Raw genomic sequence first — 56,550 nt, forward strand, 5'->3', positions numbered from 1 at the left:
CCGGCATGGAGACCAGCGGTCGACGCGCGGACGGCGCGCTGCGCCTGATCGGACAACAGGGCTATGCCAGCCTGCCGGCCAGTTGGCCGACCGGCAATTTCGCGCAACAGCTGTGGACCATCGCGCAGACCATCCGCTTCAACCTGGGCCTGCGCTACGCGACGCTGGATCTGGGCGGCTGGGACACGCACGAAGGCCAGGGTACCGCCGGCAGCGGTTACCACTACTACCAGAACAAGATCAACGAACTCTCCGCCGCGCTGGCCGCGTTCTACGCCGAGCTCAACGGCACCGGCGAAATGGCGCGCGTGACGGTGGTGGTGCAGTCCGAGTTCGGCCGCCGCGTGCGCGCCAATGCCAACGGCGGCACGGACCACGGTTACGGCAACCCGATGCTGGTGCTGGGCGGGCCGGTGAACGGGCGCCGCTTCTACGGCAGCTGGCCCGGACTGAATCCGGAAATCCTCTCGCCCACGTTCGGCGACGTGCCCGTGACCACCGACTACCGCCGCGTGATGTCGGAGATCCTCATCCGTCGCATGGGCAACGCCAACCTCAGCAAGGTCTTCCCCGGCTACACCGGCTACGCCCCACTGGGCCTCATGCAGGGCACCGATCTGGCTCCGAAGTCGGAAGGCGCTGCGACCACCGCCACGTCGATCCCGTCGCTGGTGGTGCCGGATGCCGCCAGCGGCGCACCCACACCGGTAACGGCCGCCGAACGCGCCGTCCCCGACTGGCAACGTCGCGGCCCGGTGGACCGGATGCTGGTGCGACGGGAGCGCTAAGGGCACAGCGCCCGCAGGTGGGGCGTCAGCCCCGATGCTGGCTGGTCTCGAACGGCAGGCACCCGCGCGGCGTGCAAGCGCTCACGTCCGTCCGCAGCGCCGGCCTGCGGTGACGGGTCGGTTAGGGCTGAAGCCCCTCCTACAGGGACAGCGGCGCGCTCAGCCGTTGCGCGCGTGCCACGCCTTCAGCAACTCGGCTTCCTTGTCGCGGGTGATGCCGGCATTGAGCTTGGCCTGGCGCTCGGCCGGCAGGCCGCGGAACCAGGCCAGCAGGTCGGCAACGGTCGTTGCGAGCGGGCGGAAGGTCAGGCCCGCCGCGATCGCGCGCGCATTGCTGACCGCGCCGTAGCCGCCGTACTGCGGGTGGCTCGGCGACACCCAGATCGGCAGGCCGACCTGCTGCTGCTCGAGGAACCCGGGCGTCACGTGGGTCAGCGTCATGCCCCCGCCGGTCACGGCCTGGCAGCCATGCAGCATGGCATCCATGCCGAGCGTGTAATCCGGGCCGCAGGCGTTGAAGGTGCCGGTGGTCTTCGCTTCGGCCAGGCGGATCATCCACTCGCCCAGGTCGCGGCCGTCGATGATCTGGACGGGATCGTTGCCCTGGCCGGGCACCAGTATTTCGCCGCCCTGCGCCACCCGGTGCGGCCAGTAGGTGAAACGATCGGTTTCGTCGCGCGGACCGACGATGTAACCCGGGCGCACGATGGTGACGTTCCTGCCGAACTGCTTGCGGGCTTCGGCTTCGCTCAATGCCTTCAATGAGCCATAGAGGTTCTCGATGTCGGCGCGCAAGGTCCCCTGGGTTTCAGCCATCGCATCCTTGCCCTTGTAGACGGCGAGCGGCGAATCCTCGTTGATGCCCGGCTTGCCGCCATCGGCGTATACCGAAATGGTGGAGATGAAGAGGTAGTGCCCCACGTTGCCTTTCAGCACCTGGCCGGCATCGCGCACCCAGAACGGCAGGCTGGTGGGGTTGTCGATGCAGACGTCCCACATGCGCCCTTTCAGTGCGGCCAGGTCGCCGGTATTGCGGTCGCCGTGCAGTTGTTCGACGGCGGCGGGCCATTCCGGCGACGGCCGCTTCCCGCGGTTGAACAGGGTGACCTTGTGCCCGCGCTTGAGCGCGTAGTCGACCTGGAACGGACCCGTGAAGCCGGTGCCGCCGAGGATCAGGATGTTCAGCGGCTTGGCCGCCTTCCCCACCGGCTTGCCCTCGCTGGCAGCGGAGGCGAAGGACGGCAGCGCGGCCGCGGCGGCGGCCAGCGCGCCCAGCTTGAACAGGTCACGACGGGTGGTCATGCGGATGCTCCCCAGCAACGGTCAGGAAAGCGACTAGATAGCACTGCCGCGGCCCGCAAACCCCTGCCGGAAGTCGTTGTGACTTCCTGTGAGCCGTCGACATGGGCGCAGCGAAGAAGGTCACCCGTCTCTGGAACACCACTCCGCGTGTCCGGCCCTCCAAAGGACCAGGCCTAAGTGCCGCACCTCACGAGGCCACCCGCGACCATCCGACTCCGGTAGACGGGCCCGGACGACTCGTCGGCAACCTCATCGGCGGCAGTGCCCCATTCCGACCTCTGTGGCCGCTATCAGCTTTCCGTTCTTGTCCAAGAACACGAAACGCGTGATCAATCCCTTCTTGAGCACATTGAATGCGGCGAACTGGCTGCAGAATTGCTCTTTAACGGCAGACATCTCGTTACGCTGAATTCGATCTTTGAGCTCATCGGAGTAGACGTTCTCTAGATGAGTCCGCGTAAACGTCCAGACGTAGCCGGGACCGACCTTTACTTTTTCGACACGAGTGCCATCGCTTTGAATCGCGGGCAATGAGGAGTTCAGCTGCTCCGTTGCCATGCGGAGGTTTCGGATATCTGCTTCGCTGGCCGCATGCGCAGGTCCAGCGACGACTACCGCAAACAAAGTGAATACCAAGATCGCTTTCACTACGAGCATCTTTGTCGATAAGAGACCCATCCAACCTTAGCACCATCTTCGTTCATGCGCATGCGACCGTCTTTCCCCATACGATGCGTTGATTCTCTTCGAGACCCCCGCCGATGGAGTTCAGCAATGCTCGCATCACAGTCGCTGATGACCACGCGCCGCGGCGAGTTCCGCACGCTGTACCGCGCCCTCGCCCGCAAGCCCGCCGCCTTCGCCTCCACGCCCATCGTGTTCTGCGAAGGCGATTCCTGGTTCTCCACGCCGCTGTCGATGAACCTGCTGGACTGGCTGGTGTTCCCTGCGTCGGAGGACGAGAAGAAAGGCGTACCCCTGTTCGGCGCCGGTGGCCTGTTCTTCCTCACGAAGACAGCAGCGACCTGGCCGTCGACATGTTCACCGCGCGCGGCATCCGCGACCTGTCCACGTGGTATCGCGGGTTCGAATTCGACCTGGTGCTGGTGAGCGCCGGCGGCAATGACTTCGTCGACACCTTCCTGCAGACCACGTTCCGTGGCGCCACGCCGATGAGTCCGGAGGCGGCGCACCAGCGCGTCGTGGCCAGCGGGCGCTACGCCGAGGTGCTGGCCCGGTATCGCGCCTTCGTCACCGCCTTCCAGACGATCCGTCCGCACACGCCGATCCTGGCGCACACCTACGACTAGCCGCGCGAACTGAGCCGTCCCGGGCACCTGACGCTGGGCAACGTGGGCGCCGCCGCGTTGCTGAAGAAAGGCGTGGGTCCGTGGATCGGCAATAAGGTGGCGCACGTGCTGCCGCGCATCGAACAGCAGCGCGCGTTCGCCCGCTTGCTGATCGACGGCTTCGTCGACCACGTGCTGATCCTGCTGCGCGATGACCGCACCACCGGCAAGGTGTTCGACTTCGTCGACCTGCGTGGTGTGCTGACGAACAGCAACCAGTGATTCAACGAGATGCACCCGACGGATGCCGGGTTTGCGGAGCTGGCGACCAAGTTCCGCCAACAGATGCGGGCGAAGCTGGAGATCAAGCTGGGGTGAGGCAGTCCGCCCGATGGGTATCGCCTTCGGCTGCCTCCAGCCTACGGGCTGCGAACATCACTTGACCCGGAACTCGTCGATCCTGGCATCGACATCCCTCTCGATCTCTTGCCATGCCCCCAGATGCCGTCGGGAGAATGTGTAGTGGATCTCCAGGTCATTGCGCCCGATCTTGGTGACACTACATCCGGGCGATGGTGCTTTCACGCGTGGGCATCGCAACATGAAGTATCCCTCGCCTTCCCTGATATAAACATCATCGCCCTGGTTTTCGTCCTGTCCCGTATGGTTGTCCCAGTAACGGGTCAGGCCATCGAGGTCGCTGGTAAGGGGCTTCAAGCTGCCCGTGCTGTTCATCCTCCTCAGCCATTCCTCCATGGGGTAGAGCGATCCCGGCGGCTGGATCAGGATGTGGATCTTGTTGCCGTGACCGCGTTGTTCGAATTCGCTTCTGACCGATTCGTCGAAGGGCACGAGCCCGGGTACCAGGGCAGTGATGGAGATCGCGCCCACCCGGCTGAACTCCCTCTTGGGATTCGGCCATCGATTGCGCCTCTTGAGCGCATCGTTGTAGTGATAGGCGAGCGGAACCTCGTACCGCTTGCCCGCGAGTTCGTACCGCACGGGCTTCTGGAGATCGCCGCCATCGCCCCGGTTGTCGACGCAACCGGAAAACAGCACCGTCGACAGGGCGAGCAGCCACCACTGGCGAACGGGCAATGGATGGACGTATCCCGCCCCCTGTCGACGCTTGCGCATAGGACTCCCTGTCATGCTTCGCTCCTGCGGTACTGACCCGAGTGGGACCAAGGCGGGTTGAGCAGCTGCGTAGGATGGGTTGAGCCTCAGGCGGCTTCCAACGGCGCAGCCAGCCTACCCATCATATCCGCAGCGGATGGTCCGCAAGATGGGTATCGCCTTCGGCTCAACCCATTACTACGGGCTGGAGATCAAGTTGGGGTAAGGCGCTACGCAGAATGGGTGGAGCGCAGCGACACCCATCGGGTGGACCAGTTGGTATGGAGATGATGGGATTCGACCGCAAACCACCGCTTCCTATGGACTAAAGCTCAGCGCGAGGTCGAACATGTTGAACCAGCACAGCGCACACACCAGAAGCAACGCCGAGAAGAACAGGAGCCTGAGGAAGCGGACCCGGGCGCCAAGTGGCTCGTGAAACCAGGCGTAGTAGCAGAGTGGAAAGAAGCAGATGAAGAAGCCAAGGAGGGGCAACATCAACGCGATCATCTCGGCACGCCGAGGCTCGAAGGCGCCCTTGTCGCGCAGGTAGTACAGCTCCGCCACAAATGCCGCCACGAAGACAAACTCGAGAACGATCAGGGGCGTTTTTACCCGCCGGATGTGTTCTAGTACCGACATGGACGCTGACATCCCTTGGCCCTTGCCCGAGGGGAACCGCTGAGAGTATTTCTCCCGGCCCGACGTGACGTCAACGTTCGATCAACTCGCCTTGGCTAATGCCAAGTATCCTCTAGATACCGCGGCTGGCACGCCATGTAACCCCCGATCACCAGTACGCCGATGCACCCACCGAGGAACGCCACCGGCAGCATCCAGCCATGCGTGTATTCATGCAGCAGGCCGAAGACCAGCGGTCCCGCGCAGGACAGCGTGTAACCCACCCCCTGCATGAAACCGGACAACGCCGCCGACCCCTCCGGCGTGCGCGTGCGCAGGTTGATCATCGTCAACGACAGCGGAAACGTACTGGGCCCCAGGCCAAGCAACGCCACCCATAGGGCAGGTGCGACCATCGGTGCGAGCAGCAGGCCGGTGAACGCCGCCGCGTAGAAGCCCGCGCAGACCACGACCACGATGAAGGGATTGCGCATGCGTACCGCGATCAGCGGCATGGTGAGCGAGGCCGCCAGCCCCAACGTGGAGAACAGTGCGACCATCGTGCCGCCCAGCGCGGGCGTGCCCCCGGCCTCGACCAGCAGCTTCGGCAACCAGGTGAACATCGAGTACGTCACCAAGGAGGTCATGCCGAACATCAGCGCCATGCCCCACGCCACCGGCGAGCGCCATGCGCGACCCGGCGGTCGCGGCGCGGCCAGCTCGGGCGCTTCGTCGTCGACGGTGACGGCGGCATCGTGCGTGCGCGCCAAAGGCGAGGCCTTGCTGCGTTCCTGCCACAGCACCAGGCACCACGGTACCGCCGATGCGGCCGCAAACACGGCCCACAGGCCCAGCGAGATGCGCCAGCCGGCGGCTTCCATTACCGGCACCGCGACCAGCGCGGGCAGGATGGTGCCCGCCTGCAGCACGGTGATGTACAGCGTGCTGACCGTGCCCACGCGATCGGCGAAGTAGCGCTTCACCAGTGGCGGCAGCACGATGTTGCCGATGCCCATGCCCGCCAGCGCGGTGAGCGAGGCCGCCACCAGCGCCGTCGTGTCGCCCACCGCACTGCGCAGCAGCAGGCCGAGCATGGCGAGCAACATGGCGAGCAACGCCGTCCGCTCCAGGCCGATGCGGTGCGCCAGTGCCGGCGTCGCCACACCGAACAGCGCGAATGCGGCCGTCGGCAGCATGCCGAATACGCCTGTCATGGTGGCGCCGAAGCCGAACGTATCGCCCAATGTATCGAGCAGCGGTGTGAGCGAGGTCACCGCGGTGCGCAGGTTGAATGCGGACAGCACGATGCCGAGCAGCACCAGGCCGCGGCCAGACCAGAGGGAAGCCGGTGCGGCGGCGCGTGTATTCGTCGAATTCATGACGCCATTATCGTCGACGGCACGGCGGCATTCTTCGCGTGCACGAAGACGCTGTGTCCTGCGTGATCGTCGATGACGTGAATCCTTCTCTCCGCCTGCGGGGAGAAGGTGGTCGAAGGCCGGATGAGGGGCGACGAAGTCAACGCACTCAAAGCGACGGCGGGAACAACGAACAAGGCGATGGAAGAAGCACACTCGATGCGTTGCGCGCCATGAACGATCGCGGCTCCGGCTGCCCCTCACCCGCCTTCGGCACCCTCTCCCCGCCTGCGGGGAGAGGGAGGAGCCGCGCTTCTCAAGGTTCATGGGCGCGTCAAAGAAAAAGCGGGCCGAAGCCCGCTTTTCCGTATCGCGTCGCGATGTCGTGCGGCTTACTCGGCCGACACGCCCTCGCCTTCTTCCACGGCCTTGATCGACAAGCGGATGCGGCCCTGCTTGTCGACTTCCAGCACCTTGACCTTGACCACGTCGCCTTCCTTCAGCGCGTCGCTGACCTTCTCGACGCGGTCGTTGGAGATCTGCGACACGTGCACCAGGCCGTCCTTGCCCGGCAGGATGGTGACGAACGCACCGAAGTCCATGATCTTGGCGACCTTGCCTTCGTAGATGCGGCCCGGCTCGACGTCGGACGTGATCTGCTCGATGCGGGCCTTGGCGGCCTGGCCGGCAGCGCCGTTGACCGAGGCGATGGTGATGGTGCCGTCGTCCTGGATGTCGATCTGCGTGCCGGTTTCCTTGGTGATGGCCTGGATCACCGAACCGCCCTTGCCGATCACTTCGCGGATCTTGTCGGGGTGGATCTTGATGGTGATCAGGCGCGGCGCGAATTCGCTCAGCTCCTGGCGCGGCGAGGTCATCGCATGGGCCATCTCGCCCAGGATGTGCAGTCGGCCGGCCCTCGCCTGCGTCAGCGCCTGCTTCATGATCTCTTCGGTGATGCCTTCGATCTTGATGTCCATCTGCAGCGCGGACACACCGTTGGCGGTACCGGCGACCTTGAAATCCATGTCGCCCAGGTGATCTTCGTCACCCAGGATGTCGCTCAGCACGACGAAGTCGTTGCCTTCCTTCACCAGGCCCATCGCGATGCCGGCCACCGGCGCCTTGATCGGCACGCCGGCATCCATCAGCGCCAGCGAGCTGCCGCAGACCGAAGCCATCGAGGAGGAACCGTTCGACTCGGTGATTTCCGAGACCACGCGGATGGTGTACGGGAAAGCTTCCATCGTCGGCATGACGGCAAGCACGCCGCGCTTGGCGAGGCGGCCGTGGCCGATTTCGCGACGCTTCGGGCCCATCATGCGGCCGGCTTCGCCCACCGAGAACGGGGGGAAGTTGTAGTGGAACAGGAAGTGGTCCTTCCACTCGCCGCCGACGGCGTCGATCACTTGGCCATCGCGCGCGGTGCCGAGGGTGACGGCGACGATCGCCTGCGTCTCACCACGGGTGAACAGCGAGGAGCCGTGCACGCGCGGCAGCACGCTGACCTTGGAGGAGATCGGGCGGACGGTATCCAGCGCACGGCCGTCGATGCGGACCTTGGTGGCCAGCACGGAACCGCGCATGGTCTGGTACTCGAGCTCGCCGAATTCCTTCGACAGCGCGCCGGCGCTCCAGCCATCGGCTTCGGCACGGCCGGCCAGCTGCTGCAGCACGTCCTTCTTGATGGCGGCGATGGCGTCGCGGCGCTGCAGCTTGTCGCGCACCTGGAAGGCGGACTCGAGCTGGGTGCCCACGGCTTCCTTCAGCGCGGAGATCATCGCCTCGTTCTTGGCCGGCGCAGACCAGTCCCAGTTCTTGGTACCGGCTTCGGTGACCAGCTCGTTGATGATGTGGATGACCTTCTGCATTTCGCGGTGGCCGAACATCACGGCGCCCAGCATCACGTCTTCGGACAGCTCGGCGGCTTCGGATTCCACCATCAGCACGGCGTTGGACGTACCGGCGACGACGAGCTCCAGCTTGGAGTCCTTCAGTTCGCTGACGGTCGGATTCAACACGTATTCGCCGTTGACGTAGCCGACCTTGGCGGCACCGATCGGGCCGTTGAACGGCGCGCCGGTCAGGGCGACGGCGGCGGAAGCACCGATCAGGGCCGGGATGTCGCCGTCGATTTCCGGGTTCAGCGACATCACCGTGGCGATGACCTGCACTTCATTGCGGAATTCTTCCGGGAACAGTGGGCGCAGCGGGCGGTCGATCAGGCGGGAGATCAGAGTCTCCTTCTCGGTCGCGCGGCCTTCACGCTTGAAGAAGCCGCCCGGGATGCGGCCACCGGCGTAGAACTTCTCCTGGTAGTCGACCGTCAGCGGGAAGAAGTCCTGCCCTTCACGGGCCGACTTCGCCGCCACGGCGGTGACCAGCAGCACGGTGTCATCGAACTTGACGATGACGGCACCGCCCGCCTGGCGGGCGATTTCGCCGGTTTCCAGGGTGACCTGGTGCTTGCCGTACTGGAAGGTTTTGGTGATTTTTGCCACGTTGGTTCCTTGAGGTGCCTTGTGCGGGTTGGACCTCACGCGACCCTTGTCGCGTGCGGCTGGCCGGATGCGTCCGGCCGGTGGTGCTGTGCGGGGCGGGCCCGGTGCGGCCAGCGGATGCAGCGCATTCCGTTCCCTGAAATGCAAACCGCGGCGCATCTCTGCGCCGCGGTGGGGGGGTATATCAGCGACGCAGACCCAACTTCTCGATCAAGGTCTTGTAGCGCTCGTTGTCTTTCTTCTTGAGGTAGTCAAGCAGACTGCGACGGCGGTTGACCAGCTGCAGCAGACCACGGCGGCTGTGGTGGTCCTTCTTGTGGGTCTTGAAGTGGCCGCTCAGGTGCTCGATGCGGGCGGTCAGCAGGGCGACCTGCACTTCCGGGGAGCCGGTGTCGTTGGCGCCGCGGGCGTTGTCGGCAATCACTTTCTGGGTATCGACGGACATGGTTTCTCTCTGTTGATGCGTGGCCTGCAGGAACGCGGGTGTCCTCCGCGCGCACCGCCTGGCTCGCCGTTGATGAAGCTGGGGAAATAAGGAAATGCCGGCGCGAAACCGGCGGCGTAGTGTAGCCGCGGGGGCCTTGTGAAACAAGGTTTTATTGACCGTTGCCGCCCTTGGTGGCGGTGCCGGCGACCGCCCAGGCGAACAATCGCTGCGGCGAGAGGGTGCCGTCGGCATCGACCGTGCCCAGCCCCAGGACGCGGCCGTCCTGCCCGTGGATCGCGACCGTGCCGTCGCGGGGAGGATGTCCGCGCAGCTTCTGGCCCTGCGCCAGCCGGCGCGCATCGATGGCGTCGACGTCGACCCGGGGGAAGCCGGCCAGGCCAGCCTCGATGGGCAGCAGACACGCCTCGAGGGCGGCTTCCCCACCCTGTTCAGCCAGCATCTGCAGCGCGTCCAGGGAATACATGCGCGGTTGCCTGAACGGGTCGACCCAGAGACGACGCAGTTCGGCCACGTGGGCGCCGCAGCCCAGCGCCTCGCCCAGATCACGGACTAGGCTGCGCACGTAGGTGCCGGAACCGCACTCGACCCGCAAGAAGAGCCGGTCCGGCGCGATCCCGAGCACCTCGATGGCGTGGACATCGACGTCGCGTTCGGGCGCTTCGATGATGTCTCCGCGGCGGGCCTTGGTGTAGAGCGGCTCGCCGCCCTGCTTGAGCGCCGAATAGATGGGGGCGCGCTGACGGATGCGTCCCTTCAGCGGGGCCAGCGCGGCGTCCAAGGTGGCGGCATCCAGCCGTGGCACCGCGCGTTCACGCAGTGGTGTGCCGTCGGCATCGTCGGTATCGGTGGTGGTACCCAGCACGGCGACCGTGTCGTAGGCCTTGGAGGATCCCAGCAACAGGCCGGCGATCTTGGTCGCCTCGCCGAAGCACAGCGGCAGCAGGCCGGTGGCGAGCGGATCGAGGCTGCCGGTATGCCCGCCCTTCTCTGCCCGGAACAGCCGGCGTGCGACCTGGAGCGCGGCGTTCGAACTCATTCCCTGCGGCTTGTCCAGCAGCAGCAGGCCATCCAGCGAACGGAACTTGAGCTTCGGCGGCGACATCGGAAGCGGGATGACCTTCTGTAGGAGCTGCGCAAGCTGCGACCGTGGCCTTGCCGCATTCGGATGACGTCCGGGGAGCCCTGTGCCGCTGTTGTCGCAGCGCCTACAGGGAACGCGGGGTCACTCGTCGTCCGGCGGGGGCGGCAGGTCGCGCAGCAGGTTCTCGATGCGCTCGCCGCGGTCGACGGAATCGTCGTAGTGGAAATGCAACTCGGGTACATGGCGCATCTTGACCCGACGCGCCAGTTCCATGCGCAAACCCCAGGCCAGTTCCTTCAGGCCCTTCACGGCTTCCACGGAACGCTCGGGCATCAGGGCGGTGACGAACACCTTGGCGTGCGCCATGTCACGGGTGACTTCCACGTCGGACACGCTGACCGACGGCAGGCCGTGCTCACGCACGGCCTCGTGCACCAGCGTGCCCAGCTCGCGACGGAGCTGGGCGGAGACGCGGTCGGTGCGGTGGAACGACTTGGTCGGCATGATCAGAGCGTGCGCTGCACTTCGATGCGCTCGAAGCACTCGATCTGGTCGCCCGGCTGGACGTCGTTGTAGGCCTTCACACCGATGCCGCACTCGGTGCCATTGCGCACCTCGTCGACGTTCTCCTTGAAGCGGCGCAGCGATTCCAGTTCGCCCTCGAACACCACCGTGCTGGCGCGCAGCACGCGGATGGGCTTGTTCCGCTTGACCGTGCCCTCGACCACCATGCAGCCCGCGACCGCACCGAACTTGGAGCTGCGGAACACGTCGCGCACTTCGGCGATGCCGATGATCTCTTCGCGGATCTCCACGCCCAACAGGCCGGAGGCCACCTGCTTCACCTGGTCGATCACGTCATAGATGATCGAGAAGTAGCGCAGGTCCACGCCGGCGGCTTCGATGATGCGACGCGCGGAGGCGTCGGCACGCACGTTGAAGCCGATGACGGTGGCCTTGGAGGTGACCGCGGAGTTGGCGTCGGACTCGGTGATGCCACCCACGCCGGAGTGGATGATGTTGATGCGGATCGATTCGTTGGACAGCGCGGTCAGCGAATGACGCAGCGCCTCCACCGAACCCTGCACGTCGGCCTTGATGATCAGGTTGAGGCTGAGCTGGCCTTCGCCCTTGCCCAGCTGCGCCATGATGTCTTCCATGCGGCTGCCGGCGGACTGCACCAGGCGCGATTCGCGGCGCTTGGTGTCGCGCTGCTGCGCCACGTCCTTGGCCAGGCGCTCGTCCTCGACCACGACGAAATCATCGCCAGCCTCGGGCACGCCGGACAGACCCAGCACCTGCACGGGGATAGACGGGCCGGCCGACGGCGGCTGTGCGCCGGTCTCGTCGAACAGCGCACGCACGCGGCCGTACTGGACACCGCAGACCAGGTAGTCGCCCTTCTTCAGCGTGCCCTGCTGCACCAGCACCGTCGCAACCGGGCCACGGCCCTTGTCCAGCGAGGATTCGATGACCACACCGCTGGCGCGGCCGTCTTCGACCGACTTCAGTTCCAGCAGTTCGGCCTGGATGGAGATGGCGTCCAGCAGGTTGTCCACGCCCTGGCCCGTCTTGGCCGAGATCTCGACCATCTGGGTGTCGCCGCCGAAGTCTTCGGCGACCACTTCCTCGGCCAGCAGCTCGTTCTTCACGCGCAGCGGGTCGGCGTCGGACTTGTCGATCTTGTTCACCGCCACGATCAGCGGCACCTTGGCCGCCTTGGCGTGCTGGATGGCTTCGCGGGTCTGCGGCATGACGCCGTCGTCCGCCGCGACCACCAGCACCACGATGTCGGTCAGCTTGGCGCCACGGGCGCGCATCGCGGTGAACGCGGCGTGGCCCGGGGTGTCGAGGAAGCTGATGACGCCCTTCGGCGTTTCCACGTGGTACGCGCCGATGTGCTGGGTGATGCCGCCGGCTTCGCCGCTGGCGATCTTGGTGCGGCGGATGTAGTCCAGCAGCGAGGTCTTGCCGTGGTCGACGTGGCCCATGATGGTGACCACCGGGGGACGCGCGACCTTCTCGCCCTGCTGCTCTTCCGAATGCGCCAGCAGTTCGTTCTCGACGTCGTTGGCGTCGGCCCGGACGGCCTTGTGGCCCAGTTCCTCGGTGATCAGCGCGGCGGTGTCGTGGTCGATGGACTGGGTGATGGTGGCCATCACGCCCATCTTGAACAGCGCCTTCACCACGTCGCCACCCTTCAGCGCGAGCTTCTGCGCCAGGTCGGCCACGGTGATGGTCTCGCCGATCGCCACTTCGCGCACGATCGGCGCGGTCGGACGCTCGAAGCCATGCGCACCGCCGCCACCGCGGCTCTGCTCATGGCGGCGCGGCGGCTTGGGCTTGCCGCGCGAAGCGCCGCGACGGGCACGGTCGGCGGCAGACAAGTGCAGCTGGCCTGCGAAGCGGCTGGTGTTGTCGTCGTCTTCGACGCCGGCGACCATCGCATGCGAGCCACGGGTCTTGTGCTTGGCGGCCGCGGCATTGTTGCGGTCGTCGGTACGCGGCGGGTCCTTGCGCACGACCATCTTGGGCACGTGGTGGCCCGGGGTCGCCGGCTTCGTCGGGCGCGCAGGTTCGTCACCGTCCACGGCGACGGCACCGGCGGCCAGTGCCGCTGCCTCGGCATCGGCCTGCGCACGCGCGGCCTCCGCTTCGGCGCGGGCGGCGGCTTCTTCCTGCCGGCGACGCTCGAGCTCTTCGGCGCGCTTGGCGTCTTCCTGGGCCAGCCGCTGCTGTTCGTCGAGGTTGCGTTGGCGGGACTCTTCCAGCTTGCGCAGGATCTCGGCGCGTTCCGGATCCGGTTCGTTCTGCCAGTTGGTGCTGACGGATTCGGCGTCGGTCGGCTTCACGTAGGTGCGCTTCTGGCGCACTTCCACGTTCACCGTGGTCTTGCTGCGCCCGGCCGCGACGGTCACTTCCTGCACCTTGCGGCGGTTCAGCGTGATCTTCTTCGACCCGGCATCATCCGCGGCGGCATCGCTCTTGCCGTGGGAACGCTTGAGGAAGCCGAGCAGCTTCACTTTTTCCATGCTGGTCACGACCTGGTCGGGACCGCTGAAGCTCATCCCGGCCTCGGCCAGTTGCTCCAGGAGTTTCTCGACCGGCGTATTGACCAGTTCAGCGAGCTTGCGGATGGTGGTTTGCTGCGACATTCGGATCCTAGGTTGGGTGTTGCGCCCCCCCGGTGGTGGTGGGGCAACCCTTTTCAAGAGGGGGAATTCTAAGCCCTGCGGGTGCCAGGGCGGTGTTCATGGGTGGCTCATGCGCCGCGTCCCAGGCGAGCCCGGGCGGCGCTCATGCGCCGCGCTCCAAACGAGCAATCTCTTCGGCACGGGCGGCCAGGATCAGCGCCGCGGCGCGGCCCTCGTCCAGTCCCTCGATGCCGAATTCGACCACTTCGTCGGCGGCCAGGTCGGACAGGTCCTCGCTGGTACGGACGCCATGCGAGGCCAGCGCGAACGCCGTCTCTTCGTCCATGCCTTCCAGCGCCAGCAGGTCCTCGGCCGGGTGGTTCTCCTCCAGGCCCTCTTCCTCGGCCAGCGCCTCGTTCAGCAGGGCATCGCGGGCACGCGAGCGCAGCTCCTCGACGATGTCCTCGTCGAAGCCCTCGACGGCCAGCAGTTCGCCGACCGGCACGTAGGCGATTTCCTCGACCGTGCTGAAGCCCTCGGCGACCAGGATGGCGGCGATTTCCTCGTCCACTTCCAGCTTGTCCATGAACAGCTGGCGGGCGACGGCCTGTTCGGCCTCGCTCTTGGCCTGCACCTGGTCGGCGGTCATGACGTTGAGCTGCCAGCCCGTCAGGCGGCTGGCCAGGCGCACGTTCTGGCCGCCCTTGCCGATCGCCTGCGCCAGGCGGTCTTCCGCCACGGCCAGGTCCATCGAATGCTTCTCTTCATCGACGATGATCGACTGCACTTCCGCCGGTGCCATCGCGTTGATGACGAAGGTGGCCGGGTTGTCGTTCCACAGCACGATGTCCACCCGCTCGCCGTTCAGCTCGTTGCTCACGGCCTGCACGCGCGAACCGCGCATGCCGATGCAGGCGCCGATGGGATCGGTGCGGGTGTCGTGCGCGAGCACGGCGATCTTGGCGCGGTCGCCCGGATCGCGTGCACAGGCCTTGATCTCGACCAGGCCCTGGCCCACCTCCGGCACTTCCAGCTTGAACAGCTCGATCATGAATTCCGGTGCGGCCCGGCTGATGAACAGCTGCGGGCCGCGCGGTTCGTAGCGCACGTCGAACAGGTAGCCGCGGACGCGGTCGCCAGCGCGCAGCACGTCGCGCGGGATGCCCTTGTCCTTCGGGATGAAGGCCTCGGCGTTGCCGCCCAGGTCCACGTAGATGTTACCGCGCTCGGCGCGCTTGACCACGCCGGTGACCAGCTCGCCCACGCGGTCCTTCCAGGCATCGACCACCTGCGCGCGCTCGGCTTCACGCACGCGCTGCACGATGACCTGCTTGGCGGCCTGCGCGGCGATGCGGCCGAAATCCGGGTTCTCGATCTTCTCTTCGATCCAGTCGCCCACTTCGGCGCCTTCGGCTTCGTCCTCGGCATCCATCAGGCGGATCTGGCGGTCCGGCGACTCCATCACCACGTCATCGGCCACCACTTCCCAGCGGCGGAACGTCTCGTAGCTGCCGTCCTTGTGGTCGATGGTGACGCGCACCTGCACGTCCTGGTCCATGTAGCGCTTCTTGGCGGCGGACGCCAGGGCGGCCTCGATGGCATCGAAGATGACTTCGCGCGGCACGCCCTTTTCGTTGGCCACCGCATCCACGACCAGCAACAATTCCTTACTCATTGATCACTCCGCGCGCGGCTTGCGGGCCGCCGGTTGGTTGGGTTTTTTCTTGGCTTTTCTGGCCGGTGCGCGCTTGGCGTCCCCAGCCTTGGCACCGGCCTTGCGGCCGCCACCGGGTTTCTCGGGCGCCAGGCCCAGCGCCGCCCAGTCGGGGACCAGGCGCGCCTTGTCGATATTATCGAACGCCACCGTCATTTCGGCGTCGTCCACGGTGAACACGATGTCCTCGCCTTCGATGCGGCTGATCGTGCCCTGCAGACGGCGACGACGATCCTGCGGCAGCTTGAGCACCACTTTGGCCGTCTCGCCCAGGAAGCGGGCGAAGTGGGCCAGTTCGAACAGCGGCCGGTCCACGCCGGGCGAGGACACTTCCAGCGTGTAGTTGCCGGTGATGGGATCTTCCACGTCCAGCTGCGCCGAGACTTCGCGGCTCACCGCCTCGCAGTCCTCGACGTTGACGTGGCGCGTATCGCGCTCGGCTTCCTGCACATCGATGTACAGGCGCAGCGTGGCGCTGCCGGGAGCCGGCAGGTACTCGATGCCCAGCAGCTCCAGGCCCAGGGCCTGGACCGTCGGTGCCAGCAGGTTGGCGATGTGGTTGGCCTTCTCGCTCACGGATTCGATGCCGATGGTTTGGTAGTGCCGTGCGTATCGCTGAAACAAACAAGGGGCCCGATGGGCCCCTTGTCCGATACGCTGGATGTCGGTGCAACGACGGGAACATGCGTCGTTGCGTGCCCAGGTTTTTCGTCGGCCGCCTGTACTCAGGCGGCCTCGGACAAACATGGTAGCGGGGGCAGGATTTGAACCTGCGACCTTCGGGTTATGAGCCCGACGAGCTGCCAGACTGCTCCACCCCGCAGCAGAAGCGAAATTATGATGAATACGCCGGTGCATTGCAAGCCTTGCCGTGCACCAAGTTGAAACATCGCGTTCATGAGCCCCACCGGCGGCCCATTGCCGGTGACGTTGCCTGCAAACGTTGCCGGCGATCCGGCCTCAGCCGGCGAACGCCAGCTTGCACCACGCCATGATCGGATTCCACGCGACGCCCAGCGCGAGCAGCGCGAGCGCGTTCACGCCGAACACGATCGGCACCACGCGATCGGCGCGCGGCGGCGGAATCTCGCCCACCGGCTCGTCGAAGTACATCACCTTGATCACGCGCAGGTAGTAGAAGGCGCCGATGACCGCGCACAGCACGCCGACGATGGCCAGCCACAGGAAACCGCCGTTGACCGCCGCGCCCAGCACGACCAGCTTGGCCCAGAAGCCGAGGAAAGGCGGTACACCGGCCAGGGACGCCATCACGCACAGCACCAGGCCTGCCTGCCACGGATTGCGCGCATTCAGGCCCTTGAAGTCGTCGATCCTGTCGGCCTCGAAGCCCTGGCGCGACAGCACGATGATCGCGCCGAACGCCGCCGCCGACATGATCGCGTAGCTGATCGCGTAGAACAGTGCTGCCGAATACCCCGTCTCCCCGCCGCCCGCGAAACCGACCAGCAGGAAGCCGACGTGCGACACTGTGGAGTACGCCAGCATGCGCTTCAGGTTGGTCTGCGCGATGGCGATCACGTTGCCGATCACCAGCGACGCCGCCGCCAGTCCCGCCAGCAGCCACTGCCACTGCGCCGCGGCCGGGCCCACGCCATCCTGCAGCAGGCGGAATGCCATGCCGAACGCAGCGAGCTTCGGTGCCGCACTGATGAACAGCGTCACCGGCGTCGAGGCGCCCTGGTAGACGTCGGGCAGCCACATGTGGAACGGCGCCGCGCCCAGCTTGAAGGCCACGCCCGCCACCATGAACACCACGCCGGTCAGCAACAGCATGCGCTGCTCACCGCCGCCTGCCAGTGCCGCGCCCGTGGCATCGAAGATCGCCGGCAACTGCAGCGAACCGGTCGCGCCGTACACCAGCGACATGCCGTACAACAGCAGGCCAGACGCCAGCGAACCCAGCACGATGTACTTCATCGCCGCTTCGGTCGCCAGGCCGTCGTCGCGGTTCAGCGCCACCAGCGCATAGGAACACAGCGCCAGCAGCTCCAGGCCCAGATAGACCATCACCAGGCTACCGGCCGATACCATCACCATCATGCCGGCGGTGGCGAACATCACCAGTACGGGCGCCTCGCCCGGATACAGGTTGCGCTCGCGCAGGTACGGCCAGCCGTAGACCAGCGACAACGCGCTGACGGCGACGATCACGACCTTGCTGACATCGGCCAGCGTGTCGCGCACGAACATGCCGCTGAACACGCTGCCCTGCCCGCCCACACCGGTCGCCAGCATCCAGACCACCGCGACCATGACGACCAGCGCCAGGGCGTGGGTGATGATGCGGCGGGAGCTGTCGAGGAACAGGTCCAGCATCAGCAGCGCGAACGCGCCCGCGATCAGGGTGAGCTCCGGCAGCAGCGGCTGCAGGTCGGCGGCGGAGATGGGCATCGGCGTCGTCATGGTTCTTCCTTACAGCTTGCTGTTGGCGAGCTGCATCGCCAGTTGCGCGATCGACGGCTCCATCAGGTCCGTCAGCGGCTTGGGATACACACCCAGCGCCAGTACGCAGACGGCGAACCCGCCCAGTACCAACGCCTCGCGCAGGGACACGTCCTTCAGCTCGGCCACATGGGCATTGGCCACGTCGCCGAGGATCACGCGCTTGACCAGCCACAGCGTATAGGCCGCACCGATCACCAGCGTGGTGGCGGCGAAGAAAGCGATCAGCGGATGCTGCTGGAAGCTGGCCAGGATGACCATGAACTCGCCGACGAAGCCGCTGGTGCCCGGCAGGCCGGAGTTGGCCATGCCGAACAGGATGAAGAAGGCGCCGAACCACGGCATCGTGTTGATGACCCCGCCGTAGTCCTTGATCATGCGGGTGTGCATGCGGTCGTAGAGCACGCCGACGCAGGTGAACATCGCACCGGAGATGAAGCCGTGGCTGATCATCTGCACCATCGCGCCCTGCAGGCCCAGGCGCGCGCCGTCCAGGTTGCCGTAGTCGCGCACCAGGCTGAAGGCGATGAAGATGCCGAGGGTGACGAAGCCCATGTGCGAGACCGACGAATAGGCGATCAGCTTCTTCATGTCGTCCTGCACCAACGCCACCAGGCCCACGTAGACCACGGCGATCAGCGACAGCACGATGACGAACGTCGCCCACTCGTGGCCGGCATCCGGCACGATCGGCAGGCTGAAGCGCAGCAGGCCGTAGCCGCCGATCTTCAGCGCGATGGCCGCCAGGATTACCGAACCGGCGGTCGGCGCCTCGACGTGCGCGTCCGGCAGCCAGGTGTGCACCGGGAACATCGGGATCTTCACCGCGAATGCGATCAGGAACGCGAAGAACAGCCAGGTCTGTTCCTTCGCCGTCAGCGGCATCGCGTACAGGTCGGCCAGCTGGAAGCTGCCACCCTTGACGTACAGATACACCAGACCGACCAGCATCAGCACCGAGCCGAGGAACGTGTACAGGAAGAACTTCAGCGAGGCGTAGATGCGGCGCGGACCGCCCCAGACACCGATGATCAGGAACATCGGGATCAGCATCGCCTCGAAGAACACGTAGAACAGGACCGCGTCGCTGGCGGCGAAGATGCCGTTGGTCAGGCCTTCCAGGATCAGGAACGCGGCCACGTACTGCGCCACGCGCTTGTTCACCGAACCCCACGCACCGGCAAGCGTCAGCACGGTGATCAGCGTGTTGAGCAGCAGCAGCGCCACCGCGATGCCGTCGGCACCGAGGTTGTAGTGGATGTCGAAACTGGGGATCCACGCATGGTTTTCGACGAACTGCAGGCCCGGGTTGGCGTAGTCGAACCCGGTCAGCAGCCCGACGCTGAAGACGAAGGTCAGCACCGCCACCGCGAAGCCCAGCCAGCGGGCCGCATCCGCGCGGGCATTGCCCAGCGCGAGCACCAGCGCGCCACCCAGGATGGGCAGCCAGATCAGAACACTAAGCAGGGGCCAGTTCGACACGTTGTGTTATCCGTTGAGTTCTTCGCCAGGACGATCCGCCGGAGCGGCGGCGTCAGGTCGTTACTGCCAAAACTTGATGACGACGCCCAACAGCAGGATCAGGCCGACGATCATCGCGAACGCGTAGTGGTACAGGTAGCCGGACTGGGTCTTGCGCAGCAGGTGCGCGCCCAGGTCGACCAGCTTGGCCGTGCCGTTCACCGCCGCGCCGTCGATCACGTGGCTGTCGAAGGCGCGGGACGCCTTGCCCAGTTTCACGCCACCACCGGCAAAGCCGTTGATCCAGAGATGGTCGGCCCAGTACTTCTTGTCCAGGATATTGGTCAGGAAGGCGCCGACCGCGCTGTTGCGGACCTTGCCCGGCAGTTCCGGCTTGAACAGGTACAGGAACGTCGCGAGGACGAAGCCGCCCAGTGCCAACCAGAACGGCGGCATCTTCATGCCATGCACGGCGAACTCCCACGGACTGTGGAACTCTGCCTTCAACGCCATCACGGTGTCGCGCGGCGACAGGGCCAGATTCGGATCGATCCGCAGGAAGTCGATCGCGCCGAGGAAGAACGGCGTCGCTTCGTGGTGACCCGTCCAGTCGGTGCCGAACAGCATCGGACCGATGGTGAAGAAACCGATCAGGATCGACGGAATCGCCAGCAGCACCAGCGGCACCGTCACCACCCACGGGGACTCATGCGGCTCATGCGCGCCGTGGTGGCCGTGATCGTCGTGACCATGGTCATCGTGGGCATGGTCGTGATGGGCATCGTGGCCATGGTCCGCATGCGCATCCCGGAAGCGCTCCTTGCCATGGAACGTCAGGTACAGCAGCCGGAAGCTGTAGAAGCTGGTGACGAACACGCCCAACAGCACCGCCCAGTAACCGTAGTTGGCGATCCACTCGCTCGGCCCCTGGTATCCCTGCGCGGCCATCACGCCCATCTCGGCCACTTCCTTGCCCACCTCGTGCGCCACGTGCTGGTGGTGCTTGGCGGCCTCGATGATGGTGTCCTTCGAGTAGAAACCGGAGAAGAACGGCGTCCCGACCAGCGCCAGCGTGCCGATCAGGCTGGTGATCCAGGTGATGGGCATGTACTTGCGCAGGCCGCCCATCTTCCGCATGTCCTGCTCGTGGTGCATGCCGATGATGACCGAGCCGGCCGCCAGGAACAGCAGCGCCTTGAAGAAAGCGTGCGTCATCAGGTGGAACACCGCGGCCGAGTAGGCCGACACGCCCAGCGCCACCGTCATGTAGCCCAGCTGCGACAGCGTGGAATACGCCACCACACGCTTGATGTCGTTCTGCACGATGCCGATCAGGCCGGTGAACAGTGCGGTCGTCGCGCCGATGAAGAGCACGAAGTCCAGAGCCGTCTGCGACAGCTCGAACAGCGGCGACATGCGCGCCACCATGAAGATGCCGGCGGTGACCATCGTGGCCGCGTGGATCAGCGCCGAGATCGGCGTGGGGCCTTCCATCGAATCAGGCAACCAGACATGCAGCGGCACCTGTGCCGACTTGCCCATCGCGCCTATGAACAGGCAGATGCAGGTCAGCGTGGCCATCGACCAGATCACCGGCTGGTCGAGCACCTGCCAGGTTTCGCCGAACAGGGTGAGCGCGCCGGACCAGACCGGCACGGCCTTGCCGGCCAGCATCGGCGAGTTCGCGAACACGGTGGCGTAGTCGAGGGTGCCGAACATCAGCAGCACGCAGCCGATACCGAGCAGGAAGCCGAAATCGCCGACGCGGTTGACCAGGAACGCCTTCATGTTGGCGAAGATCGCCGTCGGACGCTTGAACCAGAAGCCGATCAGCAGGTACGACACCAGGCCCACCGCTTCCCAGCCGAAGAACAGCTGCAGGAAGTTGTTGCTCATCACCAGCATCAGCATGCTGAAGGTGAACAGCGAGATGTAGCTGAAGAACCGCTGGTAACCCGGATCTTCCGCCATGTAGCCGATGGTGTAGATGTGCACCAGCAGCGACACGAAGGTCACCACCACCATCATCATCGCCGTCAGCTTGTCGATCATGAAACCGACGTGGCCGGTGATGTTGCCGACCTCGAAGAAGGTGTAGAGGTTCTGGTTGAACGGGGACGCACCCTGCGCCACCAGCTGGTACAGCACCCAGCACGACAGCGCACAGCTGGTCGCCACGCCCAGGATGGTGGCCGTGTGCGCGCCGGCGCGACCGACGAAGCGGCCGAACAGCCCGGCGATGATGCTGCCCAGCAGCGGCGCCAGCACGATCGCCAGCAGCACGTTCTTGGAAAGGAGGACTTCCATACCGGTCATCGGTGCATCAGCCTTTGAGCGTATCGACTTCGGCGACGTTGATCGTGCGCCGGGTGCGGAACAGGGTGACCAGGATCGCCAGGCCGATGGCGGCCTCGGCCGCGGCCACGGTCAGGATGAAGAACACGAAGATCTGGCCGGCGGCGTCGCCCAGTTCGCGCGAGAACGCGACGAAGTTGATGTTGACCGACAGCAGCATCAGCTCGATCGACATCAGCAGCACGATGACGTTCTTGCGATTCAAAAAAATGCCCGCCAGGCTGATGCAGAACAGCACCGCGCCCAGTGCCAGCAGGTGACCGACCGTGATCATGGCGTGCCCTCCCCTTCGCCCGCCGGGGTGGACGGCGCTTCACGCACCGGCTTCTCCGCGGACATCTTGATGATGCGGATGCGATCGCTCGCCTTCACGCGCGACTGCTCGCCCGGATCCTGCGTCTTGATGCCGGTGCGCTTGCGCAGCGTCAGCATCACCGCAGCCACCACGGCGACGGTCAGGATGACGGCGGCGAACTCGAACGGCAGCAGGAACTCGGTGAACAGCGTGCGCGCCAGCCAGGCCGTGTTGGACACGTCGGCCGCGGCCGAGGCGGCGTTGTCCGGGAACGGCACCACCATCCTCGCCTTGATGCCGATCAGCACCAGCATCTGCACCAGCATCACGACCGCCACCAGCAGGCCTGCGGGCAGGAACTTGACCCAGCCCTCGCGCAGCGCGTCGACATCGATGTCGAGCATCATCACCACGAACAGGAACAGCACCATCACCGCGCCCACGTAGACGAGGATCAGGGCAACGCCCAGGAACTCCGCGCCCACCAGCAGCCAGGTGCAGGCCACCGAGAAGAACGTCAGGATGAGGCACAGCACGGCATGCACCGGGTTGCGCACGCTGATCACCGCGCCAGCGGCGACGACCGCGACGGTGGCGAAGGCGTAGAAGCTGATCAAAACCCAATCCATTCTTTGGACCTCAGCGGAAGGCGGCGTCGGCGGCGCGGCGTTCGGCGATTTCGGCTTCCAGCCGGTCGCCAATCGCCAGCAGCTGCGGCTTGGTCACGATGTTCTGGCCACGCTTGTCGAAGTGGTACTCCAGCACGTGCGTTTCCACGATCGAATCCACCGGACAGCTTTCCTCGCAGAAGCCGCAGTAGATGCACTTGAACAGATCGATGTCGTAGCGCGTGGTACGGCGGGTGCCGTCCTCGCGCGGGGCCGAGTCGATGGTGATGGCCAGCGCCGGGCACACCGCCTCGCACAGCTTGCACGCGATGCAGCGCTCTTCGCCGTTGGGATAGCGGCGCAGCGCATGCAGGCCACGGAAACGCGGCGACTGCGGGAACTTCTCCATCGGGTACATCAGCGTGTACTTCGGCTTGAAGGTGTACTTCAGCGTCAGCCACAGGCCCTGCATCAGTTCCAGCAGCATCAGGCTCTTGAAGTAGTGCACAACCTTGTTCATTTACACACCCTTCTCGAACACACCGAAGAACACCAGCAACGCCGTCACCGCGATCCACGCGATGGTCAGCGGGATGAACACCTTCCAGCCGAGCCGCATGATCTGGTCGTAGCGGTAGCGCGGGAAACTGGCGCGGAACCAGATGTAGGCGCTGGCGAAGAACAGCACTTTCAGCAGCAGCCACGGCCAGCCGCCGGTCCAGATCCAGTTGATCCAGGGCGATACGTCGGCGGTGATCCAGCCCTGCAGCGGGCTCAGCCAGCCGCCCAGGAAGAACAGCGACACCAGGAAGCTGACCAGGATCATGTTGGCGTATTCGGCCAGGAAGAACAGCGCGAACGCCGCACCCGAGTACTCCACCATGTGGCCGGCGACGATTTCCGATTCGCCTTCCACCACGTCGAACGGCGAGCGGTTGGTCTCGGCCACGCCCGACACCCAGTACACGATGAACAACGGGAACAGCGGCAGCCAGAACCACTCGAAGAAGCCGGCGTTACCCGACTGCGCCATCACGATGTCGGTCAGGTTCAGGCTGCCGGCGGCGATCAGCACGCCCACCAGCGCGAAGCCCATCGCGATCTCGTAGCTGACGACCTGCGCGGCCGAGCGCATCGCGCCGAGGAAGGCGTACTTCGAGTTCGAGGCCCAGCCGGCGATGATGATGCCGTACACGCCCAGCGAGGTCATCGCCAGCAGGTACAGCAGGCCGGCGTTCGCGTTCGACAGCACCAGCTGGTAATCGAACGGCACCACCGCCCACGCGGCGAAGGCCGGCGCCAGCGTGATCAGCGGCGCCAGGATATACATGGTCTTCTGCGCGCTGCTGGGCTGGATGATTTCCTTGAACAGCAGCTTGAAGACGTCGGCGAAGGCCTGGAAGATGCCCATGCCCACGTACATCGGCCCGTGGCGCACGTGCATCCAGCCGATCAGCTTGCGCTCCCAGACCACGTAGAACGCGACCGAGATGATCACCGGCATGGCGATCACCAGGATCTTCAGCACGATCCACAGCACCATGCCGATGTCGCCCAGCCCGAAGAACCACTCGCGCAGGGGGCCGACGGCGTTGATCAACAGCTCGTTCATGCGCTCACCACCGTGACACGTCCTGCGCCCAGCGGCGCGGTCGCGCCGTAGCCGCTCTCGATCCACGCGGCGCCCGCAGCGACGCGGGCATCCACCACCACCGGCAACGCGGCCGTGCCGATGCCATTGCCGACCTTGGCCATCTGCCCGTCAGCGACACCCGCAGCCTGCGCGTCGGCAGGGTTCAGGACAATGCGGGCGCCGACATTCAGCGGATGCGCCTGCAACGCTTCGGCACGACGGACGGTGCCGTCGGTGCGGTAGATCGCTGCGCTGACCGCCAGTTCGAGGCCCTGACCGTTTACTGCCGGTGCCGCCGATGTCGCGATGGCGACAGGCTTCGTGTTGCCGATCGCTTCGCGCATCCCGGCGGCATCGGTGAACTCGAAGCCGGCCAGTTGCAGTTCGCCGCCGAGTGCACGCAGCACCGTCCAGCCCTCACGGGCCTCGCCCGGCAGCTTGCCGGCGGCCTGCGCGTGCTGGTCCTTGCCGTCCAGGTTGGTCAGCGTCGCGTCGATTTCAGGTAGCAGGCCGATCGGCAAGATTACGTCGGCCACGTCGCGCGTCGACTTGCAGGCGAAATGGCTGAACGCCACGACCTTCGCAGAGGCCAGCGCGCGGGACGCGGCCGGCGTATCGGCGAAATCGAGGCCTGGCTCAATCCCGTAAATGACATAGGCGCTGCGCGGCTCGGCGAACATGCCGGCCACGTTGCGCGCGCTCGGCAGCACGCCGTGGCGCGCCAGGCCGACAGCGTTGGCGCCCTGCGGGATGCGGCACAGCGATGCGCCGGTCGCGGACGCATAGTCCACCGCAGCGGCACGCAGCGAGGCTGCCTGCGGATGATTCTCGGCGATGCCACCGACGATCACGACCGCGCGGTTGCCGGCCTTGGCGACGTCGCGCAGCGCGGCGTCGTTCAACGCAGCACCGAGCTTCGACGGCGCGACGATGTGCTTGCCGGCGATGCTGAACGCGAAGTCGAAGTCGACCGGATTGACCACGTGCACCTTGGCGCCCTTGCGCACGGCCTTGCGGATGCGCTGGTGCAGCAGTGGCAGTTCGTGGCGGATGTTGGTGCCGAACAGCACGATGACATCGGCCTGCTCGATCTCCGCCAGCGGCAGCGCGAACGGTTCCGCCACCGCGCCGTCGGAGAAGTCGCGGTTGTTGATGCGGTGGTCCAGGTTGCCGGTCCCGAGGCCGTCGGCGAGCTTTGCCAGCAGGCCGCCCTCCTCGTTCGACACCGCCGGGTGCACCAGCACGCCGAGGCTGTCGCCCCTGTTCGCGCGCAAGATCTCGGCAGCGGCGGCCAGGCCTTCGGCCCAGGACACTTCGCGCCAGCTTTCATCGGGTGTGCCGCCGTTGATCTTCAGCAGCGGCTTCACCGCGCGGTCGTCGGCATACAGGCCCTGGTGCGAATAGCGGTCACGGTCGGACAGCCAGCATTCGTTGACCGCCTCGTTCTCGCGCGGGACAGTGCGCAGCACTTGGCCGCGGCGCGAGTGGTAGAACACGTTGGAACCCATCGCGTCGTGGAAGCCGACGGATTCGCGCGCGATCAGTTCCCACGGACGGGCGCGGAACTGGAACACTTTGTTGGTCAGCGCGCCCACCGGACAGACGTCGATGACATTGCCCGAGATCTCGGTGGTCAGCGGCTTGCCGTCGTAGGTGCCGATCTGCAGGTTTTCACCGCGATACATGCCGCCCAGCTCGTAGGTACCGGCGACGTCGGCGGTGAAGCGCACGCAGCGCGTGCACTGGATGCAGCGGGTCATCTCCGTGGCGACCAGCGGACCGATGTCCTCGTCCGGCACCACGCGCTTGCGTTCCTGGAAACGGCTGACCGAACGGCCGTAACCCAGCGACAGGTCCTGCAGCTCGCATTCGCCACCCTGGTCGCAGATCGGGCAGTCCAGCGGATGGTTGATCAGCAGGAATTCCATCACGTTGCGCTGCGACTTCAAAGCCTTGTCGCTGCGCGTGGCGATCTTCATGCCATCCATCACCGGCGTGGCGCACGCCGGCGCAGGCTTGGGCATCTTCTCCACTTCCACCAGGCACATGCGGCAGTTGGCGGCGATCGGCAGCTTCTCGTGGTAGCAGAAGCGTGGAATCGGAATGCCCGCCTTGTCGGCGGCCTGGATGATCATCGAACCCTTGGGCGCGGCCAGTTCCTGTCCGTCGATGAAGACGGTGACGTGGTCCGGCGGCAGGTTGGGATTCACGGGCTGCGCACTCACGCGGCCACCTCCAGGTTGGAACGGACCACCGTGCCGTCCCGCTCGTCGTCGACGAGGAAACGCTTGTTGACGATCGCGTATTCGAATTCGTGCCAGAAATGGCGCAGCATGCCCTGCACCGGCCACGCGGCGGCCTCGCCGAACGCGCAGATGGTGTGGCCTTCGATCTGTCCCGCGGCCGCTCGCAGCGTCTGCAGGTCCTCAAGGGTGGCCTTGTGCTCCGCCACGCGGGTCAGCATGCGGTACATCCAGCCGGTGCCCTCGCGGCACGGCGTGCACTGGCCGCAGCTTTCCTTGAAGTAGAAGCGCGCGATGCGCTGGCACGCACGCACCATGCAGGTGGTGTCGTCCATGACGACGACGGCGCCCGAACCCAGGCCGGAGCCGGCCTTCTGGATGCTGTCGTAGTCCATCGTCAGGCCCATCATCACCTCGCCCGGCAGCACCGGCATCGAGGAACCGCCCGGAATGACGGCCTTGAGCTTGCGGCCTTCGCGCATGCCACCGCAGAGCTCCAGCAGGTCGGCGAACGACGTACCGAGGCGGATCTCGTGATTGCCGGGACGCGCAACGTGGCCGGAGACCGAGAAGATCTTGCAGCCGCCGTTGTTGGGCTTGCCCAGGTTCATGAACCACTCGGCGCCGTTGCGCACGATGGCGGGCACCGAGGCGTAGGTCTCGGTGTTGTTGATCGTGGTCGGCTTGCCGTACAGGCCGAAGTTGGCCGGGAACGGCGGCTTGAAGCGAGGCTGCCCCTTCTTGCCTTCCAGCGACTCCATCAGCGCGGTCTCTTCGCCGCAGATGTAGGCGCCTGCGCCGAGCGCGTTGTACAGGTCGATGTCCACGCCCGAGCCGAGGATGTTCTTGCCCAGCCAGCCGTGCTTGTAGGCTTCGGCGGTGGCTTCTTCCAGATGCTCGAAGGGCTCGTGGTGGAACTCGCCGCGCAGGTAGTTGTAGCCCACGGTGGAACCGGTGGCGTAGCAGGCGATCGCCATGCCCTCGATCACCGCGTGCGGGTTGTAGCGCAGGATGTCGCGGTCCTTGGCGGTACCCGGCTCGGACTCGTCCGAATTGCAGAGGATGTACTTCTGCATGTCGCCCTTGGGCATGAAGCTCCACTTCAGGCCGGTGGGGAAGCCCGCGCCGCCGCGGCCGCGCAGGCCGGACTGCTTGACCATTTCGACCACGTCGGCCGGCGGGATCTTCTCTTCGATGATCCTGCGCAGCGCAGCGTAGCCGCCGGTCTTCAGGTAGTTCTCGTACGACCACGGCTTGTCGAAATGCAGCGTGGTGTAGACGGCCTGATGCTCCTTGGGAGCGGGACCGACCGGGCCGTAGCCTTCGGAATAGTGGGAATGGCCTGCCATGCGCTTACTCCAACCCGTCCAGCAGCTCGTCGACTTTCGCCGGCGTCAGCTTCTCGTGGTAGTGGCCGTTGATGACCACGACCGGCGCGCCGCAACACGCGGCCACACACTCTTCCTCGCGCTTCAGGTACACGCGACCATCGGCGGTGGACTCGCCCAGCTTGCAGCCCAGCTTCTTCTCGGCGTGGGCGACCAGGTCCTGGGCGCCGTTGAGCCAGCAGCTGATGTTGGTGCAGAAGGCCACGTTGTTGCGGCCGACTTTCTCGGTCTCGAACATCGAATAGAAGCTGGCCACCTCGTACGCCCACACCGGCGGCAAGTCGAGGTACTTGGCGACGGCGGCGATCAGCTCGTCGGTCAGCCAGCCATCGTTCTGTTCCTGCGCGGCATGCAGGCCCTGCAGCACCGCGGAGCGCTTGCGGTCCGGCGGGAACTTGGTCAGCCAATGATCGATGTGCGCGCGCGTCTTGTCGCTCAACGCCACCAGCGGATCGACGTTCTGCGCCGCCTCGAAATTACCCGTGGCCCTCATCGGTCCACCTCACCAAAGACAAGATCATAGGTACCGATCATCGCAACGACGTCGGGAAGCATGTGGCCGCGCACGATCTCGTCCATGGAGGACAGGTGCGCGAAACCCGGGGCGCGCAGCTTCACGCGGAAGGGCTTGTTGGCGCCATCGGACACCAGGTAACAGCCGAACTCGCCCTTCGGCGCCTCGACGGCGGAATAGGTCTCGCCGGCCGGCACGCAGTAGCCCTCGCTGAAGAGCTTGAAGTGGTGGATCAGCGCTTCCATGTCGTCCTTCATCTCCTCGCGGGAGGGGGGCGCGACCTTGAAGTTCTGCACCATGACCGGGCCGGGATTGGCCTTCAGCCACTTCACGCACTGCTGGATGATGCGGTTGGACTGGCGCATCTCGGCGACACGGACCAGGTAGCGGTCGTAGCAGTCGCCGTTCACGCCGACCGGAATGTCGAAATCGACCACGTCGTACTTGGCGTAGGGCTGCTTCTTGCGCAGGTCCCAGGCGATACCCGAACCACGCAGCATCGCGCCGGTCATGCCCAGCGCGCGCGCCTGCTCGGGCGAGACCACGCCGATGCCGACGGTGCGCTGCTTCCAGATGCGATTGTCGGTCAGCAGCGTCTCGTATTCGTCGACGCGCTTGGGGAATTCGTTGGTGAAGTCTTCAAGGAAGTCCAGCAGGGAGCCTTCGCGCGCCTGGTTGAACTGCTTCAGCGCCTTGCCCTTGCGCCACGGCGATTCCTTGTACTTCGGCATGCGATCCGGCAGATCGCGGTACACGCCGCCCGGACGGTAGTACGTCGCATGCATGCGCGCGCCACTGACCGCTTCGTAGCAGTCCATCAGCTCCTCGCGCTCGCGGAAGGCGTACAGCATCACTGCCATCGCCCCGAGGTCGAGCGCATTGGAGCCGATCCACATCAGGTGGTTCAGGATGCGGGTGATCTCGTCGAACATCGTGCGGATGTACTGCGCGCGCTCCGGCGCCTCGATGCCCATCAGGGTTTCGATGGCGCGCACGTAGGCGTGCTCGTTGCACATCATCGACACGTAGTCCAAGCGGTCCATGTAACCGATCGACTGGTTGAACGGCTTGGACTCGGCCAGTTTCTCGGTGCCCCGGTGCAGCAGGCCCACGTGCGGATCGGCACGGACGATGGTCTCGCCGTCCATTTCCAGGATCAGGCGCAGTACGCCGTGCGCGGCCGGATGCTGGGGACCGAAGTTCAGCGTGTAGTTGCGGATTTCCTGCTTGCTTTCGGCAGGATTGCTGGCGAACGCGACGCCGGATTGGGGATTGCTCATGCCTTGCCCTCGCGCGCAGCGGCTTCGCCAGCGGCGGTCTGGTAGCGCGCGTCGTCGCGGATCACGCGCGGCACGCCGACGCGTGGCTCGACCGAAGTGACCGGCTCGTACACCACGCGCTTCTTCTCTTCGTCGTAGCGGACTTCGACGTTGCCGATCAGCGGGAAGTCCTTGCGGAACGGATGACCGACGAAACCGTAATCGGTCAGGATGCGGCGCAGGTCCGGATGACCTTCGAAGATGATCCCGTACAGGTCGAATGCCTCGCGCTCGAACCAGTTCAGGCCCGGCCATACATCGCACAGCGACGCGACGACCGGAAGACCGTCATCCGGTGCGAAGCAGCGCACGCGGACGCGACGGTTGTGCTGGTACGACAGCAGGTGCAGGACCACCGCGAAGCGGTTGGGCTGCGAGGCACCCTGCGGGCGCTGCTCCCAGTTGAAACGTCCCGGGCCGAAACCCTCCACGCCGCGACTGAAGCCCTCGGAGGACACATCGGCCGTGTCCCATTCGGTGCTGCCGTAGCCCAGGTAATCGACGCCACTGACATCGACGGCCTGTTCGAAACCGAACTCGTCGCGCAGCGCCAGACAGACGGCGTGCCAGGAGGCGGACGGCACTTCCAGCGTGATTTCGCCGCGCGGCTCGGCCACGCTGACCGTCGCGTCCGCGAAGCGGGCGCGCAGCTGGTCGGTGAAGTTTGCAGCTTGCTCTGCCATGGGGCGTGGCGTGCTCTGAAGGGGGATGTCGGGGGAAGCAGGAATCAGCGTGCGATGGTCTGCGTGCGCCAGATCTTCTTCTGCAACTGGAGGATGCCGTACACCAGCGCCTCGGCCGTGGGCGGGCAACCGGGTACGTAGACGTCCACCGGCACGATGCGGTCGCAACCGCGCACGACGGAGTACGAGTAGTGGTAGTAGCCGCCGCCATTGGCGCAGCTGCCCATCGAGATCACCCACTTCGGCTCGGGCATCTGGTCGTAGACCTTGCGCAGCGCGGGGGCCATCTTGTTGACCAGCGTACCCGCCACGATCATCACGTCGGACTGGCGCGGCGACGGGCGGAACACCACGCCATAGCGATCCAGGTCCAGGCGCGACGTGCCGGCGTGCATCATCTCCACCGCACAGCACGCCAGGCCAAACGTCATCGGCCACATCGAACCGGTGCGTGCCCAGTTCATCAGCGCATCGACGCTGGTGGTGACGTAGCCCTTTTCCAGCAGCGGGTTGTCGCCTTCGGGGCGCAGGATGTCGTCCACCCGCCCTTCCGGGATCGGGTTGTTCATCAGACGGTCGACGGTCTGGATCACTCCCATTCGAGCGCTCCCTTCTTCCAAACGTAAATGAAGCCGAGGAACAGCATGCCCACGAACAGGCCCATCGTGACGAGTGCACGCGGGCCCAGTTCCTGGAACACCAGCGTCCACGGAACAATGAAGATGATTTCCAGATCGAACACGATGAACTGGATGGCGATCAGGTAATAGCGCACGTCGAACTTCATGCGCGCGTCTTCGAAAGCCTCGAAGCCGCATTCGTACGGGGACAGCTTCTGCGCGTCCGGACGACGCGGCCCCAGGAAGCGGCCGGCCACCATCAGCGCGATGCCGATGCCGGTGGCGACGATCAGGAACAACAGGGTGGGCAGGTAGTTGGCCAGCACTCGCTTGTCTCTTCTTGTCCTATCCGCCGGCGCGCATGACTGCGGCTCGGCATGAATGGGGCTTGCACCGCCCGCCCGGCCACGGTGTGCGCCGCGACCGACCCTTTGGCGACGCCGCCCGGGCCCACCTTCCGCGGGAGCCCTTCCGCAACACGTACCGGGCGCCCGATGAATCGCCGGGATTGTAACGGTTCGTGAACTCGCTAGTAAACGATTACCCGCGCATATCGCGCTTGTCGACAAAAGAAAAAACCCGCCGGATGGCGGGTTTTTCGTTGCGGGAACGGCATTCATGCCGACCCGCTGTATTGGTGCCCAAGAGGGGACTCGAACCCCTACGACTTTCGTCGCTACCACCTCAAGGTAGTGCGTCTACCAATTCCGCCACCTGGGCAATCAAACCTTTGCGCAGCGCTTCGCGCACCCCGCCATTGTAGCCGGGCTCAGCCGCCCTGCGGCGGTGTCGCCGGCGCCTGTTCGCCTGCGGGCACTGCATCCTGCGGTGCGGCAGGCACGGTGCCGGCCGGCGCGGGAGCCTGCTGGATCGGCGTGCTGGGCACGGTCGACGGCTTCGGCAGTTCGCCCGCGGGAGCAGCGGGTGCCGCCGGCAGCTGCGACATCACGCCGAGATTCTGCTGCGTGGTCGGACGCGCGCTGTGCGTGGCGTACCACGCCATGAACAGACTGATCCCGAAGAACACGATGGCAAGCCACTTGGTGCTCTTGGACAGGAAGTTGGACGCGCCGCGCGCGCCGAACACCGTGCCTGAAGCGCCCCCGCCGAAGCCGGAACCGGCCTGGGCACCCGAGCCACGCTGCATCAGCACCAGCGCGATGATGGCGATGGCCACCAGCACGTAAACCACATTCAGGATCAACATCCACTGCATCGGAATCAGTCTCAACCGGTTGAGTCGTCCGGCCCGCGAGGGTCCGGTCTTGCCAGGGGCTACCCCCGACCGGCCGCCGCCTGCGCGATGGCCAGGAAATCCCGGGCGACCAGTGAAGCACCGCCCACCAGCCCTCCATCGACATCGGGCTGCGAAAACAGTTCCGCGGCGTTGTCGGGCTTCACGCTGCCTCCGTACAGGAGGGTCAGCGAATCGGCGATTCTAGCATCGCGTGCGGCCACTTCGCCACGGATGAAGGCATGGACGGCCTGCGCCTGCTCCGGCGTGGCGGTCAGGCCGGTGCCGATGGCCCAGACGGGCTCGTAGGAGATCACCGCATCGGCGAAGGCCTGCGGTCCGGCAAGGTCGAACACGGCTTCCAGCTGCTTGAGGATCCGGAACTCGGTCTGGCCGTCCTTGCGCTGCTGCTCGGTCTCGCCCACGCAGAGCACGGGGATCAAGCCGGCGTGCTTGGCCGCGACGAACTTGCGCGCCACGAACTCGCTGCTCTCGTTGTGGTACTGGCGGCGCTCTGAATGACCCACCAGGCCGTACCGCGCGCCCACGTCGACCAGCATGGAGGCCGACACCTCGCCGGTGTATGCGCCCTTCTCGTTGCTGCTGACGTCCTGCGCGCCGAACGCGATACCCCGGTGGCCGTAGTCTTCGATCAGCTCGCCCAGGTAGGGCAACGGTGGCAGGACCAGCAGGTCCACGCCGTCCAGCGGGGGGCCGGCGACCAACTCATCCATCAGCGCGGTGGCGAAACCGCGATTGCCGTGGAGCTTCCAGTTCCCAGCCACGAGCTTGCGGCGCATAAGACCAATTCCTGTCCAGTTCGGGGCCGCGCAGTCTAGCGGATGTTTGTCGTCGCACCTACCCGCCACGTTATCGTGCTCGCCGACCCGCCCCTCCCGATCAGGATCCGCCCATGCCAGATGCCTCCCCTGCCCTGTCCCCCGGCTATGCACTGGTCACCGGCGCCTCCAGCGGCATCGGCGAGCAGATTGCGCGCGAATATGCCCGCCGTGGCGTCCCGCTGGTGTTGACGGCCCGGCGTGCAGAACGGCTGCAGGCGCTGGCGGAGGAGCTACAGGCGCAGGTGCCCGTGGAAGTGGTGGCCGCCGACCTGGCCGACCCTGCGGCGCCTGCCGCGCTGGCCAGCGAACTGGAGCAGCGCGGGGTGAGGGTCCGCATCCTGGTCAACAACGCCGGGTATGGCCTGCCGGGACGCTATCGCAGCAGCGACTGGTCCGATCACGCGGCATTCCTGCAGGTGATGGTGACCGCAGTCTGCGAACTGACGTGGCGCCTGCTGCCGTCGATCCGGGCCTCCGGCGAGGGCCGCATCCTCAATGTCGCCTCGTTCGCCGCCCTGATGCCGGCCGCCGACGGGCAGACGCTGTATGCGCCGGCCAAGAGCTTCCTGGTGAAGTTCAGCGAAGCGCTGGCGCTGGAGAATGCCGAGCGCGGCGTCAAGGTGACCGCATTGTGCCCGGGCTTCACCTATTCCGAGTTCCACGATGTCACCGGCACCCGCGCACGCATGCGCGTGTCACCGACGATGTGGCTGCAAGCGGCCGACGTGGCGCGGGCCGGCATCGACGGCAATGAACGTGGCGCGGTACTGGTGGTGCCGGGATGGCGCTACCGGTTGCTGCACGCGATCGCGAAGCTCCTGCCGCACCGGTGGGCGATGGGGCTGATGGCGCGCAACTCCCGCAAGGTGCGACCGCTGGACTGAGCGACCAGCCCAAGGCGCTCGCAGGGCGCCTGGCGATCTGCGGGAGCGGGCCATCCCCGCGACGCTTCGTGCCTGCGCGGCGCCCCTACTTGAGCTTGATCTCGCGCAGGCGCTCTTCCAGATAACCCTGTGCCGTGATCGGCTCGGGATAGCGCTTCGGATTGTCCGGCGTGACCGTGGACGGCAACACGTCGATCAGGAAGTCCGGATTCGGGTGCAGGAAGAACGGTACCGAATAGCGCGGCTGGCGGGCCTGTTCGCCCGGCGGGTTGGTCACGCGGTGCGTGGTCGACGGGTATACGTGGTTGGTCAGGCGCTGCAGCATGTCGCCGATGTTGACCACGATGGTGTCGGCGTCGGAGGTGAACGGCACCCACTCGCCCTGCTTCGACTTCACTTCCAGGCCCGCGGCGCTGGCACCCACCAGCAGCGTGATCAGGTTGATGTCCTCGTGCGCGCCGGCACGCACGTTCGGGATGTCGTCGGCGGTGATCGGCGGGTAGTGGATGGGGCGCAGGATCGAGTTGCCGGAATCCGTCTTGTCGGCGAAGTAGGTTTCCGGCAGGCCGATGTGCAACGCCAGCGCCGACAGCACGCGCGAACCCAACTGGTCCAGCGCCTGGTACAGGCCATAGCCGTGCTCACGGAAGCCGGGCACTTCGTCCGGCCACAGGTTCGGCGGCATGACGTCGCGGTACTTCGAATCGTCGGGAATCTCGCGACCGATGTGCCAGAACTCCTTGAGGTCGAAATGCTTGGAGTCCTTCGCGGTCTCCACGCCGAACGGCGTGTAGCCGCGCGCACCGCCACCGCCCGCCACGTGATACTGCTTCTTTGCCTCGTCGGGCATTGCGAAGAAACGCTTGAACACGTCGTAGGCCGCATCGATCTGCGCCTGCGGGATGCCATGGTTGCGGATGCCGGCAAACCCCCATTCGCGGTAGGCCGCGCCCAACTCGGCCACGAAGGCCTCGCGGTCGGTGTCGAAACGGGTGATGTCCAGGGTGGGGATGCGGGCACTCATGCGGTTCTGCTCCAACAGGTGTGTTGCGCGGGAACGCCATTGAAGCGTTCCCGCGCCAGGTGTTCATTGATCAGGCTCAAGCGGCGGCGGCAGCCCGCACGGCCTCGGCCAGGGTTTCCAGCGTGTCCTTCACCAGCGCGTCGTCATCGGCCTCGACCGTCACGCGCACCACCGGCTCGGTGCCGGAAGGGCGCAGGAATGCCCGGCCGCGGCCCGACACCGCCGCCTGCGCCTGCGCGAGCGCGGCCTGCACACTCGCGGCCTCGGTGGGTTTGGCGCCGTTGGCCAGCTTCACGTTGATGGTCTTCTGCGGCAGCATCGCGAGGCCATCGAGCGCATCACGCAGCGAGACCTTGCGACGCCTCAGGGCTTCCAGCACCTGCAGCGCGGCGATGATGGCGTCGCCGGTGGTGGTGCGGTCCAGGCACAGCAGATGGCCTGATGCTTCACCGCCGAGAACCGCATTGCCTTCCACCAGTGCCTGGTGCACGTAGCGGTCGCCGACCTTGGTGCGGACGAAGGGAATCTCGAGCTTGGCCAGCGCGCGTTCCAGGCCGTAGTTGGTCATCAGCGTACCGACCACCGGGCCACGCAACCGCCCGCTCGCCTGCCAGTCACGCGCCAGCAGATAGATCAGCTGGTCGCCGTCGACCGGCGCGCCCTGCCCGTCGGCCATCAGCACCCGATCGCCGTCGCCATCGAAGGCGATGCCCAGATGGGCACCGGACTCGCGCACCTTCGCGGCCAGGCTGTCGATGTGCATGGAGCCCACGCCGTCATTGATGTTGACGCCGTTCGGCTCGGCGCCGATGGTGATGACGTCGGCCCCCAGTTCGCGGAACAGCAGCGGTGCGATGTGGTACGTCGCGCCATGCGCGCAGTCCAGCACCAGCTTCAGTCCCTTCAGGTCGAAACGGCGCGGCACGCTGGCCTTGCAGAATTCCATGTAGCGACCGACCGCATCACGGGTGCGGATCGCCTTGCCGAGCTTCTCGGATTCGGCGGTGAAGAACGGCGCATCCAGCGCGGCTTCGATGGCCAGTTCGGTGGCGTCATCCAGCTTCTCGCCTTCGGCCGAGAAGAACTTGATGCCGTTGTCGTAGTGCGGGTTGTGCGACGCGCTGATCACGATGCCGGCGTCGGCACCGAGCGTGCGGGTCAGGAAGGCGACCGCAGGCGTGGGCATCGGGCCCATCAACTGCACGTCGGCGCCGGCGGCGACCAGGCCGGCTTCCAGCGCCGCTTCGAACATGTAGCCTGAAATGCGCGTGTCCTTGCCGATCACCACCACCGGACGCGCATCGCCGGCGTTCTGGCACAGCACGCGGCCCAGCGCGTTGCCCAGGCGCAGCACGAAGTCGGCGGAGATCGGGCTGGTGCCCACGCGGCCACGGATGCCATCGGTGCCGAAATATTTGCGGCTCATGCGGTCACCAGGTCGCTTTGTTCGGGCTTGGGCTGTCGCATCATCAACGCCAGCAGGTCGGCCAGGCGGTCACGGAGCTCGCGGCGGTCGCAGATCTGGTCGATGGCGCCGTGCGCCACCAGGAACTCCGAACGCTGGAAACCCTCCGGCAACGTCTCGCGCACGGTCTGCTCGATCACGCGCGGGCCGGCGAAGCCGATCAGTGCTTCGGGCTCAGCCAGGTTGATGTCGCCCAGCATGGCGAAGCTGGCCGACACGCCACCCGTGGTGGGGTGCGTCATCACCGAGATGTACGGCAGGCCGGCCTCGCGAAGGCGGCCGAGCGCGGCGGAGGTCTTGGCCATCTGCATCAGCGAGAACAGGCTTTCCTGCATGCGCGCGCCGCCGCTGGCGGAGAAGCACACGAACGGCGAGCCGATCTCCAGCGCCTTCTCGGCGCCGAGGGAAAAACGCTCGCCGACCACCGAGCCCATCGAGCCGCCCATGTAGGCGAAGTCGAACGCGCTGGCGACCAGGTCACGGCCCTTCAGTGTGCCCTGCAGGGTGATCAGCGCATCGCGCTCGCCGGTGCTCTTCTGCGCGGCCTTGATGCGGTCGGCGTACTTCTTCTGGTCCTTGAACTTCAACACATCGGTCGGGCCCAGTGCCGCGCCGATCTCGCGCGTGCTGCCCGGGTCGAACAACGCCGCCATGCGGGCGCGGGCGCGGATCGGCATGTGGAAGCTGCACTTCGGGCAGACCTCCAGGTTCTCTTCCAGCTCCGGGCGGTACAGCACCGCGCCGCAGCGGTCGCATTTTTCCCACAGGCCCTCGGGGACGCTGCGTTTGCTCTTGCCTGCGTTGCCTTCGGTGCGGATGCCCGACGGCATCAGTTTGCTGAGCCAGCTCATGCGTGGTCTTGCTGCCTGCCCCGGGAGGGGCCTGATGGATTAGCGCGGCAGTTTAGCTCAGTCGTCCATGCACAGCCGTACGGTGCTTCAGCCGTCCATTGCCGCGCGCAGCGGGGCCAGGAAGGCGGAGGCCCGGGCCGGTGCGTCCGCGCCCGCTTCGGCCAACGCCGCGACCAGCGCGCTGCCGACCACCACGCCGTCTGCATCGGCAGCCATCGCGGCTGCACTGGCCGCGTCCTTGATGCCGAAGCCGGCCACCACCGGCACACGGGAGTCCACCCGCAGCTGCTTCAGGCGCCCGCCCGCCGCGCCGATGTCCAGGCGGTCGGACGCGCCCGTGACGCCGGCAAAGCTGACGTAATACAGGTAGCCCTGCGCGGTATCGCACAGCATCCGCAGGCGTTCCGGCGAGGTGGTCGGCGACGCCAGTGCGATCAGTGCCAGGCCATGCTCGTCGAAGATGGCGCGCGTCTCGCCGGCTTCTTCCGGCGGCAGGTCGACCAGCAGCACGCCATCCACGCCCGCAGCGACGGCCTCCCGCGCGAAACGCGCCGGGCCATGGATCTCGACCGGATTCAGGTAGCCCATCAGCACGATGGGTGTGGCATCGTCCTGCTGGCGGAACACCTCCACCGCCTCCAGCACGTAGCGCAGGCCGGCCCCACGCGCCAGCGCGCGCTCCGAGCTGCGCTGGATGACCGGACCGTCGGCCATCGGGTCGGAGAACGGCACGCCCAGCTCGATCACGTCGGCACCGGCAGCCACCAGCGCATGCATCACCGGCACGGTCGATTCCAGCGAGGGGTCGCCAGCGGTGATGAAGGGCACCAGGGCCTTGCGGTTGGCGACCTTCAACTCGGCGAATTTATGTTCGAAACGGGGCATGACGTGCTCACGGTGCTGGATGGGTCGGCCGTTGCAGGAGAGGCTTCAGCCCGACCGCTTTCGGAGTCCACGGTCGGGGCTGAAGCCCCTCCTGCAGGGTTACAGGTTGATGCCTTCGCGCGCCGCGATGGTGTGTACGTCCTTGTCGCCGCGGCCGGACAGGTTGCACAGCACCAGCTGGTCCTTCGGCAGATCGCGTGCCAGCTTGATCGCCTGCGCGACGGCGTGGCTGGATTCCAGCGCGGGCAGGATGCCCTCGGTGCGGGTCAGGCGATGGAACGCGGCGAGCGCTTCATCGTCGGTGACACCGACGTACTCCGCGCGCCCGCTGTCCTTCAGGAAGGCGTGCTCCGGCCCGACGCCCGGGTAATCCAGGCCGGCGGAGATGGAGTGCGTTTCGATGATCTGCCCGTCGTCGTCGCAGATCACGTAGGTGCGGTTGCCATGCAGCACGCCGATGCGCCCTGCCGACAAAGAGGACGCATGGCGACCGGTCTCGATGCCGTCGCCAGCCGCTTCCGCACCGACGATGCGCACGCCGGGATCATTGAGGAAGGCATGGAACAGGCCGATCGCGTTGCTGCCGCCGCCCACGCAGGCGGTGATCGCGTCCGGCAGGCGGCCGTAGTCGGCCAGCATCTGCACCCTCGCCTCGCGGCCGACGACCGCATTGAAGTCGCGCACCATGCGCGGATACGGGTCCGGGCCGGCGACGGTGCCGATGATGTAGAAGGTGTCGTGCACGTTGGTCACCCAGTCGCGCATCGCCTCGTTCAACGCGTCCTTCAGCGTGGCCGAGCCGCTGGTCACCGGCACCACGGTCGCGCCGAGCAGCTTCATCCGGTAGACGTTGATCTTCTGGCGCTCGATGTCGGTCGCGCCCATGTAGACCACGCATTCCAGGCCCAGCCGCGTGGCGACGGTGGCGCTGGCCACGCCATGCTGGCCGGCACCGGTCTCGGCGATGATCCGCTTCTTGCCCATCCGGCTGGCCAGCAGGGCCTGGCCGATGGTGTTGTTGATCTTGTGCGCGCCGGTGTGGTTCAGGTCTTCGCGCTTGAGCAGGATCTGCGCGCCGCCCACTTCCCGGCTCAGGCGCTCGGCGTGGTAGATCGGACTGGGGCGGCCGACGTAGTGCTTGAGGTCCTTGTCGAAGGCAGCGATGAAGGCCGGATCGATCCGCGCGGCGTCATAGGCGGCCGCCAGCTCCTGCAGCGGCCCCATCAGGGTCTCGGCGACGAAGCGGCCTCCGTGGCGACCGAAATGGCCGGCGGCATCAGGGTAAGCGTGGTAGTCGGCGGGAGCAGGCATGGGCGGCAGGACAGTCTTCACGGGCTGTCACTCTAGCGCACAGGTCATCAACGGAAAAACGATGAAATATCATCGATCCGTGACTTAAACTCACGCAATGTCACGTTCCCTGCCACCCCTCAACGCCCTGCGAGCCTTCGAGGTCGCCGCCCGCCTGGGCAGCCTCAGCCGGGCGGCGGGCGAACTGCATGTCACCCACGGCGCGATCAGTCGCCATATCCGCACACTGGAGGATGCGCTGGGCCGGCCGCTGTTCGTCCGTGAAGGGCGAGGCCTCGCGCTGACTGCCGATGGGCAGCGCCTGCGCGACCTGGCCGGCGACGCATTCACCAGCCTGCAGGCCGGCTGGGGCGCGTTGCAGCGCGAACGAAGGCCGGCCGCGTTGGTGCTGGGCTGTCCCGGCAGCCTGCTTGCGCGCTGGGTGATCCCCCGGCTGGAACGGCTGGCGACCGACCTGCCGGACCTGACGCTGCACCTGTCCGCACAGGAAGGCGGGATCGATCTGGCCACGGCCGGCCTGGACGCGGCCCTGCTGCTGGGCGAGGCGCCATGGCCTTCGGCATGGCAGGTGCGGACGCTGGCGCCCGAACAGATCGGCCCCGTGCTCAGCCCCCACCACGCGCGCTTCGCGGCGCTGCGTGATGCTCTGCCATCGGCATTGCGGGACGAGCCCCTGCTGCATACCGTTTCGCGACCGCAGGCGTGGCCGCACTGGTTCGCCTCCCGGCAACTGCCTGACCCGCCGCGCCTGGGCACCGGCTTCGACCACCTCACCTACCTGCTGGAGGCCGCCATCGCGGGCCTGGGCGTCGCTATCGCGCCACGCGAACTGGTGCAGTCCGATCTCGACAGCGGCCGCCTGGTGGCGCCCTGGGGTTTCGTCGACACCGGGGGCGAGTGGGCGCTGTGCAGCGCACGCGGCAATCCTGATCTCCGCATCGCAGCGCTGGCCGACTGGCTGCGCGCGGAACTCGCCTAGCGCCTACGGCGAAGGCCGGGCGTCCGCCACGCGCACCGCGTCGACGAAGCGCCGCATCCTGTCGGCGTCCTTGATGCCGGGGCTCGCTTCGATGCCGCTGGACACATCCACGCCCCAGGGACGTGCCGTGCGCAACGCCAGCCCCACGTTCTCCGGCGACAGGCCGCCCGCCAGCAGGAACGGCTTGTCGGTGGCGACCGGCATGCGCCGCCAGTCGAAGCGCTGGCCACTGCCGCCCTGCTCCCCCGCGGCATGACCGTCGAACAGGAACCCCTGCGCGCCGGGAAACGCCGCGAGGGTTGCGAAAGCGCCATCGCCCTGCCTGCCCATCGCGATCGCCTTCCAGAAAGGCAGACCAAACGACACGGCGAAGGCATCGTCCTCGGCACCGTGGAACTGCAACACGTCCGGTTGCAGCGACTCGACGATCTGCTCCACTTCACCCCGTGGGTTGTCCATCACCAGGGCAACGACCGCGATCTCGTCAGGCACCAGCTCGCGCAGCATGCGCGCCTGGCCCAGCAGCAGGTGGCGCGGGCTGCGTGGCGCGAACACCAGCCCCAGGTAGTCCACGCCCAGTTCGATGGCGAGGCGGACATCCTCGGCGCGGGTGAGGCCACAGAACTTGATGCGGGTATGCATGGTGGGCGCAGGCGATCAGGCGAGGGAGAAGCGTAGCCGCTTTCGGCAGGCCCCGTGGGGCACACCCGGGTGCGGCGCTTTCCGCGATCCGGCACACCAGCGTCGCGCGGAAGGGCACTGCTACAGCGTGCTGGCGGAGCTGCCCGGTACGTCCTGCAACGTCACTTCCGCAGGCATCTTCCACTGGGGCGGATACAGCGGACTGACGAAGACCAGCCCATCCGGAGGCGCCGTCGGGCCGGCCACCGTGCGGTCGCGCCCGGCCAGCAGTTCGGCGATCCAGCCTTCGGGCCGTTCGCCACGCCCCACCACCAGCAAGGAGCCGACGATGTTGCGCACCATGTGGTGCAGGAAGGCATTGGCCTGTACCTCGACCACGACACGCTCGCCATGGCGCGTGACCGAAATCGCATGCAGGTTGCGCATTGCATGCGGGGACTGGCAGTGGACGGTACGGAACGCGCTGAAGTCGTTTTCACCCAGCAGTACCTGCGCGGCACGATGCATCGCGCCGTCGTCCAGCGGCATCCGTTCCCAGCTGAGGTACTGGCGTTCCAGCGCGGGGCGCGCCAACCGGTTCACGAGCGTATAGCGGTAGCGGCGCGCGCGTGCGGAAAAACGTGCGTGGAAGTCCTCCGCCACCGGCTGGCACCAGCGCACACACACCGCAGGCGGAAGCCGCGCCGTCGTACCGAGCAGCCAGCCTCGCGGGTCGCGCGCGGCATCGCTGTCGAAATGCACCACCTGGCATTGCGCATGCACGCCCGCGTCGGTGCGGCCGGCGCAGATGGTGTTCACCTGGGCATTGGCCACCGACGACAGTGCGCCCTCCAGCGCCGCCTGGATGGTGGTGGTGTCGTCCGGCGTGCCGGACTTGCTCAGCCGCTGCCAGCCCAGGAATCCGCCGCCGTCGTATTCGACGCCCAGCGCGTAACGCATCAGCGCATCACCCGGTCATCCGATCTCGCGCAGCAACTGCAGCGCTTCATCGCGGGCGGCGGTGTCGCCACCGGCGGCGACTTCGTTCAACAGGTCGCGCGCCGTGACCACATCGCCCAGGTCCAGGTAGGCCACCGCCAGTTCCAGCCGCTCGCGGCCCACGGGTGCCGGGGCAGGCGTCGCGACGGCGGCGAGCGCACCGCCGGAATGCCACGTGGGACCGGCCGCGACCGGTGCCGGCTTCGCCGCCGGCCTGGACGGCGCAGCCGCCGGCACGATCACGGGTTGCAGCGTCGGGCTGGGCGCGGGGTCCTCCACCGGAGCCGTCGGCATTCCCGCCGCGAGTTCGGCGGCGCGGCTGACGGCCGGTGTCTCGCCGAACACGCCGCTGCGCGGTGCCGGCGCTGGCGACAGACGCTTGCGACGCTGTGCGAAGCCCCATGCCAGCGCGCCTGCGAACAGCAAGCCGAAGCCCGCCCACGCCCACACCGGTACGCCGCCATCACTGCCATTGCTCTGCGCCAACCGCTGCTGGGCGGCGGCAAGATCGCTGTCCTTCATGGCCAGCAGTTTTTCCTGCTGTGCCTTGAGTTTCTCCAGGTCCGCGACCTGCGAACGCAGTTCCTGCACTTCCGCTTCGCGCGCGGCCAGGTCTTCCTTCGATTGCTGCAACTGCTCGTTCGCCAACATCTCGCCCTCACCACCGGCGTTGAGGCCGGACTGCGTTCCAGAACCCGACGTGCCCGTCGCTGCGGGCGCAATTTCCAGGCGTGCTTCCGCCACCTGGGGCGCGGGCGAAGCAGACGCCGGAGCAGGCGCCATCGGTTCGACCACGGCCGCGGGCTGCGGGATCGGCGCGCGCGCGCGCCGCCACTCGGCGATCTGGCTGCGCACCAGCGCCGCCGCTTCGCTTTCCAGGATCGTCTGTGCCTCGGCCGTTTCCGGCACGCGCAGCACCGCGCCCTGCTTGAGCAGGTTGACGTTGCCATTGATGAAGGCGTCGGGATTGGCGCGCAGCAGTGCCACCATCGCCTGGTCCAGGGTGTAGCCCTGCTCGCGCGCCAGTGGCGCCGCGATCTGCGACAGCGATTGGCCCCGGCGCACCGGCGCCAGCGTATCGCCCGGGGAAACCTGCGGCGCGGGTGCGGCGGTGGCCACGGGCTCCGGCGCTGCACGCACCGGCGCCTCGGGAGCCGGTTGCGCCACGGGTGGAGGTTCCGGCGTCGCCACGACGACCGGCTCGACCGCTCGGCTGATGGTGTCCGAGGGCGCCGCCAGAGGCGCGTCGATCACCGGCTGCTCGGCAGCCGCCAGCGTTCCTGGCGCACTCACGAGCGCGGAGTATTCGCGTACCAGCCGGCCCTGTCCCCAATCGACCTCGATCAGGAAGTTGACTGCCGGCACATCGACCGGCGTGCGGCTGGTGACGCGGACCACGGGGCGCCCCGCATCATCCAGCGCGACGGTGAAATCCAGTTCATTGACCAGGCCCTGTGGCCGCGGCAGGCCCACGCGCTCGAATGTCACCGGCGACGCCAGGCGCGCGCTCAGCTGTTCCAGCTCGCCGGGCTCGCTGGAAATGATCGGAATCTCGGCCAGCAGAGGCTGTCCGGGCTGCGATTTGACCTTGATCTCCCCCAGGCCGAGCGCGAGGGCCACGTTGCTCAGCAACGCAAGCCCCAGCCCGATCATGCCGGCCAGCAGGAGTCTTGCCGCCCGAGGTCTGTGCTTCGGTTTCACGGCCCTTCCCCATGTTTCCCGGCCACGACTATAGCCGCTCAGCCGTTTTTCGCCACCAGTTCCGCCACCTGCACGGCATTCAGGGCCGCGCCCTTGCGGATGTTGTCGGACACGATCCACAGGTTCAGCCCGCGCGGATGCGAGATGTCCTCGCGGATGCGGCCCACGTAGACGGCATCGGTGCCGGAGGCGTGGGTGACGGGCGTGGGATAGCCGCCCGGGGCGCGGTCATCGACGACTTCGATGCCCGGGGCGGCTTCCAGCAGCGCGCGCGCCTCGGCGGCGGTGATCTTGTCGCGGGTCTCGATGGCCACGGCTTCGGAGTGCCCGTAGAACACCGGCACACGCACCGCCGTGGGATTCACCAGGATGCTGTCGTCGCCGAGGATCTTGCGCGTCTCCCACACCAGCTTCATCTCCTCCTTGGTGAAGCCGTTGTCGAGGAAATCATCGATATGCGGGATCAGGTTGAAGGCGATCTGCACCGGGAAGCGCTGCGGATCCGGGTCCTGGAAGTTGAGCAGCGCGCCGGTCTGGCGGCCAAGCTCTTCCAGCGCGGAACGGCCAGCACCGGACACCGACTGGTAGGTCGCCACGTTGATGCGCTCGATCCCGTACTTGCGATGGATCGGGGCCAGTGCCACCAGCATCTGCATGGTCGAGCAGTTCGGGTTGGCGATGATGCCGCGCGGGCGGTTCTGCACCTGCTCCGGATTCACCTCGCTGACGACCAGCGGGATGTCGGCGTCGTAGCGGAACGCCGAGGAGTTGTCGATGACGACGGCGCCTGCCGCGGCGAACTTCGGCGCGAACTCCTTGGAAATGCCGCCGCCTGCGGAGAACAGCGCGATGTCGATGCCGGCGGGATCGAAGGTGGCCAGGTCCTGCACGGTGATCTTCTCGCCGTTGAACTCGACGGTGCTGCCGGCGGAGCGCTCGGAGGCCAGTGCGACGAGCTTGCCGACGGGGAAGCTGCGTTCGGCCAGGATGGACAACATGGTTTCGCCGACGGCGCCGGTGGCGCCCACAACGGCGACGTTGAAGGTTCGGTTCTGGTTGCTCATGGATGGGTTTTCGCGAAGAAAGGAATGAAGACAGCAGACACGTGTTGGCTGTGTTCGGGGAACCTGCGGGCGTGCCTCAGGCTCCCTGTCGTTTGGCGATGGTGGTTTTGGTGGTGCCGGCAATGGCCAGCGCATCCAGATTGACCGGCGTCGGCGGATTGCCCGCATCCGGGCCTTCACCGAGCGCGGCGATCAGATTGTCCACCGCCAGCGAGACCATGGCACGGCGCGTGGCCAGGCTGGCGCTGGCGATGTGCGGGGTCAGCACCACGTTGCGCAACGCCAGCAGCTCCGGGCGCACGGCCGGTTCGCCTTCGTAGACATCCAGCCCTGCGGCGGCCAGCCGGCCGCTGGCCAGCGCGTCGGCCAGTGCCACCTCATCGACGATGCCGCCACGCGCGATGTTCACCAGCGTGGCCGTCGGCTTCATCTTCGCCAGCGCCGACGCGTCGACCAGATGATGTGCCTGCGGCGAGTACGGCAACACCAGCATCACGTGATCGGCCCGTGCGAGCAGGTCGTCGAAGCCGGCGTAGGCCGCGCCACACTCCTGCTCGATCGCCTGCGGCAGGCGACTGCGGTTGTGGTACAGCACGCGCATGTCGAAGCCACGCGCGCGCCGTGCGATGCCCTGCCCGATGCGTCCCATGCCCACGATGCCCAGTGTGCTGCCATGCAGGTCGGCGCCGAGCAGCGTACGGAACGACCACTGCTGCCACTGCCCGTCACGCAGCCAGCGCTCGGCCTCGGTGATGCGTCGCGCGGTCGCCATCAACAGCGCGAAACCGAAGTCGGCGGTGGTCTCGGTCAACACCTCCGGGGTATTGGTCGCGACGATGCCCGCCCGTGTCAGCGCATCGACGTCAAGGTTGTTGTAGCCCACGCCGACGTTGGCGATGGCGCGCAATTGCGGCGCATCGGCGATTTCCCGGAGGCCGATGCGTTCGTTCAGCGTCACCAGCGCACCCGCGCTGTCGCGCAATGCCGCGGCGATGGCCTGCGGCGTGTACTCGGTGACTTCCGCCGTCGAACGCACGTCGAAGTGTGCGGCAAGCCGTCCGACGATATCGTCGAACAGCGGCTGCGACACCCAGACGCGCGGCCGCGGCTCAGCCATCGACGGTGCCGGGAACGTGCGGCGGCACGTCGCCCACATCGCCGCATTGCGCGCGGTGGCGCAGCGCCTGGTCCATCAGCACCAGCGCCATCATCGCCTCGGCGATCGGCGTGGCGCGGATGCCGACGCACGGGTCATGGCGGCCGGTGGTGATGACGTCCACGGTACTGCCGTCCACGTCCACCGTGGCGCCGGGCAGGCGCAGGCTGGAGGTGGGCTTCAACACGATCGAGGCCGTTACCTGCTGGCCGGTCGATATGCCGCCGAGAATGCCGCCCGCATGGTTGGACAGGAAGCCCGCCGGCGTCATCAGATCGCGATGCTCGGTGCCCTTCTGGGTGACCGCCGCGAAGCCGTCGCCGATCTCCACGCCCTTCACGGCGTTGATGCTCATCAGCGCAGCGGCGAGATCGCCGTCGAGCTTGCCGTAGATCGGCTCGCCCCAGCCGGCCGGCACGCCATCGGCGACGACATTGACGCGTGCGCCGATGGAATCGCCCGACTTGCGCAGCGCGTCCATGTAGGTTTCCAGCGCCGGCACCTGCGCGGCATGCGGCCAGAAGAACGGATTGTCTTCCACCGCGCTCCAGTCGAAACCGTCGGGGATGATCGGCCCGAGTTGCGACAGGTAACCGCGCACCATCACGCCGTACCGCTGCAGCAGCCACTTCTTGGCGATCACGCCGGCGGCCACGCGCATGGTGGTTTCGCGCGCGGACGAGCGCCCGCCACCGCGCGGGTCGCGGATGCCGTACTTCTGCCAGTAGGTGTAGTCGGCATGGCCGGGACGGAACTGCCGCGCGATGTCCGCGTAGTCCTTGCTGCGCTGGTCGGTGTTGCGGATCAGCAGCGCGATCGGCGTGCCGGTGGTGCGGCCTTCGTAGACGCCGCTGAGAATCTCGACCTCATCGGCCTCGCGGCGCGCGGAGGTGTGCCGCGACTTGCCGGTGGCGCGGCGCTCCAGGTCGTGGCGGAATTCCTCCGGCGCAATCTCGAGCCCCGGCGGGCAGCCGTCGACCACGCAGCCGATCGCCGGCCCGTGCGATTCGCCGAACGTGGTGACCGTGAGGAGTTTTCCGAAACTGTTGCTGCTCAAGCGCCGCTCCGCTGTGGAACCATCCGTGCCGGGCGTCGAAGCATCGCACGCCGGCCGCCCTATTGTGCAGTGCGCCAATGCCGGCCGCGACGGTTGCAGGCGCAACCGCTGCCGACATCGTGCGCACCGCCTTATTTTCGAGCGGCGGCGAGTTGGGTGATGCGGGCGTTGTGGCGGATCAGCTCGGCGCATTCGACGGCGAAGATGCCCATCTGCCCCACCTTGAATTCGATCCAGGCGAACTCGACGTCGGGCAGCAGCTTCACCAGCGCACGCTCGGACTCGCCCACTTCGCAGATCAGCAGGCCGTCCTGGCTGAGGTGCAGCGGCGCATCGCGCAGGATCTTCAGCACCAGGTCCAGGCCGTCGTCGCCTGCCCGCAGGCCGAGTTCCGGCTCGTAGGAGTATTCCTTCGGCAGCGCGTCGGTCTCGTCGTTGGTGACGTAAGGCGGATTGGTGACGATCAGGTCGTAGTGGCGGCCGGTCAGGCCGCCGAACAGGTCGGACTTGATGAAGTGCACGTTGTCGGCATGCAGGCGCGCCTTGTTCTCGGCCGACAGCGCAAGCGCGTCGTCGCTGATGTCGACGCCGTCGACCTGCCAGTCCGGGTTGTAGTGGCCCATCGCGATGGCGATGCAGCCCGAGCCCGTGCACAGGTCCAGCGCGCGGTTCACTTCGCGGCCGCCCAGCCAGGGCTCGAAGCCCGATTCGATCAGCTCGGCGATCGGTGAACGCGGCACCAGTGCGCGCGCATCGCTCTTGAAGCTCAGGCCCGCGAACCAGGCTTCGCCGGTCAGGTAGGCCACCGGAACGCGCTCATCCACGCGGCGCTCGAACAGCCCCAGGATCTTCGCTTTCTCCGCCGTCGTCAGCCGTGCCTGGCCATAGGCCGGGCCGAGATCGGGTGGCAGGTGCAGGGTGTGCAGCACCAGGTGCGAGGCTTCGTCCAGCGCATTGTCGTAGCTGTGGCCGAAGGTCAGGCCGGCGGCGTTGAAACGGCTGGCGCCGTAGCGGATCAGGTCGATGATCGTATGCAGTTCTGCGGCGACGTCGGCGGTCATGGCAAGGCTTGTGAAGACGCCGGGACGGCGAAGGCCGCCGATTATAGGGGCTGCCCCGGTATCATGGCGGCCTTCATGCCGCGCCCATGCGGCTCCGGCCCGCCGGCCGTGCCCTCCTCCTCGTGGGAATCCCACTGCATGTTCAACAAGAAGATCGGCCTCATCCTCGTCCTGGCGCTCGCCGCCGGCTTGGGCCTGCTGGCCGCACAGAAGTTCTTCGGCCCCGTCACGCCGGCCACGCAATGGCCGGCCACGCAGACGGTGACCCTGTTCCCGCAGGCGCGCCCGCTGCCACCCTTTTCGCTGCGCCAATCCGACGGCACCCAGCTGGCCGACGGCGAGCTGAAAGGCCATTGGACGCTGGTATTCCTGGGCTTCACCTTCTGCCCGGATGTCTGCCCGACCACGCTGGCCGAACTGGCCCAGGCCCAGGCCCAGTGGAAGGACCTGCCCGACTCCACCCGCCCGCGCGTGCTGTTCGTCTCCGTGGACCCGGAACGCGACACGCCCACCCGCATCGGCGAGTACGCGCATGCCTTCCATCCCGACACGATGGCCGCGACGGCGGATGTCCCGACGCTGGAGAACTTCGCCAAGTCGCTGGGCTTCGTCTTCATGAAAGTGCCCGGTGACGGGTTCGAGCAGAACCCGAACGACTACAGCATGGACCACTCCTCCGCGATCGGCGTGCTGGACCCGCAGGGACGCCTGGCCGGCCTGATCCGCCCGCCGTTCCAGCCGAAGGCGATCGCCGCGGACATGCGTGCGCTGACCGAGGCGTCGGCGAAATGAGCCTGCTGACCTCGCTGACCTACGTCCTGCCGCACCGCCTGCTGTCGTCGCTGGCGCGCCGACTGGCGTATTCGACGTCGCCCGGCACCAAGCAGTGGCTGATCGACACGGTCACGCGGAAGTTCAACGTCGACCTGGGCGAAGCCGCCGAGCCCGATCCCAAGGCGTATCCCAGCTTCAACGCCTTCTTCACCCGCGCGCTGAAGCCCGGTGTGCGCGTCGCCGACGCCGATCCGCGCGCGCTGCTGATGCCGGCCGACGGCCATATCAGCCAGTGCGGTCCCATCGAGGACGGCCGCATCTTCCAGGCCAAGGGCCAGTCGTTCACCGCCGCCGAACTGCTCGGCGATGCGGCGGCCGCGGAACCGTTCCGCAACGGCCTGTTCGCCACGGTCTACCTGTCGCCGCGCGACTACCACCGCGTGCACATGCCGTGGACCGGCACGCTGCGCGAAACCGTGCACGTGCCCGGCCGCCTCTTCAGCGTGGGCACCGATGCAGTGGCGAACGTGCCGCGCCTGTTCGCGCGCAACGAGCGCCTGGTCTGCCATTTCGACACCGATTTCGGTCCGATGGTGTCGGTGATGGTCGGCGCGCTGCTGGTCTCCGGCGTGGAAACCGTGTGGAGCGGCGAGGAAATCCCCGCCTACGGCACGGCCATCACCCGCAAGGACTACCGCGGCAAGGGCGTCACGCTGGAGCGCTTCGCCGAGATGGCGCGGTTCAATTACGGCTCGACGGTGATCGTGCTGTTGCCGCCGGGGGTGGCGGAACTGGCGCCGAATCTGAAGGCGGAATCGCCCGTGCGTCTTGGACAGGCGCTGGCACGTCTGATCGCCTGATGGCGGACGCCGACCGTGTTGCGACGCACGCCTGCTAATCGCTGCCTCGCCGCAGGACGTCGGACATCCGTCGGCTTCGTCAACGATTCCCGGAGCGAAGGTATCCCTGCTCTTCAAGCAGCGCGATCGTCCTGTCCCGGCCATACCCCTCCAGCTTGTAGCCCGCCGTCACGATGACAGGGACGCGCTTCGCATCGAGCCGGTGCAGTTCCTGGCGATGCACCATCGACGTGTCGGCAGGCCGCTCCACGTAGTCCACCCCCAACTCCCGCAGCAATCGGCGTGTCTTTTCGCAGCCGCCACAGGCTTGCAGGGAATAGAACGCGACCTGGCCAGGGCGCACGAGATAGAGATCGTAATCGCCACGCGTGACCACGAGATCGTTCGATTTCGCAAGTTTGTGGGCGCTGTAGACGCGCCCCGCACCCAGTCCCACCAGAAGGGCCGCCGCGACCACCGCGAGTGGAAGCATCTTTTTCATTTTCACATGCACCTCCCTACGCCGCGGGGCCATCCCCGCGGCGTGTCGCTGCCGGATCAGGGGACTTCGCAGTTACCGCAGGTGATGAAGCGGCATGTGTTCAGGCTGGTACGACACTGGGCGGGCGTGTATTGCCCGCCCTGCATGCAGATCCTGTAGGACTGATCGCATGCCAGCCAGCATTCGGTACACGGATCGTCTGCTTTCGACGTGAATGAGAACCCGAGCACCAATGCAGCCGCGCATGCAGACGAAAGCAGGAACGTCTTGATAGACATGACTATCTCCATGTGAAGGGTGCGCTGACGAGTCAGCAGTGCATGTGTACTCCTGCCCCTCACCCGCGAATGCGCGCAGGCGCACATTTCACAGGCGCCACGTGGCACCCGCACGCTGTCGCGATCGGTTCATCCATTTACGTACAGGCGTTTACGCCCTGGGAAGGAGCAGTGACACGAAAGACGCATGCACGGGAACAGACAATCCGCGAGATACACGACGCGATGCTTCGCCGACACCCGAATGGGTATCGCTTGCTGCCATGGTCATCGGAACCCGGGATTACTTCCTGCAACTCTCCAGCGTCAATTCCTGCCCCGGCCGCACCGCATACGACGGTGCTTTCAGGTTGTTGGCGCGCGCCAGTTTCTTGAGATCGCACTGGAAGCGCTGAGAGATCCGGCCCAGCGTATCGCCCTTGGCGACGCGGTACTCGCGCGCCTGCTCTTTCTTGGGTTCCGCCGGCTTGGGTTCACCGGTGGCGACCGTGGTCGGTACGCCCGCCACCGGCGTCACGTCGCCCACCGCAACGCTGCCTGTCAGCCGCGTGCGCCGGATCGCGGCGGCGGGATCCGCATTGACCAGCGTGCGAGCCAGTTCGGCGCGCGGGCCGCTGACGCAATGACGGTTGTAGAGGCCGACGATGCGCGTATTGGCCTTCAACGTGGTGCCGGCCGGGATCCAGCTTTCCGGCTGGTAGCGCGGATTGAGGTTGCGTAGCGTGCGCATGTAACCCTCGCGCGTGCCGCCGTTGCCCAGGCAGATGGTCAGTTCGTAGATGGATGCGTCGCGCGCCAGCTTGAGCGGTGCCGGCTGCGCGTTGACCTTCGGGAACTCGAGGCCGTACTGGCGCGGGTGCAGGAACAGCCACGCCGCCGCGATCACCATCGGCACGTAGTCGCGCGTCTCGCCGGGGAACTGGCTGTAGACCACGTCGTCCCAGAAACCCAGGCCGCTGTTCTCGCGATAGACGCGGGCCGCCCGGCCTTCACCGCCGTTGTAGGCCGCGAGCGCCAGTTCGATGTTGTTGTTGAGGCCGCGCATGCGCTCGTTCATGTATTCCGCACTGGCCTGGCCGGACGCATACGGGTCGTAGCGCGTATCGAAGCCGCTCGCATCGCGGCCGAGTCCGAAGCGAGCACCGGTGTGGAACATGAACTGCATCGGGCCCGCCGCGCCCGCGCGCGAAGTCGAATGCACGCGGCCGTTCGACTCCTTGGCCATGATGCCGAACAGCAAGGCTTCCGGCAGGCCACTGCGCTCCCACGCGGGATACAGGTCCGAACGCATGTTCTGGTAATTCTCGTAGCTGTCGATCAACGCCGGGCGCATGTCGGTCAGCCAGCGGCGGATGCCGGCCTGGACCGCCGGGTTGTACTCCACCATGCGATCGAACGCGTGCCGCTGGTCGTTGAGCAACGCCGTGGTGCGGGCCGTCTCCGGCACCGGCGTGCCCGCCGGAATGGCGTGGTCGGTGCCGTCGTCCAGCGCATCGATCGCTTCGCCCTCGCTTGCATCATCTTCACCCTGCGCATCGGCATTGCCCTTGAGCAGGCGCTTGTACGTTGCCAGCAAGGTGGGCACCTGGCAGCCGCGCTGCTTGATGCAGGCATCCAGCACATCCTCCATGTCCTCCAGCGCCGCGTCACTCTCGCTGGCGCCACGCGGATCGCTGTTGGCCACCAGCACCAGGCCATCGCGGTAACGTTTTTCCGCGGCCGCCATGCGTTGTTCAAGCGCGTCGGCGGCAGCGCGGTCACGCGCGGACACCCGTTGGGCCAGTGAAACAGGCGAGACCAGCAGCAGGGAAAGGGCGGCCGCAACGGGCCAATAGCGCAGACAGGAAGGAACCGCAAACGACATCAGGTGAGCATCCAGAGTGTGAGTCGGGAGGGTAGCCCCCGCCGTGCACCCCGGGCAAGGTCGTACGTCATGGAACGTTTCCCCCGATGCAGCATCCAGCCGCTAGAATCCGGGCATCATCACGCGAGGTTGAACATGGATCCCATCCTGCTGGGCAAGGGCGTCACGGACGACATTCCGGTCACGCTGCAACCGAAGTTCGGCAACCGGCACGGTCTGGTGGCCGGCGCGACGGGCACGGGCAAGACGGTCACGCTGATGACGCTGGCCGAGGGCTTCTCGCGCATGGGTGTACCCGTGTTCATGGCCGACGTGAAGGGCGATGTGGCCGGCCTGGCCGCTGCCGGCGACGGCAGCGAGCGTGTCATGCAGCGCGCGACGGACATCGGCATCGCCGACTACACCCCCGGCGCTAACCCGGTCATTTTCTGGGATCTGTACGGCAAGCTGGGCCACCCTGTCCGCACCACGGTCAGCGAGATGGGTCCCACGCTGCTCTCGCGCATCCTGGAACTGAACGATACCCAGAGCGGCGTGCTGGACATCGTGTTCAAACTGGCCGACGACCGCGGCCTGTTGCTGCTCGACCTGGAAGACCTGCGTGCACTGCTGGGCCTGGTTGCCGCCGAGCGCAAGGACATCTCCACCAGTTACGGCCTGGTCAGCACACAGTCGGTGGGTGCCATCCAGCGCGCCCTGCTTCGGCTGGAACAGGAAGGCGGCGAGATGTTCTTCGGCGAGCCGGCGCTGGAACTGGCCGACCTGATGCGAACGAACACCGACGGCCGCGGCGTGATCGGCATCCTGGCCGCGGACCAGCTGATCCTGAAGCCGCGCCTGTATTCCAGCTTCCTGCTGTGGCTGCTGTCGGAGCTGTTCGAGACGCTGCCGGAAGTCGGCGACCTGGACAAGCCCAAGCTGGTATTCGTCTTCGACGAAGCGCACCTGCTGTTCGACGATGCACCCGCTGCCCTGCAGCAGCGCATCGAGCAGGTCGTGCGCCTGATCCGCTCGAAGGGCGTGGGCGTGTACTTCTGCTCGCAGTTCCCCGACGACGTGCCGGACAACATCCTGGGCCAGCTGGGCAACCGCGTGCAGCATGCATTGCGTGCCTTCACCCCGCGCGACCAGAAGGCGGTCAAGACGGCGGCGGAAACATTCGTGCCGAACCCGAAGCTGGACGTGGCCCAGGCCATCTCCAAGCTGGGCACCGGCGAAGCGCTGGTGTCCACGCTGCAGGACAAGGGGATTCCGGCACCGGTGCAGCAGACGATGGTGTCGCCACCCCGCTGCCGCATGGGGGCGATCAACGAGAGCGAGCGGCAGCAGGTGCGCAACGGCAGTCCGGTGGGCGGCAAGTACGACACCGCCATCGATCGCGAATCCGCTGCCGAGATGCTGGCCAAGCGTGCGGAATCGGCGATGGAAACCGCGAATGCGCCCGCCGCGAAGACCGAGAAGGACGACCCGGATGCCGGCGGCTTCGGCCAGACAGTAAAGGATGCGGTGTTCGGCACCAAGCGCCGCCAGGGCATGATCGAGACGATGGCCAAACAGACCACCCGCACCATCGGCACCAAGCTGGGCAACCAGATCGTGCGCGGCATCCTGGGCAGCATCTTCGGCGGGCGACGCTGATCGCATGCGCATGAAGTGGTTTTTCGTCATGCCGGGCATCGCCCTGTCGCTGGCGGCTTCGGCCGCCAACCCGACACCGGCGACCTTCGCCGGTCCGTTCTTCGGCAGCCTGCCGTCCACCGGTTGCGTGATGCAGAACGTGCTGCTGGACCTGCGCGCCGACGGACGCTACACCCTGCAGGCGCATTGCCAGGACGACCTGCAGGCTGCGCCGACACACGCCGGCCGCTGGTCGGTGACCTGGAACGGCACCTGCGTGCAGCTCACGCCGGACGGTGATCAGCCGGCGCAGGAATTCGCGATCCATGACGACGACCTGCTGGCGCTGACCGCAGGCAGCTGCATCGAACCGGTCGACGATCCGCGCGGGCGCACGCTGCGGCGCGCGGACACCGCCGGGGATCGCTGACGTGTCGCGCTGGCGCCCGCCGGGCGAGAAAAGCACCGCCCTGATCACCCGTGAGGGCCACGACCGCCTGAAGGCAGAGCTGGACGATCTATGGCGCGTCAGGCGCCCTGAAGTGGTTAAGGCGCTCGCCGCCGCCGCCGCCGAGGGGGACCGCTCGGAGAATGCGGAGTACACGTACCGGAAGAAGCAGCTCGGCGAGATCGACCGTCGCGTGCGCTATCTGAGCAAGCGGCTGGAAGCGCTGCGCGTGGTCGACACCGCACCCAGCGACCCGGAAGCCGTGTTTTTCGGCGCCACCATCGAGCTGGAGAACCTCGCCAGCGGCGAAGTCTCGCGCTACCGCATCGTCGGACCCGACGAGACCGACGCAACCCTCGGCTGGATCAGCATCGACTCGCCACTGGCACGCGCACTGCTGAAGAAGCGTGTCGATGACGAGTTCGCCGTGGAGCTACCCGGCGGCATCACCTACTTCGTGCTGGTGGATGTCAGCTACCCGGGCTGATCTTCACAGCGGTCGCGGGTAGACGCGACCATTCCGCAACGGCCGGAAGTAGTCGCCCTGCGCATAGAACGTTTCACTCTGGTCCGAGTGCCATCCCGGGATGCCGGCCAACGGCAGGGGCCGCAGGTCCGCCGGAGTGACGAGGATCGCACCGGCTGAAATCGCATCGGCCACGCGCGCGACACCGTCGACCGGATCGCCCAGCACCACCAGGCACTTGCCGACCAGCAGGCGCCCCGGCACCAGCATCTGCTCCATCAGCGCATGCCCCACCACGGCAGCCACCACGATGTCGCCGCTGCGCCAGCGCCCGGCATCCGCATGGAACAGCGCCGCCCAGTCGTGTCGGTCCCACAGATCCAGCAGCACCGGGTCACGCACCTGCACGATGACACCGGCTTCATCGAACTGGGTCAGCGCCTGCTGGGCAGGACTGCGCTCACGTGTCCCCATTCGTGCGATATGTCGGCACTGCTGCTGGTTGAGGGCGTGCTTGAGGGCTCGGTGGCGCATCCAGACCATGGCATTGAACAGGTCGTGCCAGTTCTCTGCGCGCGTTGCGATGCGCCCTTGTGCGATGCGTGCTTCGTAGTGCAGCCCGTCGGCGAGCAGGGTCGCGTCCTGCATCACGAAGCGATGCCCCGACGGCGGCATCCGCGCATTGAGGGCTTCGGTATCCGGCCATCGTGTGGCCGTCATCAGGTCCAGGTGCTCGCCATATCCGCCGAACAAGGGATGCCGGAAACACGCGGCATCCACCTGCTCACGCAAGGGCGCGACAAAACGACGCCGGCCATTGCCCGCGTGTGCTCCTGTCGCTGGCGCGGTCACAGCACCTTGAGATCGAGCGGCGTGCCCGCCGTTCCGGCGATGGCATCACCGATCAGGTCGTGTTCGTCGCTCTCGGTGATCTCGACGTCGACGAACTGGCCGACGCGCAAACCCAGCTCGCCGCCATTCTGGATGTGCACCAGGCCGTCGATCTCCGGCGCATCGGCCTTCGAGCGCGCCACGGCGATGTCGTCTTCGATCAGGTCGACCAGGCACTGCTGCACGGTGCCGATCTTGGCCTCGAGACGGGCGGCGGAGATCTCCGCCTGCTTCTCCATGAAACGCGCCAGGCGCTCCTGCTTGACTTCTTCCGGCACCGGATCCGGCAGCAGGTTCGCGGCGGCGCCTTCGACCGGTGAATAGGCGAATGCGCCGACGCGATCCAATTGCGCTTCGTCGAGGAACTGCAGCAGTTCCTCGAATTCCTGGTCCGTTTCCCCCGGGAAGCCAACGATGAACGTCGAGCGCAGGGTGATGTCGGGGCAGATGGAACGCCAGCGCTTCACCCGCTCCAGCGTCTTGTCGACGGCGCCGGGGCGCTTCATCAGCTTGAGGATGCGCGGGCTGGCATGCTGGAACGGGATGTCCAGGTACGGCAGCACCTTGCCTTCGGCCATCAGCGGGACAACGTCGTCCACGTGCGGATAGGGATAGACGTAGTGCAGGCGTACCCAGGCATCGAGTTCGCCCAGTCCTTCGCACAGTGCCTTCATGCGCGTCTGGTACGCCTTGCCGCGCCACTCGCGCTCGGCGTACTTCACGTCGACGCCGTACGCGGAGGTGTCCTGCGACACCACCAGCAGTTCCTTCACCCCGCCTCGCACCAGGCGCTCGGCTTCGCG

55 protein-coding genes and 2 tRNA genes (2 of these 57 running past the window's edge) are annotated in these 56,550 nt (G+C 66.5%); 11 read left to right on the forward strand and 46 right to left on the reverse strand.

Annotation, left to right across the window (positions count from 1 at the left end; all coding sequences use genetic code 11):
- Positions 1–788 carry the 3' portion of a DUF1501 domain-containing protein gene (locus tag WBN46_RS07420; RefSeq protein WP_337730993.1) on the forward strand. 697 nt of this gene lie to the left of the window's left edge, so only the last 788 of its 1,485 coding nucleotides appear in the window; its start codon lies off the left edge, out of view; the stop codon is at positions 786–788.
- A 159-nt stretch (positions 789–947) separates the two neighbouring features.
- Here WBN46_RS07420 and WBN46_RS07425 read toward each other — a convergent pair whose 3' ends face one another.
- The gene (locus WBN46_RS07425; protein WP_337730994.1) at positions 948–2,090 is read right to left on the reverse strand and encodes an NAD-dependent epimerase/dehydratase family protein; all 1,143 of its coding nucleotides are present in this window, start codon (positions 2,088–2,090) and stop codon (positions 948–950) included.
- A 249-nt stretch (positions 2,091–2,339) separates the two neighbouring features.
- Positions 2,340–2,738 (reverse strand): hypothetical protein, encoded by a 399-nt coding sequence (locus WBN46_RS07430; protein ID WP_337730995.1) that lies wholly within the window; start codon positions 2,736–2,738, stop codon positions 2,340–2,342.
- Positions 2,739–2,864: 126 nt separating this feature from the next.
- Here WBN46_RS07430 and WBN46_RS07435 point away from each other — a divergent pair, with 126 nt between their 5' ends.
- From WBN46_RS07435 to WBN46_RS07445, 3 genes are read left to right on the forward strand one after another with little or no spacing between them, the layout of a single operon-like run.
- Positions 2,865–3,200, forward strand: coding sequence for a hypothetical protein (locus tag WBN46_RS07435; RefSeq protein ID WP_337730996.1), 336 nt, complete (start codon positions 2,865–2,867; stop codon positions 3,198–3,200).
- Complete coding sequence (locus tag WBN46_RS07440) at positions 3,191–3,400, forward strand: hypothetical protein (RefSeq protein ID WP_337730997.1); 210 nt, start codon at positions 3,191–3,193, stop codon at positions 3,398–3,400. Before WBN46_RS07435 ends, WBN46_RS07440 begins: the two co-directional genes overlap by 10 nt.
- Before the next feature lie 42 nt (positions 3,401–3,442).
- The gene (locus WBN46_RS07445; RefSeq protein ID WP_337730998.1) at positions 3,443–3,661 is read left to right on the forward strand and encodes a hypothetical protein; all 219 of its coding nucleotides are present in this window, start codon (positions 3,443–3,445) and stop codon (positions 3,659–3,661) included.
- Between the two features lie 153 nt (positions 3,662–3,814).
- Here the strand turns inward: WBN46_RS07445 and WBN46_RS07450 are convergent, their stop codons facing one another.
- The 28 genes from WBN46_RS07450 to tpiA form a co-directional block, all read right to left on the reverse strand.
- Positions 3,815–4,516, reverse strand: a complete 702-nt coding sequence (locus tag WBN46_RS07450; protein ID WP_337730999.1) for a hypothetical protein — start codon at positions 4,514–4,516, stop codon at positions 3,815–3,817.
- Positions 4,517–4,813: 297 nt separating this feature from the next.
- The gene (locus tag WBN46_RS07455) at positions 4,814–5,137 is read right to left on the reverse strand and encodes a hypothetical protein (protein ID WP_337731000.1); all 324 of its coding nucleotides are present in this window, start codon (positions 5,135–5,137) and stop codon (positions 4,814–4,816) included.
- 95 nt (positions 5,138–5,232) lie between these two features.
- The gene (locus WBN46_RS07460; RefSeq protein WP_337731001.1) at positions 5,233–6,495 is read right to left on the reverse strand and encodes an MFS transporter; all 1,263 of its coding nucleotides are present in this window, start codon (positions 6,493–6,495) and stop codon (positions 5,233–5,235) included.
- A 371-nt stretch (positions 6,496–6,866) separates the two neighbouring features.
- Positions 6,867–8,975, reverse strand: a complete 2,109-nt coding sequence (pnp, locus tag WBN46_RS07465) for a polyribonucleotide nucleotidyltransferase (RefSeq protein ID WP_337731002.1) — start codon at positions 8,973–8,975, stop codon at positions 6,867–6,869.
- A gap of 184 nt (positions 8,976–9,159) precedes the next feature.
- Complete coding sequence (rpsO, locus tag WBN46_RS07470) at positions 9,160–9,420, reverse strand: 30S ribosomal protein S15 (protein ID WP_162336597.1); 261 nt, start codon at positions 9,418–9,420, stop codon at positions 9,160–9,162.
- A 151-nt stretch (positions 9,421–9,571) separates the two neighbouring features.
- Positions 9,572–10,525: a tRNA pseudouridine(55) synthase TruB gene (truB, locus tag WBN46_RS07475; RefSeq protein WP_337731003.1), complete on the reverse strand. Its 954-nt coding sequence runs from the start codon at positions 10,523–10,525 to the stop codon at positions 9,572–9,574.
- A 120-nt stretch (positions 10,526–10,645) separates the two neighbouring features.
- Positions 10,646–11,008, reverse strand: coding sequence for a 30S ribosome-binding factor RbfA (rbfA, locus tag WBN46_RS07480; RefSeq protein WP_192201404.1), 363 nt, complete (start codon positions 11,006–11,008; stop codon positions 10,646–10,648).
- Between the two features lie 2 nt (positions 11,009–11,010).
- The gene (gene infB / locus WBN46_RS07485) at positions 11,011–13,659 is read right to left on the reverse strand and encodes a translation initiation factor IF-2 (RefSeq protein WP_337731004.1); all 2,649 of its coding nucleotides are present in this window, start codon (positions 13,657–13,659) and stop codon (positions 11,011–11,013) included.
- Positions 13,660–13,801: 142 nt separating this feature from the next.
- Complete coding sequence (nusA, locus tag WBN46_RS07490; RefSeq protein ID WP_337731005.1) at positions 13,802–15,313, reverse strand: transcription termination factor NusA; 1,512 nt, start codon at positions 15,311–15,313, stop codon at positions 13,802–13,804.
- A 3-nt stretch (positions 15,314–15,316) separates the two neighbouring features.
- Complete coding sequence (rimP, locus tag WBN46_RS07495; RefSeq protein WP_337731006.1) at positions 15,317–15,928, reverse strand: ribosome maturation factor RimP; 612 nt, start codon at positions 15,926–15,928, stop codon at positions 15,317–15,319.
- 170 nt (positions 15,929–16,098) lie between these two features.
- Positions 16,099–16,175, reverse strand: a tRNA-Met gene (locus WBN46_RS07500).
- Positions 16,176–16,312: 137 nt separating this feature from the next.
- Positions 16,313–17,776, reverse strand: coding sequence for an NADH-quinone oxidoreductase subunit NuoN (gene nuoN / locus WBN46_RS07505; RefSeq protein WP_337731007.1), 1,464 nt, complete (start codon positions 17,774–17,776; stop codon positions 16,313–16,315).
- 9 nt (positions 17,777–17,785) lie between these two features.
- Positions 17,786–19,297, reverse strand: coding sequence for an NADH-quinone oxidoreductase subunit M (locus WBN46_RS07510; protein ID WP_337731008.1), 1,512 nt, complete (start codon positions 19,295–19,297; stop codon positions 17,786–17,788).
- A gap of 60 nt (positions 19,298–19,357) precedes the next feature.
- Positions 19,358–21,583 (reverse strand): NADH-quinone oxidoreductase subunit L, encoded by a 2,226-nt coding sequence (nuoL, locus tag WBN46_RS07515; RefSeq protein ID WP_337731890.1) that lies wholly within the window; start codon positions 21,581–21,583, stop codon positions 19,358–19,360.
- Between the two features lie 16 nt (positions 21,584–21,599).
- A complete protein-coding gene (gene nuoK / locus WBN46_RS07520) occupies positions 21,600–21,905 on the reverse strand; it encodes an NADH-quinone oxidoreductase subunit NuoK (protein WP_192201411.1) in 306 nt (101 codons plus the stop codon).
- A complete protein-coding gene (locus WBN46_RS07525) occupies positions 21,902–22,555 on the reverse strand; it encodes an NADH-quinone oxidoreductase subunit J (protein ID WP_337731009.1) in 654 nt (217 codons plus the stop codon). The genes nuoK and WBN46_RS07525 overlap by 4 nt, the downstream gene beginning before the upstream one ends.
- Positions 22,556–22,565: 10 nt before the next feature.
- Positions 22,566–23,054, reverse strand: coding sequence for an NADH-quinone oxidoreductase subunit NuoI (nuoI, locus tag WBN46_RS07530; RefSeq protein ID WP_055943845.1), 489 nt, complete (start codon positions 23,052–23,054; stop codon positions 22,566–22,568).
- On the reverse strand, positions 23,055–24,146 hold the full coding sequence (nuoH, locus tag WBN46_RS07535) for an NADH-quinone oxidoreductase subunit NuoH (protein WP_337731010.1): 1,092 nt from the start codon (positions 24,144–24,146) through the stop codon (positions 23,055–23,057).
- Positions 24,143–26,392 (reverse strand): NADH-quinone oxidoreductase subunit NuoG, encoded by a 2,250-nt coding sequence (gene nuoG, locus WBN46_RS07540; protein WP_337731011.1) that lies wholly within the window; start codon positions 26,390–26,392, stop codon positions 24,143–24,145. Before nuoG ends, nuoH begins: the two co-directional genes overlap by 4 nt.
- Positions 26,389–27,759, reverse strand: a complete 1,371-nt coding sequence (gene nuoF / locus WBN46_RS07545; protein ID WP_337731012.1) for an NADH-quinone oxidoreductase subunit NuoF — start codon at positions 27,757–27,759, stop codon at positions 26,389–26,391. Before nuoF ends, nuoG begins: the two co-directional genes overlap by 4 nt.
- Before the next feature lie 4 nt (positions 27,760–27,763).
- On the reverse strand, positions 27,764–28,291 hold the full coding sequence (nuoE, locus tag WBN46_RS07550; protein WP_055943835.1) for an NADH-quinone oxidoreductase subunit NuoE: 528 nt from the start codon (positions 28,289–28,291) through the stop codon (positions 27,764–27,766).
- Positions 28,288–29,592: an NADH-quinone oxidoreductase subunit D gene (locus tag WBN46_RS07555; protein ID WP_337731013.1), complete on the reverse strand. Its 1,305-nt coding sequence runs from the start codon at positions 29,590–29,592 to the stop codon at positions 28,288–28,290. The genes nuoE and WBN46_RS07555 overlap by 4 nt, the downstream gene beginning before the upstream one ends.
- The gene (locus tag WBN46_RS07560) at positions 29,589–30,314 is read right to left on the reverse strand and encodes an NADH-quinone oxidoreductase subunit C (RefSeq protein WP_192201417.1); all 726 of its coding nucleotides are present in this window, start codon (positions 30,312–30,314) and stop codon (positions 29,589–29,591) included. The genes WBN46_RS07555 and WBN46_RS07560 overlap by 4 nt, the downstream gene beginning before the upstream one ends.
- 44 nt (positions 30,315–30,358) lie before the next feature.
- Positions 30,359–30,913, reverse strand: coding sequence for an NADH-quinone oxidoreductase subunit B (locus WBN46_RS07565; protein ID WP_093299488.1), 555 nt, complete (start codon positions 30,911–30,913; stop codon positions 30,359–30,361).
- Positions 30,904–31,260: an NADH-quinone oxidoreductase subunit A gene (locus WBN46_RS07570; RefSeq protein WP_055943822.1), complete on the reverse strand. Its 357-nt coding sequence runs from the start codon at positions 31,258–31,260 to the stop codon at positions 30,904–30,906. Before WBN46_RS07570 ends, WBN46_RS07565 begins: the two co-directional genes overlap by 10 nt.
- A 309-nt stretch (positions 31,261–31,569) precedes the next feature.
- Positions 31,570–31,654, reverse strand: a tRNA-Leu gene (locus WBN46_RS07575).
- A 49-nt stretch (positions 31,655–31,703) separates the two neighbouring features.
- Positions 31,704–32,141, reverse strand: a complete 438-nt coding sequence (secG, locus tag WBN46_RS07580; protein WP_192201418.1) for a preprotein translocase subunit SecG — start codon at positions 32,139–32,141, stop codon at positions 31,704–31,706.
- Between the two features lie 68 nt (positions 32,142–32,209).
- A complete protein-coding gene (gene tpiA / locus WBN46_RS07585; RefSeq protein ID WP_337731014.1) occupies positions 32,210–32,968 on the reverse strand; it encodes a triose-phosphate isomerase in 759 nt (252 codons plus the stop codon).
- Between the two features lie 113 nt (positions 32,969–33,081).
- On the opposite strand from tpiA, the gene WBN46_RS07590 reads away from it, so the two are divergent.
- Complete coding sequence (locus WBN46_RS07590) at positions 33,082–33,894, forward strand: SDR family NAD(P)-dependent oxidoreductase (RefSeq protein ID WP_337731015.1); 813 nt, start codon at positions 33,082–33,084, stop codon at positions 33,892–33,894.
- An 85-nt stretch (positions 33,895–33,979) separates the two neighbouring features.
- Here WBN46_RS07590 and WBN46_RS07595 read toward each other — a convergent pair whose 3' ends face one another.
- From WBN46_RS07595 to trpB, 5 genes are all read right to left on the reverse strand, one after another.
- A complete protein-coding gene (locus WBN46_RS07595) occupies positions 33,980–34,918 on the reverse strand; it encodes a 2-oxoglutarate and iron-dependent oxygenase domain-containing protein (protein ID WP_337731016.1) in 939 nt (312 codons plus the stop codon).
- Positions 34,919–34,994: 76 nt separating this feature from the next.
- A complete protein-coding gene (gene glmM / locus WBN46_RS07600) occupies positions 34,995–36,344 on the reverse strand; it encodes a phosphoglucosamine mutase (RefSeq protein ID WP_337731017.1) in 1,350 nt (449 codons plus the stop codon).
- Positions 36,341–37,234, reverse strand: coding sequence for an acetyl-CoA carboxylase, carboxyltransferase subunit beta (accD, locus tag WBN46_RS07605; RefSeq protein WP_192201423.1), 894 nt, complete (start codon positions 37,232–37,234; stop codon positions 36,341–36,343). The genes glmM and accD overlap by 4 nt, the downstream gene beginning before the upstream one ends.
- 87 nt (positions 37,235–37,321) lie before the next feature.
- On the reverse strand, positions 37,322–38,119 hold the full coding sequence (gene trpA, locus WBN46_RS07610; protein ID WP_337731018.1) for a tryptophan synthase subunit alpha: 798 nt from the start codon (positions 38,117–38,119) through the stop codon (positions 37,322–37,324).
- Positions 38,120–38,218: 99 nt separating this feature from the next.
- Positions 38,219–39,430 (reverse strand): tryptophan synthase subunit beta, encoded by a 1,212-nt coding sequence (gene trpB / locus WBN46_RS07615; RefSeq protein ID WP_337731891.1) that lies wholly within the window; start codon positions 39,428–39,430, stop codon positions 38,219–38,221.
- Between the two features lie 97 nt (positions 39,431–39,527).
- Between trpB and WBN46_RS07620 the strand changes: the two genes are divergently transcribed.
- Positions 39,528–40,409 carry a LysR family transcriptional regulator gene (locus WBN46_RS07620; protein ID WP_337731019.1) on the forward strand — a complete coding sequence of 294 codons (882 nt, stop codon included), beginning with the start codon at positions 39,528–39,530 and terminating at the stop codon, positions 40,407–40,409.
- Between the two features lie 3 nt (positions 40,410–40,412).
- Here WBN46_RS07620 and WBN46_RS07625 read toward each other — a convergent pair whose 3' ends face one another.
- The 7 genes from WBN46_RS07625 to prmB form a co-directional block, all read right to left on the reverse strand.
- Positions 40,413–41,051 carry a phosphoribosylanthranilate isomerase gene (locus WBN46_RS07625; protein ID WP_337731020.1) on the reverse strand — a complete coding sequence of 213 codons (639 nt, stop codon included), beginning with the start codon at positions 41,049–41,051 and terminating at the stop codon, positions 40,413–40,415.
- Positions 41,052–41,171: 120 nt separating this feature from the next.
- On the reverse strand, positions 41,172–41,990 hold the full coding sequence (gene truA / locus WBN46_RS07630; RefSeq protein WP_337731021.1) for a tRNA pseudouridine(38-40) synthase TruA: 819 nt from the start codon (positions 41,988–41,990) through the stop codon (positions 41,172–41,174).
- 15 nt (positions 41,991–42,005) lie between these two features.
- Positions 42,006–43,682, reverse strand: a complete 1,677-nt coding sequence (locus tag WBN46_RS07635) for a FimV/HubP family polar landmark protein (RefSeq protein WP_337731022.1) — start codon at positions 43,680–43,682, stop codon at positions 42,006–42,008.
- Between the two features lie 86 nt (positions 43,683–43,768).
- Positions 43,769–44,794 carry an aspartate-semialdehyde dehydrogenase gene (locus tag WBN46_RS07640; RefSeq protein WP_337731023.1) on the reverse strand — a complete coding sequence of 342 codons (1,026 nt, stop codon included), beginning with the start codon at positions 44,792–44,794 and terminating at the stop codon, positions 43,769–43,771.
- A gap of 76 nt (positions 44,795–44,870) precedes the next feature.
- Entirely contained in the window at positions 44,871–45,911 is a 1,041-nt protein-coding gene (locus tag WBN46_RS07645) for a D-glycerate dehydrogenase (protein ID WP_337731024.1), read from the reverse strand.
- Positions 45,904–47,007, reverse strand: a complete 1,104-nt coding sequence (gene aroC / locus WBN46_RS07650; RefSeq protein ID WP_337731025.1) for a chorismate synthase — start codon at positions 47,005–47,007, stop codon at positions 45,904–45,906. The genes WBN46_RS07645 and aroC overlap by 8 nt, the downstream gene beginning before the upstream one ends.
- A 131-nt stretch (positions 47,008–47,138) precedes the next feature.
- On the reverse strand, positions 47,139–48,068 hold the full coding sequence (gene prmB, locus WBN46_RS07655) for a 50S ribosomal protein L3 N(5)-glutamine methyltransferase (protein ID WP_337731026.1): 930 nt from the start codon (positions 48,066–48,068) through the stop codon (positions 47,139–47,141).
- Positions 48,069–48,206: 138 nt separating this feature from the next.
- Between prmB and WBN46_RS07660 the strand changes: the two genes are divergently transcribed.
- Complete coding sequence (locus WBN46_RS07660) at positions 48,207–48,860, forward strand: SCO family protein (protein WP_337731027.1); 654 nt, start codon at positions 48,207–48,209, stop codon at positions 48,858–48,860.
- Positions 48,857–49,702 carry an archaetidylserine decarboxylase gene (gene asd / locus WBN46_RS07665; RefSeq protein ID WP_337731028.1) on the forward strand — a complete coding sequence of 282 codons (846 nt, stop codon included), beginning with the start codon at positions 48,857–48,859 and terminating at the stop codon, positions 49,700–49,702. The genes WBN46_RS07660 and asd overlap by 4 nt, the downstream gene beginning before the upstream one ends.
- Before the next feature lie 79 nt (positions 49,703–49,781).
- Here asd and WBN46_RS07670 read toward each other — a convergent pair whose 3' ends face one another.
- Both WBN46_RS07670 and WBN46_RS07675 read right to left on the reverse strand, forming a co-directional pair.
- Positions 49,782–50,183 carry a glutaredoxin family protein gene (locus tag WBN46_RS07670; protein ID WP_337731029.1) on the reverse strand — a complete coding sequence of 134 codons (402 nt, stop codon included), beginning with the start codon at positions 50,181–50,183 and terminating at the stop codon, positions 49,782–49,784.
- A 561-nt stretch (positions 50,184–50,744) separates the two neighbouring features.
- Complete coding sequence (locus tag WBN46_RS07675) at positions 50,745–52,325, reverse strand: transglycosylase SLT domain-containing protein (RefSeq protein ID WP_337731030.1); 1,581 nt, start codon at positions 52,323–52,325, stop codon at positions 50,745–50,747.
- A gap of 135 nt (positions 52,326–52,460) precedes the next feature.
- On the opposite strand from WBN46_RS07675, the gene WBN46_RS07680 reads away from it, so the two are divergent.
- Genes WBN46_RS07680 through greB form a run of 3 tightly spaced genes read left to right on the forward strand, consistent with a single transcriptional unit; the run spans position 52,461 to position 54,877 of the window.
- Positions 52,461–53,963, forward strand: coding sequence for a helicase HerA-like domain-containing protein (locus WBN46_RS07680; protein WP_337731031.1), 1,503 nt, complete (start codon positions 52,461–52,463; stop codon positions 53,961–53,963).
- Positions 53,964–53,973: 10 nt separating this feature from the next.
- A complete protein-coding gene (locus WBN46_RS07685; protein ID WP_337731032.1) occupies positions 53,974–54,372 on the forward strand; it encodes a copper resistance protein NlpE N-terminal domain-containing protein in 399 nt (132 codons plus the stop codon).
- A 1-nt stretch (position 54,373) separates the two neighbouring features.
- Positions 54,374–54,877 (forward strand): transcription elongation factor GreB, encoded by a 504-nt coding sequence (greB, locus tag WBN46_RS07690; RefSeq protein ID WP_337731033.1) that lies wholly within the window; start codon positions 54,374–54,376, stop codon positions 54,875–54,877.
- Between the two features lie 3 nt (positions 54,878–54,880).
- Here greB and WBN46_RS07695 read toward each other — a convergent pair whose 3' ends face one another.
- Positions 54,881–55,708, reverse strand: a complete 828-nt coding sequence (locus WBN46_RS07695) for a DUF3025 domain-containing protein (RefSeq protein WP_337731034.1) — start codon at positions 55,706–55,708, stop codon at positions 54,881–54,883.
- Positions 55,705–56,550, reverse strand: the 3' portion of a protein-coding gene (gene rimO / locus WBN46_RS07700) for a 30S ribosomal protein S12 methylthiotransferase RimO (protein ID WP_337731035.1). Its footprint extends 516 nt past the window's final position; only the last 846 of its 1,362 coding nucleotides appear in the window; the start codon falls outside the window, past its right edge; it ends in the stop codon at positions 55,705–55,707. The genes WBN46_RS07695 and rimO overlap by 4 nt, the downstream gene beginning before the upstream one ends.

Source organism: Pseudoxanthomonas sp. CCNWLW251 (assembly GCF_037402255.1).
GTDB lineage: Bacteria > Pseudomonadota > Gammaproteobacteria > Xanthomonadales > Xanthomonadaceae > Pseudoxanthomonas_A.

What these genes read in the sequence shown, in the direction of transcription:
- WBN46_RS07425 (WP_337730994.1), bottom strand. Translation starts at nt 2,090, where the DNA reads ATGACCACCCGTCGTGACCTGTTCAAGCTGGGCGCGCTGGCCGCCGCC.
- WBN46_RS07435 (WP_337730996.1), top strand. Translation starts at nt 2,865, where the DNA reads ATGCTCGCATCACAGTCGCTGATGACCACGCGCCGCGGCGAGTTCCGC.
- WBN46_RS07450 (WP_337730999.1), bottom strand. Translation starts at nt 4,516, where the DNA reads ATGCGCAAGCGTCGACAGGGGGCGGGATACGTCCATCCATTGCCCGTT.
- WBN46_RS07455 (WP_337731000.1), bottom strand. Translation starts at nt 5,137, where the DNA reads ATGTCGGTACTAGAACACATCCGGCGGGTAAAAACGCCCCTGATCGTT.
- WBN46_RS07460 (WP_337731001.1), bottom strand. Translation starts at nt 6,495, where the DNA reads ATGAATTCGACGAATACACGCGCCGCCGCACCGGCTTCCCTCTGGTCT.
- rpsO (WP_162336597.1), bottom strand. Translation starts at nt 9,420, where the DNA reads ATGTCCGTCGATACCCAGAAAGTGATTGCCGACAACGCCCGCGGCGCC.
- truB (WP_337731003.1), bottom strand. Translation starts at nt 10,525, where the DNA reads ATGTCGCCGCCGAAGCTCAAGTTCCGTTCGCTGGATGGCCTGCTGCTG.
- rbfA (WP_192201404.1), bottom strand. Translation starts at nt 11,008, where the DNA reads ATGCCGACCAAGTCGTTCCACCGCACCGACCGCGTCTCCGCCCAGCTC.
- infB (WP_337731004.1), bottom strand. Translation starts at nt 13,659, where the DNA reads ATGTCGCAGCAAACCACCATCCGCAAGCTCGCTGAACTGGTCAATACG.
- nusA (WP_337731005.1), bottom strand. Translation starts at nt 15,313, where the DNA reads ATGAGTAAGGAATTGTTGCTGGTCGTGGATGCGGTGGCCAACGAAAAG.
- nuoN (WP_337731007.1), bottom strand. Translation starts at nt 17,776, where the DNA reads ATGACGACGCCGATGCCCATCTCCGCCGCCGACCTGCAGCCGCTGCTG.
- nuoL (WP_337731890.1), bottom strand. Translation starts at nt 21,583, where the DNA reads ATGGAAGTCCTCCTTTCCAAGAACGTGCTGCTGGCGATCGTGCTGGCG.
- nuoK (WP_192201411.1), bottom strand. Translation starts at nt 21,905, where the DNA reads ATGATCACGGTCGGTCACCTGCTGGCACTGGGCGCGGTGCTGTTCTGC.
- WBN46_RS07525 (WP_337731009.1), bottom strand. Translation starts at nt 22,555, where the DNA reads ATGGATTGGGTTTTGATCAGCTTCTACGCCTTCGCCACCGTCGCGGTC.
- nuoI (WP_055943845.1), bottom strand. Translation starts at nt 23,054, where the DNA reads ATGAACAAGGTTGTGCACTACTTCAAGAGCCTGATGCTGCTGGAACTG.
- nuoH (WP_337731010.1), bottom strand. Translation starts at nt 24,146, where the DNA reads ATGAACGAGCTGTTGATCAACGCCGTCGGCCCCCTGCGCGAGTGGTTC.
- nuoF (WP_337731012.1), bottom strand. Translation starts at nt 27,759, where the DNA reads ATGGCAGGCCATTCCCACTATTCCGAAGGCTACGGCCCGGTCGGTCCC.
- nuoE (WP_055943835.1), bottom strand. Translation starts at nt 28,291, where the DNA reads ATGAGGGCCACGGGTAATTTCGAGGCGGCGCAGAACGTCGATCCGCTG.
- WBN46_RS07555 (WP_337731013.1), bottom strand. Translation starts at nt 29,592, where the DNA reads ATGAGCAATCCCCAATCCGGCGTCGCGTTCGCCAGCAATCCTGCCGAA.
- WBN46_RS07560 (WP_192201417.1), bottom strand. Translation starts at nt 30,314, where the DNA reads ATGGCAGAGCAAGCTGCAAACTTCACCGACCAGCTGCGCGCCCGCTTC.
- WBN46_RS07565 (WP_093299488.1), bottom strand. Translation starts at nt 30,913, where the DNA reads ATGGGAGTGATCCAGACCGTCGACCGTCTGATGAACAACCCGATCCCG.
- secG (WP_192201418.1), bottom strand. Translation starts at nt 32,141, where the DNA reads ATGTTGATCCTGAATGTGGTTTACGTGCTGGTGGCCATCGCCATCATC.
- tpiA (WP_337731014.1), bottom strand. Translation starts at nt 32,968, where the DNA reads ATGCGCCGCAAGCTCGTGGCTGGGAACTGGAAGCTCCACGGCAATCGC.
- WBN46_RS07590 (WP_337731015.1), top strand. Translation starts at nt 33,082, where the DNA reads ATGCCAGATGCCTCCCCTGCCCTGTCCCCCGGCTATGCACTGGTCACC.
- WBN46_RS07595 (WP_337731016.1), bottom strand. Translation starts at nt 34,918, where the DNA reads ATGAGTGCCCGCATCCCCACCCTGGACATCACCCGTTTCGACACCGAC.
- glmM (WP_337731017.1), bottom strand. Translation starts at nt 36,344, where the DNA reads ATGAGCCGCAAATATTTCGGCACCGATGGCATCCGTGGCCGCGTGGGC.
- accD (WP_192201423.1), bottom strand. Translation starts at nt 37,234, where the DNA reads ATGAGCTGGCTCAGCAAACTGATGCCGTCGGGCATCCGCACCGAAGGC.
- trpA (WP_337731018.1), bottom strand. Translation starts at nt 38,119, where the DNA reads ATGCCCCGTTTCGAACATAAATTCGCCGAGTTGAAGGTCGCCAACCGC.
- trpB (WP_337731891.1), bottom strand. Translation starts at nt 39,430, where the DNA reads ATGCCTGCTCCCGCCGACTACCACGCTTACCCTGATGCCGCCGGCCAT.
- WBN46_RS07620 (WP_337731019.1), top strand. Translation starts at nt 39,528, where the DNA reads ATGTCACGTTCCCTGCCACCCCTCAACGCCCTGCGAGCCTTCGAGGTC.
- WBN46_RS07625 (WP_337731020.1), bottom strand. Translation starts at nt 41,051, where the DNA reads ATGCATACCCGCATCAAGTTCTGTGGCCTCACCCGCGCCGAGGATGTC.
- truA (WP_337731021.1), bottom strand. Translation starts at nt 41,990, where the DNA reads ATGCGTTACGCGCTGGGCGTCGAATACGACGGCGGCGGATTCCTGGGC.
- WBN46_RS07635 (WP_337731022.1), bottom strand. Translation starts at nt 43,682, where the DNA reads ATGATCGGGCTGGGGCTTGCGTTGCTGAGCAACGTGGCCCTCGCGCTC.
- WBN46_RS07640 (WP_337731023.1), bottom strand. Translation starts at nt 44,794, where the DNA reads ATGAGCAACCAGAACCGAACCTTCAACGTCGCCGTTGTGGGCGCCACC.
- WBN46_RS07645 (WP_337731024.1), bottom strand. Translation starts at nt 45,911, where the DNA reads ATGGCTGAGCCGCGGCCGCGCGTCTGGGTGTCGCAGCCGCTGTTCGAC.
- prmB (WP_337731026.1), bottom strand. Translation starts at nt 48,068, where the DNA reads ATGACCGCCGACGTCGCCGCAGAACTGCATACGATCATCGACCTGATC.
- WBN46_RS07660 (WP_337731027.1), top strand. Translation starts at nt 48,207, where the DNA reads ATGTTCAACAAGAAGATCGGCCTCATCCTCGTCCTGGCGCTCGCCGCC.
- asd (WP_337731028.1), top strand. Translation starts at nt 48,857, where the DNA reads ATGAGCCTGCTGACCTCGCTGACCTACGTCCTGCCGCACCGCCTGCTG.
- WBN46_RS07670 (WP_337731029.1), bottom strand. Translation starts at nt 50,183, where the DNA reads ATGAAAAAGATGCTTCCACTCGCGGTGGTCGCGGCGGCCCTTCTGGTG.
- WBN46_RS07675 (WP_337731030.1), bottom strand. Translation starts at nt 52,325, where the DNA reads ATGTCGTTTGCGGTTCCTTCCTGTCTGCGCTATTGGCCCGTTGCGGCC.
- WBN46_RS07680 (WP_337731031.1), top strand. Translation starts at nt 52,461, where the DNA reads ATGGATCCCATCCTGCTGGGCAAGGGCGTCACGGACGACATTCCGGTC.
- WBN46_RS07685 (WP_337731032.1), top strand. Translation starts at nt 53,974, where the DNA reads ATGAAGTGGTTTTTCGTCATGCCGGGCATCGCCCTGTCGCTGGCGGCT.